The following is a 56,812-nucleotide window of genomic DNA, read 5'->3' as shown; positions in this document are numbered from 1 at the left end:
CAGATTGCAGAAACGCTTCACGAACGTGGATTGGTTCGTCCAACAGCTGAATTGAAATTTGAATTAAAATAGTCATATCGTTTAGGAGTTCAGATGAACTCCTTCTTTGAAATAGAGAGGTATTCTCATGTCTTATCAAGATTTAAAAGAGTGTAAAATCATTACAGCCTTTATTACCCCTTTCCACGAGGATGGCTCCATCAACTTTGATGCCATTCCAGCCTTAATTGAGCATTTATTGGCGCATCATACAGACGGCATTCTTCTTGCAGGGACGACGGCCGAGAGTCCAACTTTGACTCATGATGAAGAGTTGGAACTCTTTGCAGCTGTACAAAAGATTGTCAATGGACGTGTTCCTTTGATTGCGGGTGTAGGTACCAATGATACACGTGACTCGATCGAATTTGTCAAAGAAGTCGCAGAATTTGGTGGCTTTGCAGCTGGGCTTGCGATTGTACCATACTACAATAAACCTTCTCAAGAAGGGATGTACCAGCACTTTAAAGCAATTGCAGATGCTTCTGACTTACCAATTATTATCTATAACATTCCAGGGCGTGTAGTTGTCGAATTGACTCCAGAAACCATGCTTCGTTTGGCTGACCATCCAAATATCATTGGGGTCAAAGAATGTACTAGTCTGGCTAATATGGCTTACTTGATTGAACACAAGCCAGAAGAGTTCTTGGTCTATACTGGTGAGGACGGAGATGCTTTCCATGCCATGAATCTTGGTGCGGACGGGGTTATTTCTGTTGCATCTCATACAAATGGGGATGAAATGCACGAGATGTTGACTGCTATTGCAGAAAGCGATATGAAAAAAGCGGCAGCTATTCAACGTAAATTCATTCCTAAGGTCAACGCCCTCTTCTCTTATCCAAGTCCTGCTCCAGTTAAGGCTGTTTTGAACTATATGGGATTTGAAGCTGGACCAACTCGTCTACCTCTAGTTCCAGCACCAGAAGAAGATGCCAAACGCATTATCAAGGTTGTCGTAGATGGCGACTATGAAGCGACTAAGGCAACCGTAACAGGAGTCTTAAGACCAGATTACTAATAAAGACAATAAAATCCATGACCGAACGATCATGGATTTCTTATTTTCCTAAACAGAATTGGCTAAAGAGTTGGGTAATGAGTTCATCTGGAGCAGCATCTCCAGTGATTTCTCCGAGAATTTCCCAAGTACGGGTCAAGTCAACTTGAAGCAAATCAACTGGCATCCCTAGTTCAAGACCTTCATTAACTGCTTGTAGGCTTTCAACTGCCTTCTCAATCAGAGAAATATGACGGGCGTTGGACAAGTAAGTAGCATCTTGCTCGACCAAACCAGCATTTTCAAAGAAGAGGTTGTTAATACGCTCTTCAATCTTATCGATATTTTGATTTTTAAGAACTGAAATACGAATGACATTTTCAGGGAGTTCAGAAGTTTCAATCGTTTCCGGCAGGTCAGTTTTATTGAGTAGAATAATGCGATTAGTATCCTGACTGATTTCTAGGAGTTGGCGGTCTTGGGCGGTTAGTGGTTCACTGGCATTTAGAACCAGTAGAACCAAGTCAGCTTCCTTGAGGGCTTTTTTCGAACGCTCAACACCGATTTGTTCGACTATGTCATCTGTTTCACGGATACCAGCTGTATCAATCAATTTGAGAGGTACACCATTGATGTTGACGTATTCTTCGATGACATCTCGAGTAGTACCAGCAATGTCAGTTACGATGGCCTTGTCTTCACGCAAGAGGTTGTTGAGAAGGCTGGATTTTCCAACGTTGGGACGGCCGATGATAGCTGTTGAAATACCTTCACGAAGGATTTTACCGCGACGAGCTGTTCTAAGGAGGTTGGTCAAGAGTTGTTCAAATTCCTTAGTTTTCTCCCGGACAACGGCTGTAGTAGCTTCCTCAACATCATCATACTCAGGATAGTCAATATTGACCTCGACTTGGGCAAGCGTATTGAGGATTTCTTGCCGAGTATTGTTAATGAGATCAGAAAGAGAACCGTCCAATTGTTTGACGGCGATATTCATAGCCTTGTCAGTCTTGGCACGGATGATGTCCATCACCGCCTCAGCCTGTGTCAAGTCCACACGACCGTTTATAAAGGCACGCTTGGTAAATTCACCAGGTTCTGCTAACCGAGCCCCTTCACGGATAGCTAGCTGAAGAATTTCATTGGTGACGGCAATCCCACCGTGGGTGTTGATCTCGATAATATCTTCACGAGTGAAGGTCTTTGGAGACTTCATAGCACCAATCATAACCTCGTCCATAACCTTGCCAGTTTGAGGGTCAACGATGTGGCCATAGTTAAGCGTGTGGCTAGCAACCTTACTCAGGTCTTTTCCTTTAAAAATCTTTTGCGCAATGGCAAAACTATCTGTTCCGCTCAAGCGGACAATACCAATGGCCCCTTCACCTAGTGGAGTAGAGATAGCAGCGATGGTATCAAATTCACGTGTAATCATACTAATTCCTTTTGTATTTCTTTTATAGGATATGGTATCCAAGCATCTCTTCAAATTGTAACAAAATTAGACTATTTCTTCAACGGATGCTACTTGGAGATTGAAAAAGCCTAAGCGAAATTGCTTAAGCTAGTTTATTTGGTGCGCATTTCCCCTTGAGGAAAGTAAGTTCCTTCTGGCATGTCGTTGATGATGACATGAACGGCTGATTGAGGTGCTCCAGTGTTACGGACAACAGCTTCCGTTACTTCCTTAGCAAGAGCTTTTTTTTGCTCTAAGGTGCGTCCTTCAAATAAATCGATGCGTACAAATGGCATAATAGCTTCCTCCACTAGTTTTTGATTTCTTCTATTTTACCACATTTTGCCGTTTAAAGCTTCAGAAAATTATGATATACTAGAATGTAGCAAAAATTTAGAAATGGACGTAAAATAGAAGCATGGCACAGTTGTACTATCGTTATGGGACTATGAACTCAGGTAAAACGATTGAGATTCTCAAGGTAGCCTATAACTACGAAGAGCAAGGAAAGGGTGTTGTCATCATGACCTCTGCTCTGGATACGCGTGACGGCGTTGGCTATGTATCCAGCCGAATCGGTATGAAACGCCCAGCCATTGCGATTGAGGAAACGACGGATATCTTTGGTTATATCCGAGACTTACCTGAAAAACCTTACTGTGTGTTGGTCGATGAGGCCCAGTTTCTCAAGCGTCACCATGTTTACGATCTAGCTCGTGTTGTTGATGAGCTAGACATACCTGTCATGGCTTTTGGTTTGAAAAATGACTTTCGAAATGAATTGTTCGAAGGTTCAAAATACCTCTTGCTCTTAGCAGACAAGATTGAAGAAATCAAGACCATCTGTCAGTACTGTAAGAAAAAGGCGACCATGGTGTTGCGAACTCAAGATGGTGTGCCAGTCTATGATGGCGAACAAATTCAGATCGGTGGCAATGAAACCTATATCTCAGTTTGCCGTAAACATTATTTTGCCCCTGAAATCAATAAGGAGAATAAAGAAAAATGAACATCTATGATCAACTACAAGCTGTAGAAGACCGTTATGAAGAATTAGGAGAATTGCTCAGTGACCCAGATGTCGTCTCAGACACCAAGCGTTTCATGGAGCTTTCGAAAGAAGAGGCTTCTACTCGTGATACGGTAACTGCCTACCGTGAGTACAAACAAGTCCTTCAAAATATCGTTGACGCCGAAGAGATGATTAAAGAATCAGGCGGAGATGCGGACTTGGAAGAAATGGCCAAGCAGGAACTCAAAGATGCTAAGGCAGAAAAAGAAGAATACGAAGAAAAACTAAAAATCTTGCTCCTTCCAAAGGATCCAAATGACGACAAGAATATTATCCTTGAAATTCGGGGAGCAGCGGGTGGTGACGAAGCGGCGCTTTTCGCTGGAGATTTGCTAACCATGTACCAAAAGTATGCTGAAGCCCAAGGCTGGCGCTTTGAAGTCATGGAAGCTTCTATGAACGGTGTCGGTGGTTTCAAAGAAGTGGTTGCCATGGTTTCAGGTCAATCTGTATATTCTAAACTTAAGTACGAATCAGGTGCCCACCGTGTGCAACGTGTCCCTGTGACAGAAAGCCAAGGCCGTGTCCATACATCAACTGCGACAGTCCTTGTCATGCCTGAAGTGGAAGAAGTAGAATACGATATTGATCCAAAAGACCTTCGTGTTGACATCTACCACGCATCAGGTGCTGGTGGACAGAACGTCAACAAGGTTGCGACTGCTGTTCGTATCGTTCACTTGCCAACCAATATCAAGGTTGAGATGCAGGAAGAACGTACCCAGCAGAAAAACCGTGAGAAGGCTATGAAGATTATCCGTGCGCGTGTTGCTGACCATTTTGCTCAGATTGCTCAAGATGAACAAGACGCTGAGCGTAAGTCTACTATCGGTACTGGTGACCGTTCAGAACGTATCCGTACTTACAATTTCCCACAAAACCGTGTCACAGACCACCGTATTGGCTTGACCCTCCAAAAACTAGATACCATCTTGTCAGGTAAATTGGATGAAGTGGTAGATGCCTTGGTTCTTTATGACCAAACACAAAAATTAGAAGAATTAAACAAATAATGAAATTAGCTCAATTATTTTCAGATTTTGAAGAAGAGTTGATAAGACAAGGAGAGGAAGCAGAAAGCCTCTCTTTTGTCTATCGTAGCTTAAAAAGTCTCTCATTTACGGACTTTGTCTTTGTCCTCCAGCAGGAGGTAACAGAGGGAGAAAAACAATTTGTAGAAGAAATTTTCCAGCAGTTAGCGGCCCACAAACCAGCTCAGTATATCATTGGTCACGTAGATTTCTTTGGAATGCAGTTAAAAGTGGATGAGCGGGTTTTGATTCCTCGTCCAGAAACAGAAGAGTTGGTGGAACTCATCCTCACAGAAAATCCTGAGGAAAATCTTAAGATTCTAGATATTGGGACTGGAAGTGGAGCCATAGCTCTTGGATTAGCTAAAAACAGACCAGGTTGGTCAGTGACGGCAGCGGATATTTCCAAAGAGGCCTTAGAGCTTGCATCAGAGAATGCTAGAAATCAAAATCTTAATATATTTTTTAAAAAATCTGATTGTTTTGCAGAAATTTCTGAAAAATATGATATAATTGTATCCAATCCACCCTATATCTCTCGTGAAGATGAGTCAGACGTCGGTTTGAATGTTTTGCATTCGGAGCCTCATCTAGCTCTCTTTGCAGATGAGGATGGCCTAGCTATTTACCGCAGAATTGCGGAAGATGCAAAAGACTATCTCACAGATGGTGGTAAGATTTACCTTGAAATTGGATACAAGCAAGGTAAAAGTGTTCCTGCGCTTTTTAAGAAACATTTTCCTGAAAAACGAGTACGAACACTCAAGGACCAGTTTGGTCAAGATAGGATGGTTGCCGTTGATGATGGACAGGATTAGACAAGAATTGAAAAAGGGTGGGGCAGTTGTCTTACCTACCGAGACAGTTTATGGTCTCTTTGCCAAAGCTCTGGACGAAAAAGCAGTGGACCATGTTTACCAACTCAAACGTCGTCCCAGAGACAAGGCGCTTAACCTCAATGTTGCCTCTCTAGAAGACATCTTGCACTTTTCAAAGAATCAGCCAACTTATCTACAAAAACTTGTAGAGACCTTTTTACCGGGTCCCTTGACCATCATTCTCGAAGCCAATGACAGAGTTCCCTATTGGGTCAATTCTGGACTTGCAACGGTGGGATTTCGGATGCCGAGTCACCCCATTACACTGGATTTGATTCGAGAGACAGGTCCTTTGATTGGGCCGTCTGCCAATATTTCGGGTCAGGCGAGTGGAGTGACCTTTGCTCAAATTCTAGAAGATTTTGACCAAGAGGTTTTGGGTCTGGAGGACGACGCTTTTCTAACCGGACAGGATTCGACGATTTTGGATTTGTCTGGAGACAAGGTGAAAATCTTACGCCAGGGGGCAATTAAACAAGAAGATATACTTGCTCAGTTGCCAGAGATTTCTTTTGAGGAGGAATGAGATGCTCAGAGATTTGCAAGAAACAGATGTGAATGCTATATGTGAGATTAACCAAGAGGCTTTGGGCTACTCTTTTAGTCCAGAGGACACAGCTAGTCAACTAGCTAGATTATCTCAGGATCCACATCATTTCCTACTTGGCTATGAGGATGAAGTCAGTCATATCTTGCTTGGATATGTCCATGCTGAGGTCTATGAATCCCTCTATTCTAAAGCAGGATTTAATATCTTAGGCTTAGCAGTTTCACCTCAAGCACAAGGGCAAGGTATCGGTAAAATCTTACTGCAAGGGTTGGAGAAAGAAGCAAAAAGACGTGGCTATGAGTTTATCCGCTTAAACTCTGCTGATCATCGTCTGGGAGCTCATGCATTTTATGAAAAAGTTGGTTATACTTGTGATAAAGTGCAGAAACGGTTTATTCGCATCTTTTAGTTTCTTTTCTTATTGGAAAAAAACTAAAGGACCAGTCACACTATAAAGGAGAAGACCTATGATTTTTGACAAAGATGATTTTAAAGCATACGATGCTGATCTCTGGAATGCTATTGCCAAAGAAGAAGAACGCCAACAAAACAACATTGAGTTGATTGCTTCCGAAAACGTGGTTTCCAAGGCTGTTATGGCAGCTCAAGGGTCTATCTTGACAAACAAATATGCCGAGGGTTACCCAGGACGCCGTTATTATGGTGGAACTGATGTAGTAGACGTGGTAGAAACTCTAGCTATTGAACGCGCGAAAGAAATTTTTGGTGCTAAATTCGCCAATGTCCAACCTCACTCAGGAAGCCAAGCCAACTGTGCGGCTTACATGGCCTTGATTGAGCCTGGTGACACTGTAATGGGAATGGATTTGGCAGCAGGTGGGCACTTGACTCACGGAGCTCCTGTCAGTTTCTCAGGTCAAACCTACAACTTTGTTTCTTATAGTGTGGATCCTGAAACGGAACTCTTGGACTTTGATGCTATCTTGAAACAAGCCCAAGAAGTAAAACCAAAACTAATCGTAGCTGGTGCTTCAGCCTATTCTCAAATTATCGACTTCTCAAAATTCCGTGAAATCGCAGATGCTGTTGGGGCTAAGCTTATGGTCGATATGGCCCATATCGCTGGTTTGGTGGCAGCTGGACTTCATCCAAGCCCAGTACCATACGCTCATATCACTACAACAACGACCCACAAAACTCTTCGTGGACCGCGTGGTGGCTTGATCTTGACAAATGATGAGGACCTAGCTAAGAAGATCAACTCAGCTATTTTCCCTGGTATTCAGGGTGGTCCTTTGGAGCATGTTGTCGCTGCTAAGGCTGTTTCCTTCAAAGAAGTTTTGGACCCAGCCTTCAAGGAATATGCTGCCAATGTTATCAAAAACAGCAAGGCTATGGTTGAAGTCTTCTTGCAAGATCCTGATTTCCGTATCATCTCAGGTGGCACTGAAAACCACCTTTTCCTAGTAGATGTGACTAAGGTTGTAGAAAACGGAAAAGTTGCTCAAAACTTGCTGGATGAGGTTAATATTACCCTAAATAAAAACTCAATCCCTTACGAAACCTTGTCACCATTCAAGACAAGTGGGATTCGTATCGGATCTGCAGCCATCACTGCACGTGGATTTGGTGAAGAAGAAAGCCGTAAAGTGGCTGAACTCATCATTAAAACCCTTAAGAATGCAGAAAATGAAGCTGTCTTAGAAGAAGTGAGAAGTGAAGTCAAAGCGTTGACAGATGCCTTCCCACTATACGAGGACTAATACTTTTATGGACATTTATATTAAGAAAGCTATTATCCATCAGTTCAGCCCAGATGATACCGAGTTGTTTCTAGCGGATAAGTTTCTCAATATCACTCCAAAAATCGAAGAATACTTGCGCAAAAAAATCGAACGCGTGTATTCAGATGAAGCCAAGACTGGGATTTTCGAAGAAGAAAATCCCTTCTTCAATCACATTACTGACGATTTGTTGGAGACATCAGTAACACTGGCTAATCTCTGGAAAGAGGAGTTCAGCATTTCTGAAAATCTCAAGACCAATGACTTGGTTTTTGTTCAGTTTTCTAAAGAAGGCGTTGAACATTTTGCTTTCTTGCGAATTGCCCTGCGTGAGACCTTGACCCACCTCGGTGGAGAAGTTGACAATCCAATCAAGCTAACTCAGAATAACCTGCCTGGATTTGGAACGGGGGCTGATGAGGCCTTGGTGGTCAATCTTCAAAGTCGCAAGTACCACCTCATCGAGAAACGCATCAAGTACATTGGGACTTTTTTGAACTACTTTTCAGAAAATCTCCTAGCTGTTGCCCCTAAGATTTCGCCAAAGAAATCCATCAAGGAACTGGAAAAAACAGCCCAGAGAATTGCAGAGTCCTTTAACACAGATGATTTTCAATTCCAATCCAAGGTCAAATCAGCGATTTTCAACAATCTGGAAGAAAGCAATGAATTGTCACCCGAGAAATTGGCTAATGACCTTTTTGACAACAATCTGACGGCTCGTTTGAGCTTTATTGACCAAGTCAAGGAAGCCGTACCAGAACCAGTCCAATTCGATGAAATTGATGCCAGTCGTCAGCTCAAGAAATTTGAAAATCAAAAACTTTCCTTGTCAAACGGAATTGAACTCATCGTTCCTAATAATGTATACCAAGACGCAGAATCTGTTGAGTTTATCCAAAATGACAATGGAACCTATTCTATCTTAATCAAAAATATTGAGGATATTCAAAGTAAATAATGTTTAAATTTATAAGAAGAATGCTAGTGCTAGCAGTCCTCCTTTTTACTGGATACAAAGCCTATCACATTCGTCAGGATGTAAAGCAAGTCATGACCTACCAACCTATGGTTCGGGAAATCCTCAGTGAAAGAGATACTCCCGCCAATGAAGAGTTGGTACTCGCCATGATTTATACCGAAACGAAAGGAAAAGAGCGGGATGTCATGCAGTCTAGTGAGTCTGCTAGTGGCGCTACCAATACCATCAATGACAACGCCTCCAGTATTCGTCAAGGTATTCAAACTCTAACAGATAACCTCTATCTGGCTCAGAGCAAGGGGGTAGATGTCTGGACCGCTGTTCAAGCCTATAATTTTGGACCTGCCTATATAGACTTTATCGCTCAGAATGGCAAGAAAAATACACTAGCACTGGCCAAGCGTTATTCCCGAGAAACAGTCGCTCCAATCCTTGGGAATACCACGGGGAAGACCTACACCTATATCACCCCTATTTCTATCTTTCATGGAGCCGAACTCTATGAAAATGGAGGAAACTATTACTACTCCAGACAGGTACGTTTTAACCTTTATATCATGAAATTCTTTAATTTCTTCTAAACATCTGGTTTTACCAGGTGTTTTTCACTATAAGCTTTCTTTAAGATTGTTTTATTACCCTAGAAAGGTAAAGGAGGGAATACCCTATGAGAAAGAAATTCTTTCTAACAAGCGCTGCAGTTTTGTGGGCAGCAACAGCTATGACTAGTGTCCACGCAGCAACCGATGTTCAAAAAGTAATCGATGAAACCTATGTACAACCTGAATATGTTCTTGGCTCTTCACTAACGGAAGACCAGAAAAATCAAACACTTAGAAAACTTGGCTATGACGCATCGAAAGATACCAAAGATATCAAAACCATGACACCTGATATCTATTCGAAAATCATGAATGTGGCTAATGATGCTAGTTTACAGCTCTATTCGTCAGCCAAGATTCAAAAGCTAGGTGATAAATCACCTCTAGAGGTCAAGATTGAAACGCCTGAAAATATCACCAAGGTGACGCAGGATATGTACCGTAACGCAGCAGTTACCTTGGGAGTGGAGCATGCCAAAATCACAGTTGCAGCTCCTATTCCAGTTACAGGTGAGAGCGCTCTAGCTGGAATTTACTACTCGTTAGAGGCCAATGGTGCTAAAGTTCCGCAAGCCAATAAAGATCTGGCTCAAGAGGAGCTAAAAGCCTTGTCCGATATCAATGCTGAAAACAAGGACAAGTCAGGTTACGATGCCAATAAGCTCAATGCGGCTATGACAGATATCAAGGCAGGAATCGCAAAGGCAAAAGAAGCCAAAGGTAATTTGATAGAAGAGGATGTTCGCAAAATCGTTGAAGACACGCTAAAAAACTACAAACTCGATCAGGTTATAACAGGAAATCAGGTCAATATCATCATCAATTTTGCACTTAATCTCTCAAAGAGTGACATTTTGAACAATGCTGATTTCACTAAAACTCTAAATGACCTCAAGGAAAGCATCGTTTCCCAAGCTGGAGATAGTTTTAAAAATATCAACCTCAACTTTGATGCCAATAAAGCGCTAGAAGAGGGGGGCAACTTTTTGAGCTCCCTTTGGCAAGCCATTGTCAACTTTTTCAAGAGTTTTGGTGCTTAGGTCATTTCATGATATAATAGATGGTAACAGAAATGTTGCCGTCTTTTTTTGTCGGCCGATAGAAAGTGAAAAATATGTTAAAGAAAAATGATATTGTAGAAGTTGAAATTGTTGATTTGACCCATGAAGGTGCTGGGGTTGCTAAGGTGGATGGTTTGGTTTTCTTTGTAGAAAATGCTCTACCAACTGAGAAAATCCTCATGCGTGTCCTTAAAGTTAATAAAAAGATTGGCTTTGGGAAGGTTGAAGAATACCTTGTTCAGTCACCTCATCGTAACCAAGACCTTGACCTAGCTTATCTACGCTCAGGTATCGCTGATTTGGGGCATCTTGCCTATCCAGAGCAGCTCAAGTTTAAAACCAAGCAAGTCAAAGACAGTCTCTACAAGATTGCTGGCATTGTAGATGTAGAGGTTGCTGAAACGCTCGGTATGGAAAATCCTATCAAGTACCGAAATAAGGCTCAGGTGCCCGTTCGTCGAGTGAATGGTATCTTGGAAACGGGCTTTTTCCGTAAGAATTCGCATGATCTCATGCCACTCAAAGATTTCTTTATCCAAGATCCGGTGATTGATGAGGTAGTAGTAGCCCTACGTGACTTACTCCGTCGTTATGATTTGAAACCCTATGATGAGAAGGAACAGTCTGGCTTGATTCGTAACCTCGTTGTGCGTCGTGGGCACTATTCAGGACAAATCATGGTTATTTTGGCGACCACTCGTCCGAAAGTTTTTCGTGTTGACCAATTGATTGAACAACTAATCAAGCAGTTCCCAGAGATTGTGTCTGTCATGCAAAATATCAACGACCAGAATACCAATGCGATTTTCGGCAATGACTGGCGGACACTGTACGGTCAAGATTACATTACCGACCAAATGTTGGGAAATGATTTCCAAATCGCTGGCCCAGCCTTCTATCAGGTCAATACTCAAATGGCTGAGAAACTCTATCAAACAGCTATTGACTTTGCGGAGCTAAGAAAAGATGATGTTGTTATTGATGCCTACTCAGGTATTGGAACCATTGGTTTATCAGTCGCTAAGTATGTCAAGGATGTTTATGGTGTAGAGATCATTCCAGAAGCAGTTGAGAATAGCAAAAAGAATGCCCGACTAAACAATATCTCAAACGCCCACTATGTCTGCGACACAGCTGAAAATGCCATGAAGAAGTGGCTCAAGGAAGGTATTCACCCAACCGTTATATTGGTCGACCCACCACGCAAGGGCTTGACCGAGAGCTTTATCAAAGCAAGCGCTCAAACAGGAGCAGACCGCATTGCCTATATTTCCTGCAATGTCGCAACCATGGCGCGTGATATCAAACTCTACCAAGAGTTGGGATATGAGTTGAAGAAAGTACAGCCGGTGGATTTGTTTCCTCAAACGCACCACGTCGAGTGTGTGAGTTTGTTAGTGAAACGTAGTTAATCCTCAAAAGGCTCCCCGAACCTTTTGAGTTCCACAGACGCACCATGTTGAGGCGGTAGCACTGCTTGTACGAGCTGAGGCATCAGCGAAGTATAATTAAAAAATAGTTTATACTATTACAAATAAGAATGAGTTTGTTGCAGTTTATTTTTAGATGGACTAAGACAGAATTATAGAGATTGTTACTGAGAGATTGCAGTTGTTTTATGGTATAATGTATATTAACAGATATTTTGTGATTGATAAATAGAGAGGATTATAAGATTATGGAGAATAAAGTATACTACGGAGAATACTCTTTGGACTATTGGATTGAATTAATTCTGTCAAAAAACATTATACTGCCCGATTATCAAAGAAATTTTTCATGGGACGAGACTAAAAGAGAAAAATTGATTACTTCTCTTAAAAATAAGGAATTTGTTCCTCCTGTAATTATTGGTTCATTTACAAAAAATGGTTTGAAGGAAAATATTTTAATTGATGGACAACAAAGGTTAACTAGTATTTTATTGTCTGTTTTGGGTTTTTTTCCAGACCGTGAAACCTATAAAAAGCATTCAAAAGATAAAGTCAGAAAATATATTGATGAAAATGACGATTTTGCAGGTGAAACAGATTCCTCCACTGATGTCATTAATTGGACATTTAATGATTTACTCATAGAAGATAATTTAACAATTTCAAAAATAAAATCAACTTTAGAAAAGGATGAATATTTCAAAGCGTTGAATAATGATAATGAAATAGATAATTCTTTTTTGAAGAATACTTTTCTAGGATTTTCGTATCTTGTACCTAGTAATAGTCAAAGAGGGGATCAGCAAAGATATTATTCATCAGTTTTTAGAAATATTAATAGACAAGGAATGTCTCTTACTGGTCAAGAAAGTAGAGAAGCACTTTACTATTTAGATGAAAGTAAAACCAGTTTCTTTAAGCCTAAATTTATCAACCTTATTGAAGGGGAGTTATCTATTGATTTTATTAGATATTTATCAATTTTATCACAATATAAAAAAGAGGGCTCTGTTCAAAATTTATGTAGTGGGTTTGGTGGAAGAAAAGAAAAATTAGAGGAGTACTATGAAAATTATATCAATTTTATAATTGGTGATAAAAATATTAAGTATTATATTAGCTATGAAGAATTATTTAATACTAATGAACAACTACTCTCTTGTGAACAACCTCATTCAGGACGCTATAGCAAAATGAGTAATTTCATTAGTGATTCACCTTTATCCAAAAAAACTTTTGATTCTATTATTGATTGTGACTTGTATTACTTTGGTTTAATTTATTTAATAATATTCGAAAATAAGAATATTGATTTGGAAAAATGGTCGGACATAACTAAAAAAATTGAGAAATCAATAGAAGAATTTAAAGCACCATATCTTGATAAACAAGGCGTTCCAACATATGAGTTATCAAAAGCTGTATCAAGAAGCTTTCACCAGAAAAATCCATCTGCCTTAAAATATTTGCGTGAGAGAGTTGAAAAATCAATAGCTATTTATAGGGAGTTTGAGATATGAGTAAACATGAAGAATTTATTAACAGTCCTATTGAATCCGTTATGTTGGAAGGGATTTCTGCAATTACTCCTATCAATACAGGAATAGAAACATATCCTTTAAATGATTACTTGCTTAAGACAATTTTTTTACAAATGACAGGTTTTCAAGAACAAAAATTTAAATGTATTGCTTGGGAAATGGCTACTGAAGATTTTGAGTTTCGGAGAGTTTTTTTAAAAGATTATGCTTCCCAAGGTTTTTCTACTTATGATTCTAAAAAGTCAATTTATCAAAATCTAATGATTCTACTTGATAGGGGTGAACTATCTGAATCTGACAGAAAGTTGATAGTCAATGAATCCAAAGATATCATATGTAAAATTTTTAAGGAAAGTAATTTCCAATACTGGAATGGCAATACTTACATAGAATTCAAGGGTAATATAAAGAATAAAATTGGATATAAAGGCATTGCAAGAAAGGGGGAAGGTTACAATTTGCTAGAAAGCGAAGGGCAGAAAGTATATGATATGTTGTATCGACATAGAAATCGATTGGCCCATAATACGTTTTCATATCAACGTAATTTGCCTACATTACATGAATTAGAAAATAAGGAATTTGGGGATTCTAACTATTTTACATGGTTTTATATTTTGATAGTTATAGATAAAATTATGATTAAACTATACAATGAATTTAATCAAACAAATAAATCTCTTCTAGATATGTGATTTATTATTTCTAATAGAAAGTTTCGTTTTATAGTATAATTTCAAAAACAATTGTGGCAATTTCGTTCTATAGTTAGTTAGACTTCTATCACCACGCGTCGAGGCGGTATCACTACTTGTACGAGCTGAGGTATCAGTGAAGTAGAAGTAGATGTTTTGCCCATGGGATAGGACTCGTAGAATGAGGAGGGAAACCGACGAAATGATACGGTAAGTCCGAACCGCTGAATGTGTAAGCTTGTTAGAGAAACGTGTTTAATTCTTAAAGGATTTACAAATTCTTTTAAAATAATAAAAAAATAAGATTAATATAAACTTGGTTTTTAGGATACAGTTATAAAAAATAAAATTTATGAGGTGGTATAATAATGGGGATGACAAGTAATAAAGATGATATTTTTAAATTAACAGGATTAAATATAGGAAATGTTTATTTAGATAAAATAGAATATGCTCCTCAAATTAATGACGAAAGGATTTTAGACTGTGCTACAGGTAATTTCCATTTATATCCTGCTTTAGGGATTTCAGATGATGATGTTTCTTTATGGAAAAAATATTTTGATAAAGAAAAAAATATTTTTGACGAAGTAAAAAAACATTTATCAGTGAAATATGGATATGAATGTAAAATAGGCCGAGGAACTTTACAAGGTATTGCAGAAGATTATCCTTGTAACTTTTGCTTTAGGTATCTAGAGATTTCAAAAGGTAAACGGAAATTTATTCTTTTATTAAAGAAATTTTATATAGACGATGATGATTTTATTCATTGTGAGTATGGTGTTGTTCAGTTTTACTCGACTTTAGATAAAAACGGATATTTGAATGAATTTATTGGTAAGGGAGAAAAGGAAGAAATAAAACTCAAAAACAGTAAAGGTAAAGAATGTACTAAAAAGATCTTAATTCATTATCCTAGATATGATACGAATTGTAATTACAAGCATTTAAAGCTCTCAACAACAGAAAATAAAGTTAATATGTGTAGCCCTGAAGGGTTAATTATTGATTTGAATTTTATAAATTCTGACAATAAATATGATTTAAATTATTTTGTAGATAATGTCGTAAAATCGTTTAAAGATTATATAGATACAATTAACATTCTTTCAGATGATGATTGAATATATTATCAAATACAGTTTTTCAGAAATGTTAAACAACTATCTTAAAATTGTATAACTCTTTTACATTAATGAAAAGGAAAATCAATGAAAAAAGCAATGTAAATTATCAACCCTACTTCTGGTGGGGAAAAGGCTTTGGATTATAAGGTCAAGCTGGAGAATAAAGCCAAAGATTATTTTGAGCATGTGGAAACAAAAATTACCGAAAAAGCACTGGATGCAACACACTTTGCTGAGGAAGCGTCTCGTGAGGAGTACGATGCAGTGGTTGTTTTCGGTGGAGACGGGACTGTCAATGAAGTCATTTCGGGTATTGCTGAGAGAGACTACATTCCTAAGTTAGGGATTATCCCTGGTGGGACGGGTAACCTCATTACGAAACTGTTGGAAATCAATCAAGACATCGATGGCGCGATAGATGAACTCGATTTTAACTTAACCAACAAGATTGATATCGGTAAAGCAAATGATAACTATTTTGGTTATATCTTTAGTATCGGTTCTCTGCCTGAGGCGATTCACAATGTTGAAATCGAGGACAAGACAAAATTTGGTATCCTTGCCTATGCTGTAAATACAATGAAGTCTGTCATGACGGATCAGGTCTTTAACATTAAGATTGAGACAGAAAATGGAAATTATGTTGGTGAAGCTAGTCATGTTTTGGTTCTCTTGACAAATTACTTCGCTGATAAGAAAATCTTTGAAGAAGACAAAGATGGCTATGCTAATATTTTGATTCTAAAAGATGCTTCTATATTTTCTAAATTATCTGTTATTCCTGACTTACTAAAAGGAGATGTTGTTGGCAATGATAATATTGAGTATATCAGAGCGCGTAATATTAAGATCTCTTCAGATAGTGAATTGGAGTCAGATGTTGACGGCGATAAATCGGATAACCTACCTGTAGAAATCAAAGTCCTAGCTCAGCGAGTAGAAGTATTTTCAAAACCGAAAGAGTAGAAGGTAAAAATTAGTTTATCTCTCACAGAGAAATAAAGTTTCATATCAACGATTGGAGGAGGAATGAATTCTCTATTTGATGAATTTCGAACAATTTGTTCTCATTTAAACCAAGTCGGAATCACTCCGACGCTCATGGGGTCTTTGGGTTTTGAATACCGTTCAAATGAAGAATGGCAGCCGTCCGACATTGACATTCATGTTCCTGGAGATCCTAGAGGATGGGAAGCACCTGATCATCTCAGAATTTATGACTGGGACAAGATAATGAAAGTGATGAAACACTTAGGCTATGCCTTAATAGATATTCATGAGCATGAATTCCAAAAAGATGGTCTGAGTGTTGAGTTTGGAAGTATTGATTCTTTACCTGATTTTGCAGGAGTTTCGGAATCAGATATAGAGCTTATTCACATTGAAGGCATCACTTTTCGTCTTCCAAGTCTGGAGCAGTATCTAAGTATTTACAAAGCTTCTTCTCAAGACTCCTATCGAAATGATCACAATAACAACAAGGATTTTAAAAAGATCGAGTGGCTGGAAAGACATTTGTAAATTATCATATGAAAAGTAGTAAGTTGTAAGACTGGCTGCTATGTTATTTTTATTATCATTTTTATTGGTTATATAGTTTATACTATATTGGCGAGTACTAGAATTAGTAATGAAAAGCAGGTGGAAAAATTGTAAAAGAGCCACAGGTACTTTTCTGGAGTGGATATCACGCATATTTTTCGGATTTAGATGGATATTATTGGGAAGTTTCTTGGGGACCCAATTTTCAATTTTATGAAAATGGACTATTGAAATTTTAGTAATTAAGGGAGATAGCAAAAATGGCTTCAAGTAAAGAATATTTAGATTTCATTTTAGAACAATTGTCCGAGTTGGAAGAAATATCATATAGAGCAATGATGGGTGAGTATATAATTTATTATCGAGGGAAAATCATGGGTGGAATTTATGATGATAGATTTTTAGTGATGCCTGTCAAATCTGCAATAGCGTATATGCCGAATGTAGAATACGAATTGCCGTATGAAGGTGCAAAGGAAATGCTATTGGTAGATGATGTTGACAACAAAGAATATTTAACCGGCTTATTTAATTCAATGTATGATGAGTTACCTGCACCAAAACCAAAGAAAAAGAAATAATCAAATCTCAGTTTATCTAGGTAATACCATTTAACGATAACCTTATGCTATCGTTAAAAAGTTTATAGAACAGACAAGACTACCTGGCATAATTAGTGTTAACTCGTTTCATGCTGAGTCCTTACCACTGCTTGTCCGAGCTGAGGCATCAGCGAAGTAGAAGTAGATGCTCCCGCCTATGGGATAGCTGACGTAGAGTAAGGAGTTTACGACGAAACGATACGGTAACAGCGAACCGCTGAGTGTGTAGCTTTGCTCGTAAAAGCCTAGAAAGCTTGGTATGAATCAATAATGAAGAGCCTTGATTGTAAGGCTTTTTTGTATTTTTGTGATAGAATATAGGTAGTTATAATCGAGAGCAACTAAGAAGCAGTAAAAATATTATTCATAAAATAATCAAGATAAGGGCGATAAAATGACAGAAATTGACAAAAAGAATTTAAAAAATTATCTTTGTTTTACATTTGGAATTACTTATATAGCTTGGGGGCTTCTTGCCATATTTACACAATCTTATATTTTGGGATTAGAGACATTTATAGGAAGAATATTACATATAGTTGGTGCACTTGGACCAGCTATTACAAGTGGCTTTTATTTGAAAAGGAATAATATAAAATTTAAACATTTTGTATTTACAAAAAGAAAAAGTAGTAGTATTTATTTCATTATTCATTTGTTAGCAATTTTGATACTATTTTCTGTCTCTTCCTTAGAATTAAATGAAGTATCAATTTATCTGATGCCACTATTCTTTATTCAATTAATTTTTTTTGGTGGCGGACATGAAGAATTAGGATGGAGAGGTATACTACAACCTTTACTTGATAAAAAATATACTTATTGGCAATCTAATTTGATTGTAGGTTCAATCTGGGGAATTTGGCATCTGCCTTTATGGTTTATAGTTGGAGAAAGTCATCAAGGATTTCCTTTTATTTTATTTTTTATATATACATTATTTTTAAGTTTTGTTTTAGGGCTTCTTTATCGTCAAACGAAATCTGTGGGGTACTGTCTATTATTTCATGCGTTCGCAAATTTGTTAAATCTCTATTTTGTGTTAAAAATTAATCTTATTTTTATTATCATTTTTATTGCTTATTTGATTTATACTATATTGGCTAGTAATAGAATTTGTAAGGAAACAACATTTTAAAATTTAGATCAGGATATCCATATATCCATTATTGAAAGTAACGTGTGGTCATTCTAGATAATCAATGTTAGAGACTTTTCTATTTGATGAGGCATCACTGCTTGTTCAAACTGATTTAACAAGTATTTATCTAGTGAAAGTCCTACAGTAAGGAGTTTAAACATGAAATTCCATGAATTTGGTGATAAGAATTTGCCTCCTATTTTACTGATGCATGGTGGTGGCAGTTCTTGGTGGAATTATCTTCGTCAAGCACGAATCTTGTCAAAAGAATACCGTATTATTCTACCAACTTTGAATGGCCACGGCGAGGAATATCAACTTGATTATGTTTCTACTGAAGATTCTGCTTTGGAGATTCTAGACTATATCAAAGCAAACTGTGGTGGGAAATTGTTTGCAATCGGTGGTGTTTCACTTGGTGGTCAAATTGCCATGGAGCTTTTGTCTTTAGACAGTGAAATTGCTGAGAAGGCCATCATAGACGGAAGCCTCTGTATTCCTCAACCAAGGTTAGCTAAAATCAGCATCTTTCTAGTGTCTCTATTTGGTAAGTTGATGTTCAATAAATTCTCTTGCAAACTTCAGTTAAGCATGATGAACAAACTCTATCCTAAACTGGCTTATCCAGAGGAAATAAAAGCTTATTATTTGGAGGATTTGCCAAGGACGCCTGTCAAAACATTGGTGACCATTTACAAAACCTATATGGGGCATTACAAGCTAAAGGATACGATTTCTGCTAGTAAGTCGCAGGTTCTTTATATTTATGGTGAAAAAGAATTGAACTGGGTGAAAGCATCAGCGAAATTATTTCATCAGCTACATTCAAATACAATTTTGTATGAAGCAAAGGGCTATAACCACGGCTATTTATCAGCTTACCTGCCTCAAGAGTGGATTGATTTGGTAGTGCCATTTTTAAAGAGTGATTCATTAGAAATGTGTAACGAATCTGATATGCCATAAGGAGGAAACGGATGCTAGGAGCAATTATTGGAGATATTGTAGGTTCAGTTTACGAATGGAACAATATCAAAACGAAGGATTTTCCTTTATTTCGTGAGGATTGTTTTTTCACGGATGATACGGTAAGTCCGAACCACTGAGTGTATGAGCTTGTTAGAGAAACGTAGCTAATCCTCAAAATAAAGAAACTAAAACTCCATTATTTTGAGATGAAAACCTAAACTGTTTTTAAGGAGGTAAAATATTGATAGAGAACAGACCTAAGTTTGATGCAATCACATCGTTTGATGAGTTTAATAAATACTATTGGTATCGTGATGAACTTTCACAGATATGCAAGTCATTAGGGCTTGAATATAGATGTACAAAACAGGAACTCAATCATAATATTGAGCAGTACTTTAAGGGGAAATTGATTAAAAAATCAACAGTAAAAAGGAAAAAGAAACGAGTAGAAGTCCTTACCTTAGATACGCCCTTACTTGAATGTGAATTCTCCTTTAATGCAGACTTTAGAGAATATTTCTCAACTTTAACAGAGGTTTCGCCCTTTAAATTTACTGCCGATATGGCGACTGCTTGGAGAAAAGTAAAAAGCGACAATGATTTGAGTTTCACAATACAGGATATGCTAAAAGTTTATCATGGAAATTCAGATTATGCCAAGTATGATCATTCGGTTTGTCAATGGAACCAATTTCTAAAGGATTTCTGTGCAGACGAAAATAGTCACAATTACTCGAATAAACTAAAAGTAGCTTCCATCCTTTGGAAAGAAGTTAGAAATTCAAGTAATGAAAAAATTTATTCAAAAAATCTTTTTACTGAATATGCTGATAGAATAAACGAGTATAGGAAGTAGAAAAATCAGTCTAAACCAATAGTTTACAAGGAGGAATCTTATGCTTGGAGCAATTATCGGAGACATTGTAGGATCTGTTTACAAATGGAACAATATCAAAACGAAGGATTTTCCTTTATTTCGTGAGGATTGTTTTTTCACAGATGATACTGTCATGACCTGCGCTGTTGCTGAGGCTATTATGAATGGTGGTCACCAGGATGACTTTATTGATGCTATGAAGAAATACGGCAAGTTGTATCCCGATGCGGGCTACGGTGCTCGGTTTAGTAGTTGGATCAATAGTGACAATCGTGAGCCTTATAATAGCTTTGGAAATGGATCTGCTATGCGTGTTTCTCCATGTGCTTGGGTCATGGACTGCGGTTTTTGTGCGAGAACTGGTATGACGCCATCAACTAGAGAGCTTGCACGACTTTCTGCAGAAGTCACCCATAATCATCCTGAAGGTATCAAGGGAGCCATGGCGACAACTGATGCGATCTTTCTGTGTCTTTATTACTTTGGAGGTTATTGTGGGGATTATGAGCAACCAATCAACGGCAATCCTACAGAGTGTAAAAGACGAATAAAGGAATACATCGAGAAAGAGTATGGGTATAACCTTTCTCAATCTCTAGATGACATCCGTCCTACGTATCGTTTCAATGAAACCTGTCAGGATACAGTACCTCAGGCCATCATTGCATTTCTTGAAAGTACAGATTTTGAAGATGCGATTCGAAATGCGATTTCCCTTGGTGGGGATAGTGATACTCTCGCTGCAATTACAGGTAGTATAGCAGAAGCAGCTTATGGAATTCCTGAGTGGATCAAGGACAAGGCCTATAGCTATCTCGCTGAACCTTTGAAAGAGTTGCTTAGACGATGGGAAGAAACGGTTGTAATAAAATAATAGATAGGCGTTATGCGGACCGATACTGAATGACGGAGGGTTATCGATGGTTATATTGGAATTGTACCAAAACAATTATTCAAAGGATTTAGTCTTATTTGAGACTTTAGAAGAAGGACGGGAATTTGTAACTCAAATCCCTGGGTATACATTAGAAAACGAAGATGGTTTTGAAGTGGAATATTTTAATTCAAAAAATCTATCGGATTATATGGAGATTGTCTTTAACGGAAATATTGTCCCTTTATCTAGGTTTTCGTTTAATTCTGAGGAAAATGTGGACATTATTTGGAAAGAGGTTTCGAATCTATCCTTTAAAAACGATAAAGTGATCGAAGGAGCTACAAAAGTAGACGCGTATGTCGTTAACAACGATGAAGTGAAAGCTTATGTCGAAGCCAGAGAAGCAAACTTCCGCAAGGCAAAAGCTTTCTTAGAAAGCAAAGGGTACGAAGTCGACAGAAGCTTTTTCGGAAGTGAAGACGGTGAAGCGATTATCTACAGAAAACGCGACACCGAAGATTGGCACTTCCTATGTCACTTAGACCCGTTGTTTGTAGAGATTGAAGATGTCGAAGGATATGTGAAAGAAGCGATGGAAGATATTCAATAGTCAACCAAAGTTCTTTGTGAGTGTATGCCACTGCTTTAGTAGACGGATTGAGCAGTAAAGAGAAACATCTAGCACTATCTAGCTTCTTAAGGAGAAATATCTATCATGAAAATGGAAATCGGGAAAACCTATCTGGTAAAAAAAGATATTTTTGGTTTAACAAAAGATGAACTTTGGACCTTAGTTGACAAGGGTTATCAGGCTTATTTTGGTGAACATAATTTCGTATTTGTCAATGATGATAAAGTGAAGGTATTTGCAGTTTTGAAAGATGGTTCAGAAGAAGATATGCAAATCTACCATCATCTGGATGACTATTTTGAAGAAGTTAATCGTGAAAATTTCTAAAGAATGCGAGAAGAAAGTTGTATCTGTGAGTTTTAAATTTTGCTTAGCCCCAATCTATCACTACCAAGTACAGGGAATTAATTTTGGGATAGACGTCCTTACAGAGGTTTTTCCGATTATCAAAAAGATCTAGACTGAGACAAAGGTAAGGGCCCGCTGGTTAGGTCTTTTTTTCTGTTTATGTAGTATAATAAAAGGTGTAGGGATTCAATTTTTTAATAGGATTATTCTAAGAACGAAAACATCTAGAAAGAGAAAAAATATGAAGCAATCACTTGAATTTTTAAGAGAAAGAATCACCGATAAGATGCCCTTAGAGGAAATAGTAGCAATCTTTGAAGACTTGTGTCGTCAGCCTATTGAGGATGAGATGATTTTATTTGAAACAGGGACATTTACAGCTATATCTGATAAGCCAATGTTTCAACTATCCTTAGTAAGACAAGCTTCAAATGAAGATGAAGAGTTTTATCAGGTTCACCTCGATATTTTCTATGAAGCATGTCAAGAGAATGAAATATTTCATGAATCGATCTGGGATGAAGATTTAGAGGAAAATATCTTTGATTACATTAGAGATTCAGAGGTGTTTGCCTATGCTAAAGAGCAGGAATACCAAGCGGTCAAAATTTATATGGACCAAACTTGAGATGGTTAGTTAAAGTAAGAAAATCTAATGACAGGAGAACAATAAATGAATAAAATTATGGTGATTATTAATCCAACATCTGGAGGTGAAAAAGCTCTGGATTATAAGGTGAAGCTGGAGAATAAAGCTAGAGACTACTTTGATGATGTAGAGATTAAAATTACGGAAAAAGCGCAAGACGCAACAAACTTCGCTGAAGAAGCTTCTCGAGAGCATTATGATGCTGTTCTTGTTTTTGGTGGAGATGGGACCGTCAATGAAGTAATTTCTGGTATCGCTGAAAAAGACTATATTCCTAAACTGCCGATTATCCCAGGGGGAACTGGAAATCTCATTACGAAACTATTAGAAATCTCTCAGGATATTGATAGTGCTATTGATGAGCTTGATTTCAGTTTTACAAACAAGATTGATATTGGAAAATCAAATGGAAATTATTTTGGTTATATCTTTAGTATTGGCTCTTTGCCAGAAGCTATCCACAACGTTGGGATAGAAGATAAAACAAAGTTTGGTATGCTCGCCTATGCGATTAATACCATGAAGTCTGTGGTTACAGATCAAGCATTTAACATTACAGTTGAGACTGATAATGGTAATTACATTGGCCCAGCCAGTCATGTTTTAGTTCTCCTCACAAATTACTTCGCTGACAAAAAAATCTTTGATGAAGACAAGGATGGTTATGCTAATATTTTGATTCTAAAAGATGCGTCAATTCTTACTAAATTGTCAGTTATCCCTGATTTATTAAAAGGGGATGTTGTCGTAAATGACAATATCGAGTATCTTAAAGCTCGACATATAAAAATCTCTTCAGATAGTGAATTGGAAACGGATGTTGATGGTGACAAATCCGATAATCTACCTGTAGAAATCAAGGTACTAGGTCAGCATATCGAAGTCTATTCTCAACCGAAAGAATAAAACTTTTGAAAAGAATAGTAGATAACAAAGGAGGAGATGATGAAGAAGATTTTAGCAATTAATTCTATTTCGTTTAAAAAAAGAATGATTGAATTACTATTTGATTATCTTTTCATTCTAGCTTATTTAGCACTTCTGTTTTTGGGTTATATGCTTTTTTACACTATTTTTTTTGATGGTATTCCAGAGTTTACAGAAATTCAGTCGCAGTGTCTTGTATTTTTTACCTCTGTTTTGCCAATCATTCTACTTTTTACATTCTTAGATTATACAAAAAATGGGAGTTTCGGGAAGGCGAAAGCAGGACTTCAATTGGTTTACAAGAAAAAAACAGTGCAAGCTAGCTTGCTTAGAAACACCATTAAATTTTTTCCTTGGCAAATAGGTCATATGGGCACGATACATGGTTTCTATAGTGAGTTTGATTCCTTATCTATTATTCTCTCGTTTTTAGCTACTCTCCTCGCAGTTGTCCTACTTGTAATGATGGTTTTCAGGAAGGATAAGCGACATCTAGGTGACCTTATAGCACATACACAGGTACAGCTAAAAGGTGACTAAAATTAAAGATTTCATAGATATTTCACTTATTAGGGACGTGCTGTGTGCCAGCTTCCTTTTTAATGATTTAAAATCTACTTTATTCAGCAAAATGCTTGGACTTAAAATAAATTTGAACTATAATATAAGAGAAGCTAATCGACCTGAAAAATCTTAGTAAATAAGGAAATATTTTATGAAAGTATCTAAAAAAATCAGATTAATGAGCTGCTGTGGTTTAGCTTTCTTTACTTTAGCTGCCTGTGGTACAAACCAAAACTAATCTACGGAAAAACAGAATAGTTCAACTACTAAGGTGGTTAGCTCAGGTAAAGAAAGCTACAAAGGAACCTATAGCAGCCTCAATAGCAAGGAAAGTTCAGAAGAAGTTCGAAAAGCCTTGGCTGCACATTTGGATAAAGATAGTGTCGATGCATTTTTCAACTTTGTAAATGATTATAACGCGACTGTCGGTTCAGTAGGCTTAACTGGAGATTTTTCTACATTTACCAAAACAGACTATGATGTTGAAAAGATAAGCAATCTTTGGGCTCCTAAAAAGGGTGATTTTGTCGGTACCAACTGTCGTATTAACAGTTATTGTTTATTAAAAAATTCTATCGAAATTCCTAAATTAGAGAAAGATGATTCTCTCTTGTTTGTCGATAATGATGCCATTGACAAAGGTAAGGTCTTTGATGCAGAAGACAAGGATGCTTTTGATATTTTATTCTCAAGAGTCAATACCGAAGCAACGACAGATGTTAAGGTGCATGCTGCTAAGATGGAACAGTTCCTTTCTCAATTCAAGTTTAATGAAAATGCTCGAATGCTGTCTGTTGTAGTTCATGATGACTTGGATGGTCAATCTCTCTTTATCGGTCATGTCGGCATACTTGTGCCAAGCGAGGACGGTTATCTCTTTGTCGAAAAGTTAACCTTTGAGGAGCCTTATCAAGCTATCAAATTTGCAACCAAGGAAGATTGCTACAAATATCTAGATACAAAATACGAAAACTATACAGGTGAAGGTCTAGCGAAGTCCTTTATTATAGATAATGATAAGTGGGTTCAACTCTAAAAATAGTATTTTGGGGATGATTTGCCTAAAGAGTGGGATAAGAAGTTACCAACCGAATGATAGTTAAATTGATATGATTAGAGGACAGCAAGCATGGATGAATATACATTAAGAGTTGTAAAAATTGATAAGGAAGCTATTTTTGAGTTTATCTACGAAACTTTTATATCGCAAGAGCAAGAACTACTGGATCTGTCGCCGGTGGATGTTATCAATGATTGTGCTATGGATTGGGAAAAGGGAGAGTTTATCTTTGCAGCACATCTTCAGGAAAATAGTCTGGGAGAATTGAATCCTCTTCCCAAAGATATTGATATCCAAGAGTTGCTGAAAAAACTACCTGTTACAACAGATTCCGTTCTTGGGCAAGAGAGGATTTATAGAGATTTTTCATTCGACCAATTAAAAAAATAGTATAATAAAAGTAAATAAAATACTCATAAGGAGACACAATGGATATTAAAGATTTTACAGAAAAAGAACAAGAGATGATTAAAAAGGGACTCACTTTCTCTAAGCTTAACGATAAGGAAACTGCCGATAAGATTATCGCATTAATTCCTCAAGATATGATTAAACGGATTCCATTTTTTGTTAGAAAACATGCCATTACACGTACTGTTAAGAGAATCTCGCTTGAGCATCCAGAGTTGTATGCTGTAGCTGAACAAGAAGGTCAACTTCCTGAAAAGGAAGCTCAAGAATTGCGACAAATTCTTACAGATATTTTCCAAGAGAAAATGAACAAGCATAAGATTAAATAAGTTTTGAGTTTTATCAATAAGATGTCGATTGTGCATTAGGAGTTGAGTATGGCTATTGATGGCGTTAAAATCATTGACAGTGATCAAGGTTATGACATTTACAATGAGGTAGTTGGTCGCTATAGAGATGGTGAACATGTAGCAAATATCATCAAGGATATTCTCGATGCGGAAAAAGATTACTGTCAAACAGACTTTTTTACAGAAATTTATTGGACAGCTCTTGCCTACTCACTGTGGAAGATTGGTCACCTGACAGCCGACATCAGAGATAAAACATTAGAGCTTATCAAAAAAGGGGCTGATCCATTTTGGTTGGAAATAGATCCAAAGGCTTTGAAGCAAAGGCAGAAGGTCTTGGAAAAACTTGCAGTTCAGTTGCAAACTGAAAATCCTAGACCTCTAAAGGTTCCTAAAGCCAAAGCTAAACGCAAACCTTACTTTGAAGAAGGGGATATCCTTGCTGTCAAGTTCCAAGATGAGTATGGTCTTGTCTTTGTATCTATGGTTGATCAGAGTCCTAGAAAGCTTGAGTACCATCTGGCTTGCACGCGCCTCTTACAGACAAAAAAGCCCACAATCGCTGATTTTTTGACCAGTCATATCTCCTGTAAGATGGACAATACAAAGTTTGCTCTGGTTACAGATTGCTGGTTCAATCACAAAGATTTAGGGCAATTATTAGAAAATATTGAAAAAATTGGACAGGTGAAACTTAGACCTTTTAGTCTTTGGATGCTAGCACCAGCCCAAAATTTAGAAGATATTTATGAAGAAATCACTAGAGATATGGGCTCTTCTGGCCTTCGCATCGAAACCTATAAACTTGTCGATGATGTTTTTTTCAGTTTAATGCTTATGTGATAAAGGGGAAAATGGTCAATCATTCCCACATACTGTGTTGAGCTCTAACACCATAACTATCTATGGAACCATCTGAATTGAACTTGGCTTCAATCCTGTATCTTTTCCAGAGGTCGTAATCTGCCGTTTGAATGGTTAGGATGTAGTTTGAGTCAGTCTCAGCGACATTGTAATCAGCAGGATTGACTTCAAAGATATCGATTAATTTTCTTGTTTGAAAATCTTGGAGCTTGAGATTTGCTAAACTGACATGATTGATAGAAATCCCCTGCAATTGATGGGCATCCTTAGGCGTTCTATAGTAGGTAATGACACAGTTTTTGAGTTGATCAGTATCTTTGCCAGTAGGAGTAAGGATCATAAAACCATAGGACTGATCTTCACGCTTGATTTCGAGAAGCTGGCCGTAGTAGAAATGGTCGTTTTTTGGATTGGTGATAGGACTATTTGCACCTTTATCTTCGAAGGTGAAACCTTGCTCTAAAAGCTCGGAAGCCTTGCTCTCCCCGATAATGACAGTGGTATCTTGAATGGTTACTGGAACAGGTTGAGCTGGAAGACCACTCATCATCATGCAAAACATAAAAACATAACTCGTTAAAAAGGCTGTCCCGACAAAAGCGTTGGTTGATGCATAAGCATGACTGTTATGAAAGTTTTTTCTTATAGCTAGTACAATAAATTTACCAATACTTTTTAAAACCATACTAACAAGTACGATAAAAAATTGTTTTTTCAAACATTCATAAATTGCTTGCGGAAAGCTATTGCCATGATAGTAGAAGCCAGCCAATACCAGTAGATTTACAATTAAATAGATCAGCAAGAACCAATGAATCTCTTTAAGGGCATTAGCATCTGTGATTTCTTCATAGTCAACGTGAATTCTACCTTGAATGGCATGGCCGAGTTTATAGATCCATTTTGGGACATCTTTCCCTTGTCTGACCGCAACTACAAGTCTGATATAGAGATAGATAGTAAAGGACAAGGATAGAAAGAAAAGAGCATAAAAACCCAAAACAATACTAGTGAACATTACTATTTCCCCCTATTTAACATTCAATAAAACAATTTCTTAGCTCCATTATAGCATTTTCTAGGGAAATAGAGCTAGAAAGATCCGTATAATACTAACTGATTCAAAGGAGTAAAATCATGGGAATGATTGCCAATTATCAATATTTACCAGACGATGAATTAGATCAAATAAAAGGTCTTTCCAATCAAGAAGATGACTTGTTAGATTTTGCAGAGGATTCCGCTGATAGTCATGATATCTTACTAGATATTGACAAAATGTGGGATGCCTTGGTCTTTGTCTTGACAGGATTTAGTAGTTCAGAATTTTTGGATGACAATCCCTTGAGAGAAGCGGTTTTAGGAGTGACTCCTTTAGAAGAAGTGTCTGAGTACATAGCCTATACTGAAAAAAATAAGATAGCCGAAATCATAGAAGCTCTAGAAAGTTTTGACATGCGCAGAGCCTTGGAAGACTTTAGTATGGAAGCCTGCAAGAAAGCCGACTTGTATCCTGATATTTGGGATTATCTTGAGGAAGAGGAAGAAATCAAGGATGAAATTCGAATCAGTTTTGTAAATATGAAAGAGTTTTACAAAAAGATTCTGGAGCTCAATGGAAATGTCCTGGTCACTATTTGTTAGAAAGTTTATTAAACATTCCTAAAAGAATAAAACTGCTTGAGGTAATAAATGAACAAAGAAGATTTATTGGCATTATGGAAGGGAATAAGCTGGGAAAAACATGATTCGGGGATCTATTTTCTAGGGCGATATCTAAATAAAGACATAAATATTTATTTTACAGGTTACTGTGAACAGGATTTGGTCTTATTATCAGATGATTTGATGACTAGTTTATATAGAAACTTGGAACACCTTGATAAAAAAGCTCAAAAGGTTATCCATGATAATTGGCCTGATAAAGCAGTTACAGAACTGGAATTAAGGGAGTTAATCTTGGATAAAAGTAGTTCTTATGGCGAATTTGCTCTAGGTTATGATGCCGGTGTCTCTCCAGCTGGATCCCTTTATCTTTTAGTGAAATTCGACAAATATTTTCAAGTTGATAGAGAGCTTGTGTATGAAATTTACTAACTGTCTGACAATAAGAGGTTAAAATCAGGTGATGAAATGAAAGATTTATATAAAGCAATGTTAGGCTTAAATGATATTGTCCTCGTCACCATTTGTTAATCAGAATTTATCCATGTAAGAAAAGGTAGTCAGATGAATCCATATTTATAAGAATATATCACCCGGACAAGGGAATACCATGCTAAAGATGGAAAGCCTTCAAGTGTTGCGGCACTCTATGATTTGGCTGATGAATTAGCTAAGTCTGATGATTTAGAAGCTAAAAAAGTCTTAGTTGACCTCTATGAACAATTGGGTCTCTACACTAGTGCCTATAGCTTATTTACCGAAATCTTAGATAAACCAGATCGAAAACAGAAAAAGAAACTGAGCCGTTTACAAGAAATGAATCAGAGTCATGGTGATCGTTATGCCCTTCCTCGTCCCCTAAGAAAAGAAGATAAAAAGCAGAGTCAGGAGTTATTACAGTCTTTGCCACATTTTCTCTATCATCCAGATCCCTTAGCTACAGGTTCATTTGTTGAAGGAGAAGCCAAGCTTTGTCCATCTTGTGGGAAAGAAAGCAATATTTATTATGACTTGATCCCTTATTGTATTGACAACATAGAGAACCTTTGTCCATTTTGTATTGCAAATGGTCAAGCAGCTAAAAAATTCGATGCAGAATTTATCCAAGATGCCGAGTGGCAGGGTGAATTGGATCCAGAAAAGAATCAGCTGCTTTTTTGTCAGACCCCAGGCTACTCTAGTTGGCAGGGAGAATATTGGCTTTCTTGTTGCCAAGATTATTGCGCTTACTTGGGTACAGTTGGAACTCGAGAATTGAAGGATATGGGAATCGCTGAGCAAGTCTTGGAAGACTATGAAGCGCGTGAAGAATATCAAGAGGTAGAAGACTACTTGGTCAAAGACGGGCCTATCTGTGGTTATTTGTTTAGATGTCTACATTGTCAAAAATACCATATCTGGGTTGATGCAGATTAAATCGAAATGTGATTAGCTATGAAAATTAAAGAGAAGACTATGGAAGAACTAGAATTATTCGAAGCTGCCTCCAAAGATTTATTTGATACTATGCAGGGATTTAAAGACAATCTATCTGTTCAATTTCCCCTATTAGATAGTGATAACTGGCAGTATGATAAGGGATCCATAAAAGTTTGTAAGGCTGATGAGTCAGGATTCAAAAAAAGATGTAGAGTCGGAATCAGCTACAATTTGAAAGTCCCCCTATTAAACGAAGATGCCGAGCAAATCTGGCTACTGTTTAAAGACTGGTTCAATACTAGCAGATTGAGTCAAGTTGGAAGAAATCTTAATAATGAGGATTTGGGAAGATATGTCTTCTCAGCAAGTTCCCCTCTAGGTGATCAGGTAGATTGTTCCATTTATTTGCCTAATGAGTGGAATATCCCTCAGATTAGCTTTTCAGGCTATCTAACAGCTCGTTATAGGGCTTGTGATCTTGATAAATAGCAAAAATAAGATGGAGGTTTTTAGAGATGAAAAAGATTAATTGGGACAAGATAAAGACTCGCTTAGATGCCTTGCTGGTCATTGACGAATATCTAACAGATCCGAGTGAGGATTGGCTCAGACTCGTGATTAAGACTGAGGAAGACTATGGACTCCGCTACCTTATTGACAATGGCTCTGGTGATTCTTTAGATGTGATTTTGACTGATAAAATGATCCTTATAAAAGGCTTTGATCATGAAAGCAGTTTAAGCCAGTTTGCTGCTGACGAGTGGAATCAAGATATCATCGATGGTTTTTATAATGGACTGGATGAAAAGTATGTCTCACTTTATTCAGAAGAACAAAAAGATGAAACAACCTTCTTTATCTGGTATGACGGTCACGCGCATCAACACACTTACCAAGATCAGGATGGCGGAGAATGGTTGCTCTCTTACCTTTTTGATAGCTTTGAGAGATTTCATGAGTTTGTGACTGACTATTATGAAATTACCGTAGATAAAGATTTACTTAGGAAACTCTACATGGATGGACAACTTTCAGACATAGAAGTAAAGCAATTAATCCAGGAAAGTTAAGAGAGTAATCATGAGAGTGAACTATAAAAATACCCCTGAAAACTATCGAGCCATGGCGGAAATAATCATCCCACCCTTGCTTAATTTACTCAAAAGTTTAACCTTGTTAGAAGAGGAAATTTTTGAGCGTAACAGAGCACTGGATAAGGAAAAAGAAGCCCTTAGCATCCCAGCAAATCAAGTTCATCCAAAGTGGAATGATCTTATGGATGACTATTTTCATAGACAAATCCAACTTATGACTGGACAAGTGACTCGAAAATGCTTGGAAGGAGGAGTTCGAAATTCTTATGGCTCCCCAAGTGAGTATAACTATGTTCAAACGAATGATTTTTCTGTAGATTTTATCATGACAAAAGCTGAAGAAGCAAGAGTCATCACCCATTATCAAGAAGCTTTAGAAATGAAGCATCAGTTTGTACTTAGATTGGTGGATGGAAATTGGCTACTTGATGAGAAATTCTACGGTTTTGAGGATGAGGAAACTTGGTATGACGACTCACTTTAAGCAAGATAGCTTTGCTTCCCAACTGATATGAGAAAAAGGAGAAGTCCTATGAAATTTTTAAAAAATCTATTTGCTAGGAAGAAAGAAAAGTCAGAGAAGAAAAAACAACTGATCTTGTCCATGCCGCTCTTCAAAGGCAAGCAGGCCTATTCTTTAGACCAGATCGTTCAGGAATTGAAATCTCACTGGGGACTTGAAATTTCTGAAGTTTCTGGGGATGATTCTAGTTCAACCTTTGTGATTGATGGTGCTCTCGTTGCGCTGGCTTTAATGGATTTGCCTATCCCAAGTCAAGAATTTGAAGAATTGTATGCCTATTCTTACCTCTGGCAGGATGTTGAGAAGGAAACACAAGAGCACACACAACACGCCATTGTTTCTATCCTGTCTGACAATCTTTCGCCAGTAGAAACTTATTCCCTATTAACTAAAGTCAATGCCTCTATCTTAAAAACTAGTCAATCAGCTATTGGTATTTATCAGGGTTCTACCACCTTGCTCTTACCCAAAGATCTTTATCTAGACCTGACTGACCTTTTGAAAGAAGAAATGCTTCCACTTCAACTCTGGATTTATATAGGAATTATCAACCAGGGAGATAAAACTAGTATTTACACTTATGGTTTGAAAGAGTTTGGAAGAACTGAGATTGAAATTATCGAGTCTCCTATGAATAACGATGATTTATATTATTTCCTCCTGTCTATTCTTCAGTATGTTTTAGGCAGTGACGTCACCTTAAAGGACGGTGAAACCATTGGCTTTTCAGAAGATCAAAAAATCAAAATCACTGAGTCAAAAGCCGTCTATTTGGAAGGAAATTCCTTGAAATTAGATGTTTAAACCATGATTTATAATTGAGTGTCCTTCCTAGATTGGGAGTTTTATGAAGCGTGATATAAACAAGTATTATCTCTACCGATTTCTGGTCTATAGATTTGAAAAACTCTCTTGTAAGAACCCAAGTCTCAAGGAAATAAAACCAGAAAACAGAGAAAAAATCGTTCTAGAGGCTACTCGAACTAGTCAAAAGATTATTCTAGTCCTTGGAATTCTTTATGTTTTTCTAAATTCTGCTATGTTCATTTACCTAAGGCTCAATGATTTTCAAAATCCCTTTTTGACTTGGTTTACTGACTACATCGACTATTTGGGGGTACTGATAAACGGTGAATGGGGCGGTAGTTGGCGTCAAAAGAAAGCTAGTTTTTTGATGATTGCTCTAGTGGCTTTACCCATTGTGCTGATAGAAGGCGGCCCCTTCTTCTTGCTGGTTTTATTGATTGGGAATTGGGTACTAAAGAGAAAGATAAGATTTGAGAGAGAACATAAAGGAGTAGAGAGCCATGGGTAGAACAGTGATTATAGGTACTTTAATTGCTTTTGCAATCTTTAATCTGCTGCTAGGTCTGGGTTTTTATCTCTTTCTAAAAAAGAGGAAAGAGAATGGACAGTCATTGTACGAAACGCCTGTAAATCAACAAACTCGAACAGAAAAACTGGGTCTAGGCGAGATTTTGGTCTACCTGACCCTGATTGCCATCGCAGAGATCTTTGCCTTTCAGACCTTAAATAGAGGCGGTGTGGGGAATTCTATTTTAGCCAAAATGATCCTCCTACCTGCTCTAATGGCCCTTTTCAATGCAAGAAAACGAACTGGGAAGTCTATGCTTGCACTCCTTATAACTTTGATGGTCTTTCTAGTAGGAGTCACGTTTAATCTCACGATTGGTTTGCCACCTCAAGCACCGATTTTACAAATTAATGAAAGTAAAATCATTTTAGCTGAAACTAAATCCAGTGAGCTGATGGACGCTGGATTTGACATCTATGTAAGACAGGGCGATGGTGGTAGCGACTATGAAGACCTCCTTACAAGTAACAGTTTCCAAAAGTATCCTGGAGATAAAACAGTTACCATCGAAAAAGGCTTCAGGCTTGATAGCAATGCTGTTCCTTACGCTCCCTATCTCCTAGCAAAAGATGGCATAGTACTGGGCAGTATTTCCTTTTACGGTGCTGAGGACCATGATGTGGCTATAGAAGATTCTAAGGTTATTCAGGTTCGATTTAACAAGGACAGTATTGAGGCAGCGAAAAAACATTCTATTACTTTCAAATTAAATGAACTTGACTTGACTACACGACTGGATGTTTCGCTTGTTCAAGAAATTTTCAAGAAGCATCTATGGTCAATTCCACCATCAAATACAAATGATGTCACTCAACTATGGTATGGATTAAAGTGGTCCAGCAACAGTGATTCGCTATTTTGGAATGAGTACTATGGTCTCATCCGCCTAGATGAAAATTATATGATGACTGATTTTGAACTAGCTGTTCAAGTAGCACGAGATAAGTAGATAAGATTTTGAATAACTGACTATACTTATGATTCAACAAAGGAACTAATCAATTTGGTTCCTGTTTTTGTTTTTTGATTTCAATTTTAAACGGTTTCTTTTTATTGTTGAGTAATATTTCACGAACAAAAAAAGAAATTGTTTAAAAAAGTTTCACAAAATCCTTTACAAGCTCTTATAAACATGGTATAGTTATAAGGCTTAGAAAATGAGATGATGTTTTCTAGCAAATATAAACCCGAGTAAAAAATGCCTACGGACAGGCAGGGTTGAATGCCGAAGCGTGGTTGAAAAGCCACATTATTGATAGGGTTAAAAGCCTACTTTTATAAGTTGATGTTAGGACGCTTGTCCTAATTCATAAATTTTTAGTGTGGTGAAAGCACACGTCATCTTGTGAAACGATCAATAAAGTACGTAATATTTGCTACTAGAGAGTTAGGAAACATCAGGAACAGACATACTCAACAGAAACCAAAATACACACGTCAGAAGATTGCAGAGCAGGTGAAGACCTGCTCTTTTTTCATAAGTCAACCTTTAGTCGCCTCTATCTTCTTGAGGTGCTAAAAATACGGTGAAGGAGTATGTCTTGAAGAAGTTAGATCAAAACCAAGCCCCAATTTACGAGGCCTTGGTCAAACTACGCAAGAAAAGGATTGTTCCCTTTGATGTGCCAGGTCACAAGCGTGGACGAGGAAATCCAGAACTTGTCGAACTGTTAGGGGAAAAATGTGTTGGTATTGATGTTAATTCGATGAAACCATTGGATAATCTTGGTCACCCCATTTCGATTATTCGGGATGCGGAGGAATTAGCTGCGGATGCTTTTGGTGCAGCCCATGCCTTTCTCATGATTGGCGGTACAACCTCATCAGTTCAAACCATGATTCTTTCCACCTGTAAGGCTGGAGATAAGATTATTCTGCCACGAAATGTCCACAAATCTGCTATCAATGCGTTGGTTCTATGTGGAGCCATTCCCATCTATATCGAGATGAGTGTGGATCCTAAAATCGGCATCGCTTTAGGTCTTGAAAATGACCGGGCTGCCCAGGCCATTAAGGAACATCCAGATGCTAAAGCTATCCTAATCAACAATCCTACTTACTATGGGATTTGTTCAGACCTCAAGGGTTTAACGGAAATGGCTCATAAAGCGGGCATGCTGGTTTTAGTGGATGAAGCCCATGGAGCGCATTTGCATTTTACAGATAAATTGCCATTATCTGCTATGGACGCTGGAGCGGATATGGCGGCGGTTTCTATGCATAAGTCTGGTGGGAGTTTGACCCAGAGCTCCATCCTTCTTATCGGGGAGCAGATGAATCCTGAGTACGTTCGTCAGATTATCAACCTGACCCAGTCTACATCTGCCTCTTACTTGTTGATGGCTAGTCTGGATATTTCGCGTCGGAACTTAGCTCTTCGAGGCAAAGAATCCTTTGAGAAAGTCATTGAGCTATCCGAGTACGCTCGTCGTGAAATCAATGCTATCGGTGGCTACTATGCCTACTCAAAAGAGTTGATAGATGGTGCATCGGTCTGTGATTTTGACGTGACCAAGCTGTCAGTTTATACTCAGGGAATTGGGCTAACAGGTATCGAGGTTTATGACCTCTTGCGAGATGAATATGATATTCAGATTGAATTCGGTGATATCGGCAATATCTTGGCCTATATTTCCATCGGTGACCGCATCCAAGACATTGAGCGTCTGGTCGGTGCTTTGGCGGATATCAAGAGACTCTACTCAAGAGATGGAAAGGACTTGATAGCTGGAGAATATATCCAACCCGAGTTAGTGCTATCTCCACAAGAAGCCTTCTATTCAGAAAGAGAAAGTTTAACCTTGGCTGATTCTGTTGGACATGTCAGTGGGGAATTTGTCATGTGTTATCCTCCAGGGATTCCAATTTTGGCTCCTGGTGAACGTATTACACGAGAGATTGTGGATTATATCCTATTTGCCAAAGAACGTGGTTGCTCCCTCCAAGGGACGGAAGATCCAGAAGTCAATCATATCAACGTCATTGAAAGAAAGGAGAACTAGATGGATTTATGGTTTTCTGAAGTTCATACTCCAGATGTGAAACTGTCCCTGAGAACAGCCAAGCAACTCTACGCTGGTAAGAGTGAATGGCAGGATATAGAGGTATTAGATACACCAGCTTTTGGAAAGATATTGATCTTAAATGGGCATGTCTTGTTTTCAGATGCAGATGATTTTGTTTACAATGAAATGACCGTCCACGTACCCATGGCTGTCCATCCTAATCCTAAGAAAGTTTTGGTTATCGGGGGTGGTGATGGCGGTGTTGCCCAAGTTTTGACACTGTATCCAGAATTGGAACAAATCGATATTGTAGAACCAGATGAGATGTTGGTTGAGGTTTGTCGTGAGTATTTCCCAGACTTTGCTGCAGGGCTAGATGATCCTCGTGTTACCATTTACTACCAAAATGGTTTACGCTTTTTACGGAACTGCGAGGATGATTACGATATTATCATCAACGATGCGACGGATCCATTTGGACATACGGAAGGGCTCTTTACCAAGGAATTTTATGGCAATAGTTACCGTGCTCTCAAGGAAGACGGCATCATGATCTATCAGCATGGGAGTCCCTTCTTTGACGAGGATGAGTCAGCTTGCCGAAGTATGCACCGCAAGGTCAATCAAGCATTTCCAATCAGCCGAGTCTATCAGGCTCATATCCCAACCAGTCCAGCTGGATATTGGTTATTTGGATTTGCATCAAAAAAATATCACCCAGTCAAAGATTTTGATAAGGAAGGATGGAAAAAACGTCAGCTTTTCACGGAATACTATACTGCAAACTTACACGTGGGAGCCTTTATGTTGCCTAAGTATGTTGAGGACATTTTAGAAGAAGAGGAAGGAAAAAAATGAGTCGTTTATTAGTTATCGGATGTGGGGGCGTTGCCCAAGTTGCTATTTCAAAGATTTGCCAAGATAGCGAAACCTTTACAGAGATTATGATTGCTAGCCGTACCAAGTCAAAATGTGATGATTTGAAGGCTAAATTAGAAGGCAAAACAAGTACAAAGATTGAAACAGCTGCTCTTGATGCTGATAAGGTAGAAGAAGTGATTGCTTTGATTGAAAGCTACAAACCAGAAGCCGTTTTGAACGTAGCTTTACCATACCAAGACTTGACCATTATGGATGCTTGTTTGGCAACAGGTGTCCACTATATCGACACAGCTAACTACGAGGCAGAGGATACAGAAGATCCTGAGTGGCGCGCTATCTATGAGAAACGTTGTAAGGAACTTGGTTTTACAGCCTACTTTGACTACTCATGGCAATGGGCTTATCTGGAAAAATTCAAAGAAGCAGGCTTGACTGCTCTACTTGGATCTGGTTTTGACCCAGGTGTAACCAGTGTCTTTTCTGCTTATGCTCTCAAACACTATTTTGATGAAATCCACTATATCGACATTTTAGACTGTAATGGTGGTAACCACGGTTATCCATTTGCGACAAACTTTAACCCAGAAATCAATCTCCGCGAGGTTTCTGCGCCAGGTTCTTACTGGGAAGATGGAAAATGGGTCGAAGTCGAAGCTATGTCTATCAAGCGAGAGTATGATTTCCCTCAAGTTGGACAAAAAGATATGTATCTCCTTCACCATGAAGAAATTGAATCATTGGCGAAAAACATTCCAGGTGTCAAACGGATTCGTTTCTTTATGACCTTTGGTCAATCTTATCTAACGCACATGAAATGCTTGGAAAATGTCGGACTCCTTCGTACAGATGCTATTAACTTTAACGGCCAAGAAATTGTACCAATTCAATTTTTGAAAGCCTTGCTTCCAGATCCTGCAAGCCTTGGCCCACGCACTGTCGGTAAAACAAATATCGGATGTATCTTTACAGGTGTCAAAGATGGCGTTGAAAAGACCATCTACATCTACAATGTCTGCGACCATCAGGAATGCTACGCAGAGGTTGGTTCACAAGCTATTGCTTACACTACTGGAGTTCCAGCTATGATTGGGACAAAATTAGTTATGAACGGAACTTGGAAACAACCTGGAGTTTACAACCTTGAAGAATTGGATCCAGATCCATTCATGGAAGCTTTGAATGAGTATGGTTTGCCATGGGTTGTAGTTGAGAATCCGCAAATGGTGGACTAATGAAGCTAGAACAAGTAACAACACCAGCTTACGTCATTGATTTAGCAAAACTAGAAGAAAATTGTAGCATTCTGCAAGAGGTTCAGGAAAAGGCAGGTTGCAAGGTTTTGCTTGCCCAAAAGGCGTATTCCCTTTATAAAACCTATCCCCTAATTAGCCAGTATCTATCTGGTACAACAGCAAGTGGTCTCTATGAGGCCAAGCTAGCTAGAGAAGAGTTCCCGGGGGAAGTTCATGTATTTGCGCCTGCTTTTAAGGATGAGGATTTGGATGAATTACTTGAGATAACAGACCATATCGTTTTTAACTCGGAGAGACAGTTGCGTAAACATGGCCGTCGTTGTCGAGCGGCTGGTATTAGTGTAGGTCTCCGTATCAATCCTCAGTGTTCAACTCAGGGAGATCACGCGCTCTACGACCCTTGTGCGCCTGGCTCTCGGTTTGGAGTTACCTTAGACAAGATACCAAGTGATTTGCTGGATCTAGTTGATGGCCTTCATTTTCATACCCTTTGCGAGCAAGGTTCAGATGATTTAGAGACAACTTTGAAAGCAGTAGAAGAGCAGTTTGGTCCTTATTTACATGAGGTTAAATGGCTCAATATGGGCGGTGGCCACCATATCACAAGAGAAGACTATGATGTGGATTTGCTGATTTCAGAAATCAAGCGTATCCGAGAAACTTACAATCTTGAGGTCTATATCGAGCCGGGTGAAGCCATTGCGCTCAATGCGGGTTATCTAGCAACTGAAGTATTGGATATTGTAGAAAACGGTATGGAGATCTTGGTTTTAGACGCCTCTGCGACCTGCCATATGCCTGATGTACTTGAGATGCCCTATCGCCCACCTTTGAGAAATGGATTTGAGGCGCAGGAAAAAGCCCACACCTATAGACTTTCTTCCAATACCTGTCTGACGGGTGATGTGATTGGTGATTATAGTTTTGAAAATCCAATCCAAATCGGTGATAGACTTTATTTCGAAGACATGGCTATTTACTCATTTGTCAAAAATAATACCTTTAACGGTATTGGCTTGCCAAGTCTCTATCTCATGGACGAGCAAGGTAACTGTAGCTTAGTCAAAGCCTTCGGCTATCAAGACTTTAAAGGGAGATTATCATGATAGAAACTCCGAAAAAAGCAGGCTATCGTATGCCAGCAGAGTACGAACCCCATCATGGTACCCTCATGATATGGCCAACTCGACCAGGTTCATGGCCCTTTCAAGGAAAGGCTGCCAAAAAAGCATTTAGCCAGATTATCAAGACCATAGCAGAAGGGGAAAGGGTTTATCTTTTGGTGGAGCAGGATTATCTATCTGAAGCCAAATCCTATCTTGGAGACAAGGTCGTTTATTTAGACATTCCTACCGATGATGCCTGGGTTCGTGATACTGGGCCGACTATTCTCGTCAATGATAAAAGAGAAAAGTTGGCAGTCGATTGGTCTTTCAATGCCTGGGGTGGTGCAGTCGATGGTCTTTATCAAGACTATGAAGCAGATGACCAAGTAGCTAGTCGTTTTGCTGAGGCCTTGGAAATGCCTGTTTATGATGCTAAACCTTTTGTACTGGAAGGAGGCGCGATCCATAGCGATGGTCAAGGAACCATTCTTGTGACTGAAAGTTGCCTACTCAGTCCTGGACGCAATCCTCATCTCAGTAAAGAGGAAATCGAAAACACCTTATTAGAAAGCCTTGGCGCTGAAAAAGTTATCTGGCTTCCCTATGGTATTTATCAGGACGAAACCAATGAACACGTTGACAATGTTGCTGCCTTTGTTGGTCCTGCGGAACTTGTCTTGGCTTGGACAGATGATCAAAACGATCCCCAGTATGGTATGTCTGCAGCTGACCTTGCCCTTTTAGAGAAGGAAACGGATGCAAAAGGTCGTCCCTTCACTATTCATAAGCTTCCTATCCCAGCTATTTGTCAGGTTGTCTCTAAGGAGGATTTACCAGGCTATACCTATGAGGAAGGGGAAGAGGAGCGTTATGAGGGCGAGCGTCTTGCGGCTTCCTATGTCAATTTTTATATTGCCAACAAGGCTGTCTTAGTTCCACAGTTTGAGGATGTAAACGACCAAGTGGCTTTAGATATTCTCAGTAAGTGTTTCCCAGACCGTAAAGTTGTCGGTATACCAGCCAGAGATATTCTCTTAGGTGGTGGCAATATCCACTGTATCACCCAACAAATCCCAGAATAGGAGAGAAAAATGAGAAATGTGAAAGTTGCAGCGATCCAGATGCAATGTGCCAAGGATGTGGCAACAAATATCCAAACAGCGGAACGTTTAGTTCGACAAGCTGCAAAGCAAGGAGCCCAAATTATTCTCTTACCTGAATTATTTGAACGTCCCTATTTCTGTCAGGAACGCCAGTATGACTACTACCAGTATGCCCAGTCGGTGACAGAAAATACAGCTATTCAGCATTTTAGGGTGATTGCTAAAGAACTGCAGGTTGTTTTACCAATCAGTTTCTATGAAAAAGATGGTAATGTCTTGTATAACTCTATTGCCGTTATTGATGCAGATGGTGAGGTTCTTGGCGTTTATCGGAAGACCCACATACCAGATGACCATTATTATCAGGAAAAGTTTTACTTTACGCCTGGTAACACTGGTTTCAAGGTCTGGAATACTCGCTATGCTAACATTGGTATCGGTATTTGTTGGGATCAATGGTTCCCTGAAACAGCGCGCTGTCTTGCGTTGAATGGGGCCGAATTGCTCTTTTACCCAACAGCTATTGGTTCAGAGCCAATTTTGGATACAGACAGTTGTGGTCACTGGCAACGTACTATGCAAGGGCACGCAGCAGCAAATATTGTCCCAGTCATTGCAGCCAATCGTTATGGTTTGGAAGAAGTCACTCCTAGTGAGGAAAATGGTGGACAGAGTTCCAGTCTTGACTTCTACGGTTCGTCCTTTATGACGGATGAAACAGGAGCTATTCTAGAGCGAGCTGAAAGACAAGGTGAGGCTGTTCTGTTAGCAACTTATGACCTGGATAAGGGTGCAAGTGAACGCCTAAACTGGGGCTTGTTTCGAGATAGAAGACCAGAAATGTACAAACGGATTACGGACTAGAAGGTATCTTTCATAATAAATTTTTGATATTCACGCCTGTCTTACAAAAATGTAAGATAGGCTTTTAAAATGTAAGATGGGTGTACGATTATACGTGGAAATGTATGCTATACTCTATGTAGATCAAAAAGAAAGAGGTTTATTATGAAAAAATGGAATGCGACGCAGTTGAAGTATCTGATGGTGGCAGTAATGGTTCTAGACCATATCCCTCATATTACAGGAATCGTTTCTCCTCTGTGGGAAGGTATCTTTCACGCCTTGACCCGTTGTGTAGGAGTTTGGTTTGCCTATATGGCTATGGAAGGATTCATCCATACTCGGAATTTGAAAAACTACCTCATCCGCCTTTGGAGTTGGGCGATTATCATGTTTGCTGGAAATAGCCTACTCAATGCCCTATTTGCATCCAAAGGAGTAATGGTAAATAACAACATTTTCCTGACTTTGGCCATCGGTGTCACCATGCTTTGGATTGGTTTTCCCAGAAAAGAGTTGGATAAAAAGGAGAAGTTGTGGCGTCGGATTGGAGTTGCTGGGCTCTTGATTTTCGGTTGTCTTTTTACTGAGGGTGGAATCACCATGCTACCATTTCTCTTGATTAGTTACTCTTGTCGAAATCGCAAGGGATTGCGAAATCTCCTATATGCCTTTCTGTGGGCCTTCTTGTTAGTGACTTCCATCCAAATTTACGACACTTGGCACCAAACACTAGAAATGATGCTTTACAATTCTGACTGGCTCTTTGTCACCGTATTTCCTTTTATGGCACTTTATAATGGACAGCGAGGAAAAGAAACTAGTTGGAGTAAATATTTCTTTTATATTTTCTACCCGACTCATCTATGGATCATAACTTTGATTGCTTATTTGGTTAAATAGATTCAATTTCCATTAGCTCCATCTTACTTAAAATGTGAGAGGAGCTTTTCTGTATCTGGAATTCCTAACAAAACATGTTATAATAGTTTTAGAGAGGACGAGGTTTATGGCGAGCATTCTTGTAATTGAAGATAATAATGAAATCCAGGAAATTTTAAGAACCCTTCTTACAGAGGAACACGAGGTGATCCAAGCATTTTCTGGCACAGAAGGTATCATGCAATTTGACAAAGGTGGCATTGATCTCGTTTTACTAGATATCATGCTCCCTGGGAAAAATGGTGACCAAGTCTTGCAAGCTATTCGACAAACGAATCAGACTCCGGTCATCATGCTTACTGCTTTAGGTGATAAAAAGCTCATCAGCCAATATCTACTAGACGGTGCCAATGATTATGTAGTAAAACCTTTTGATTTGGACGAAGTCTTTGCCAGAGTCACTGTGCAATTACGCCAAAGTGGAGAACATCAGTCAGGAGATCGAAGAGAAATTGATAACCTCGTGCAAAACTTTAAAAATATCCAATTCGATGCGGATAGTTTTGAAATAAGTAGCACAACTGAAACCATTCGCCTTGCAAAGAAAGAGTGCCAGATTCTTCAAATGTTGCTCCATCATCCTAAAAAAATCTTCACCAAGGAAGAACTCTATGAATTGATTTGGGAAGAAAGTTACCTGCCTGGAGACAATACGCTCAACACCCATCTAAGCAATCTCCGTAAAAAACTGTATCAACTGGATCCAAATCATGAGTACATTGAAACCATTTGGGGAGTTGGTGTTCGATTAAAAGGAGACAAATAATGAATTACATTTTGATATCAATATTACTCCTTACTAACATTATTTTGGCGATTTCTTTGATTCGCTATCATATAGCAATTAGAGATTTAAGCAGACAAATCGAAGAAAAGATTCGCTCTGGTAGCATGAAGAGGATCGGGATAAATTTCTTTTCAAAGACCATTTTGCGTCTACATAACCAAATTGAGAATCTATTTCAAGAGGTGGAGCAAAATCAGCTAATCATGAAGCGTGAAAAACACACCCTGGATATGGCCATCAGCAATATCGCCCATGATATTCGGACACCTTTGACAATCGCTTCAGGATATACTCAGCAACTAATAAAACACCCCGATAATAGTCAGGAAACTTTAAGCAAAATAGCCCATCATCAGGATTTGGTTTCCAAACGTTTGGAGGCTCTCCTTGAATACCGTCATTTGATGGAAGGAGCAGTCAAACCGAAACTGGAAGAACTTGATTTATCAACTTTTATAACGAAAAAAACTTTATCCTATTACGATGTTTTTCAAACTTCACATATTGTTCTTGATTTTAACGTTGAACCAGGATTGAAAACGACGACTGATGAGGACTTGCTTGATCGAATTATACAAAACCTCCTTGGAAATGTTCTCAAGCACGGCAAGGAGAAGGCTCGACTTTCTTTGAAAAAGGAAGAAAATAGGCCTGTTTTGGAAATTGGTAACCTAGTCAAAAAATCTATCAAGAATATAGACAATCTCAGTAATCGTTTTTATTCTGAAAATATGTCGGATACAGAAGAATCCTCTGGTTTAGGTCTCTATATTACTGAGGAATTAGTTCATCTTCTTGGAGCGGATATGAAGCTAGTTGCTGATGGAGAATGGTTTTCGGTCTTTATTTATCTTTAACAGAAGAAACCTCCTCTATATCCTAGAGGAGGTCCTTTTTATAAGCTCTTCTTCTTGAAAACGGTAAGGCCGCTAAGAGAGAAGAAAAGTATGATAGCGATGCAAACCGTAATGGTATAGAGAACGGATTGACTATCAGCAGTCATGGCATAGGCAAAATTTAAGCTCAGATATCGTAAAATTGCGATATTTGGAAAGATAAGCATTGGCACAGAAAGGATGATAGAGCTGACCAGATAGCCGATAAATACGGCAAGATAGGAGTGAGTCAGGTAGAGAATGAAGGAAACAATCGAAAGCCAGGCGAGAAGGCAGAGAAATTGAAGGAAAATCGTTAAGAGGAGGTTTGTAATAAAACCATCAGGCATCGTACCAAGTCCGTTTAGTAGAGTTGAAGGAACAAAAGCAATCACAAGGCTGGCGATGAGCTGCAAGAGAGCGATACTTGCTAGTACAAAGGATTTAGCAAGGAAAAATTCTGTACGAGAAACGCCGACTGTCAAACTATTTTTATAAAGCTTACCGATTAGATCAACTCCGAGAACGAGACATGCTAGAACAATGCAGAGAAAAACGAGGTTTGAACCATTGCTAGACGTGTTGATAAGAGCTTGAACGCCGTCCCAACCATGGGTTGGAGTCTCTGGTGGTGTTGTATCTACTGCCATTAGATGTCCTGTAGCACCAATAGTAGCACCCATTAACATAAGTATAAAGAGAATGAATTCTGTAATCCAGAATCCTTTGGAGCGGAAAAGACGGTAAAAATCTGCTTGAATGGTGTGTATCATGATTTTTCTCCTATTCTACTAATTGGGTGAAGTATTCTTCTAGGTTTTGACGGGCAAAGTAAATCTCATCAATAGCAACATCGGCCAAAGTTAGTTGCTTAAGAATCTGTTTGACATCTTGTTCATTACCAAAGATATGGATTTCATTTTCAGGATTGACAACCTTAAATTGGAGTTGGATTTGTTCTTTCAATACCTGACAAGCTCTTTCTTTATCGCTTGTTTTAAGCACAATATAATCCTCACTCAGTGTTTCAAATTCAGCTTTACTGATTTCACGGATAATCTTACCTTGATCCAGAATACCAAAGCGATTAGCTAAGAGATAGAGTTCTGACAAGATATGGCTAGAGATGAGGATAGTTATTCCTTTTTCTTGATTGAGCCGCTGGATCATGAGACGAAATTCTTTGATCCCAATTGGGTCAAGTCCGTTAATGGGTTCATCAAGAATCAGGAAATCAGGTTTGGATAGAAGGGCAATGGCGATACCAAGTCTTTGTTTCATTCCTAGCGAGAAATCACGAAAGACTTTTTTCCCTGTATCTGACAACCCAACATAGTCCAAGGTCTCATGAATCACCCTATCAGCATTTGGAATATGGCGAACCATACAATAATATTTCAGATTTTGATAGGCTGTTAAGTGATTATGGGCTACAGGTGATTCGATAACAGAACCCACTCGAGATAAAGCCTTGGTCCACTCATTTTGTTCTTGACTAGAAAAGAGGGAGACTGTACCTTTGTCCGCAAACAATAATTGTGTAATGATTTTGATAAGAGTAGTTTTCCCAGCTCCATTTTTTCCAATTAGACCATAAATATCTCCCTCTTTTATGGTTAGACTAAGATCTTGAAGAATAGCTTGTTGGCTGAATTGTTTGGTCAGTCCATGAATTTCGAGTACTGTTTTCATGATTTTCTCCTTTTGATTTATTTTTCTAACTTTAGTATAAGCTATAGAAATCAAAGAAAGTTCAAGTAATTCTAAAGAGTTTCTAAAGTTTTGTAATTCTAAAAAAAACAAAACCCAGTTGATATGAACTGGGCTTCTCAATTATAAAATATACTTCTCAATGGCACGCGCAACGCCGTCTTCTTCATTGCTGGCTGTAACGTCATTAGCAAGGGATTTGACATAATCACTGGCATTTCCCATAGCAATGCCCAGTCCTGCAAACTGAAGCATTTCGATATCGTTATTAGCATCGCCTATGGCCATGATTTCTGAGGGCTCGATCTTCAAAATCGCAGCTAGTCGAGAAAGAGCAGTAGCCTTTGTCGTCCCAAGTGGCATGGCTTCATAAATAACAGGTTGCGAGCGAACTCCGCTAAATCGTTGACAGAGTTCTGTCGCAAAACGCTGCTCAAAATCGTCTGTTTGCCCTTTGGTGCCCAAAAACATACCTTGGAACATACGATACTTGCCACTAATCGCTTCCTCAAGGGAAATTTCAGTTAAGTCTGAAAAGACGAGCTTGGCATCATTTTGAACAATTTCATTAGGCTTGCCACCGAGGACAAAATAATGTTTCTCATCAAAAAGAGTCAGCTGGACGTCGCTTTTTTCTGCTAGGTCATAGAGGTATTCGATGTCAGCTGGACTAAGTTCTTGCCAGTCAACTAGACTCCAGTCACTGGTCTGGTGGGTTGAACAACCGTTATTGACAATGACGTACTCGTTCTGGAGGTCAAGTCCTAGTTTTTTATAGTAGGGAAGGACACCGAAAAGCGGGCGACCTGTACAGAGAACCAGTTTGACACCTTTTTCAATGGCTTGGTGAATGGCAGTGATGTGGGCTTGCGGGATTTCCTTGGCTTCATTAAGGAGGGTTCCGTCCATATCCAAGGCAAGTAGTTTAATCATAAGACTTCCTTTTCTAGGTGTTTTGCTTTTATTATAGCATATAGACTATAAAATGTCTGACAGAATTGTAACATTTGACTTTCCTTTTCTTGAAAAACAAAATAAATTCTTATATAATATGTATACTTAATATTTAAGGAGAAATAATGTCAAAGTATCACTTTAATTCAATTTACAAAAATGATGAAACAGAGTCTACAGGTCTTCTTTTCATCAAAGTCTACAACAAGTGGGAAAGCAACTTAAAAAGAGTTTTGAAATCAGTTGGCCTCACTTTGCCCCAATTTATCGTTTTAACCTCTCTCTTGTTTCTGTCTAATAGAGAGGAATATGTAACGCAAGTTGATATTGCTCGGTTCACTGGAATGGATGTCATGACGGTTTCCCAGATTGTTAGGCTACTGGAGAAGAAAGACTACATTGGACGCGATCAACACCCAAAGGATAGTCGGGCAAAACTTGTCTCAGTGACGAATTCTGGCGCGGAGAAGGTCAATCAAGCTTTGCCTTTAGTAGAAGGTGTTGATGAAGAATTTTTTGAAAAACTATCTAACGATAGAGAAGTTTTTAATCGCTTTTTAGTAGAGTTGGAGGATAAAAATGCCTAGATATTGGGTCGGAGTTGTTTCAAAGAACCATGTTTTAAGAGGAGTTGAAGGGAATTTTTGTCAGGTCTGTCATGGAAAGGGCGGCCCCTTAAACCGTATGAAAAAAGGAGACTATCTTTTATACTATAGTCCAAAATACGATATGAACGGTCAAGATAAGTTACAGGCTTTTGTGGCCGTAGGTAAAATTATAGACGACAAGGCCTATCAAGTAGAGCAGTTTGAAGGATTCTTTCCCTTTAGACGAAATGTCGAGTATTATCAACCAGTCAAAGATTGTTCCATAGAAATAGCCAGACAACATCCTGAATGGAAAGACTATACTTCTCGCCTCCGCTATGGGCATTTTGAAGTTTCCAAAGACTTTTTCCTCTATATCTTTCAGCATATGAAAGTGGATGATGGAGGATTGATTTCCTAGTTAAATGATTGTCAACTAGAATTTTGGATTTGGACTGTGAAGCGAACTTTGCTATAATAGAGTAAGAAACTTTGATAAACCAAACGAGGCTGAGATGAAATTACTTTATACTGATATTCGGACTTCTTTGACTGAAATTTTAACGAGAGAGGCAGAAGAGCTAGTTGCTGCAGGCAAGCGGGTTTTCTACATCGCTCCCAACTCTCTTTCTTTTGAAAAGGAACGTGCCGTGCTGGAATGCTTGTCCCAGCAGGCTTCTTTTGCGATTACCGTCACGCGCTTTGCTCAGATGGCTCGTTACCTGGTTTTAAATGACTTGCCTACAAAGACCAGTCTTGATGATATCGGTCTTGGGATGGCCTTTTATAAATGTCTTGCGGAATTGGACTCCAAAGAGTTACGAGTTTATGGTGCGATTAAACAGGACCCTCAATTTATCCAGCAACTGATTGAACTTTATCACGAGATGACAACTGCTCAGATGAGCTTTTTGGACTTGGAAAGTTTGACCGATGAGGACAAGAGAGCAGATTTACTCTTGATTTTCGAGAAAGTAACAGCCTATCTCAATCAAAGTCAGTTGGCTCAGGGAAGTCAGTTGTCCCATTTGATTGAGGCTATTGAGAATAACAAGGTAAGTAGTGATTTCAGTCAACTTGCCTTGGTTATTGATGGATTTACCCGTTTTTCTGCTGAGGAAGAGCGTGTAGTGGATCTACTCCATCGCAAAGGTGCCGAGATTATTATTGGTGCTTATGCAAGCAAGAAAGCCTATACCAGTCCGTTCACTGAAGGCAATCTCTATCAAGCTAGTGTAGAATTCCTCCATCATTTGGGAGCAAAATACCAAACACCTGCTCAGGATCGTTCTCAGACTCATGAGAAGATGGATAGCTTTGACAAGGCCTCTCGTTTGCTGGAGTCTTCTTATGACTTTTCAGAATTAACATTGGAGGTCGATGAGAAAGACCGTGAAAACCTGCAAATCTGGTCTTGCTTGACGCAAAAAGAGGAGTTGGAATTAGTAGCCCGTAGCATTCGTCAGAAATTACATGACCATCCAGAACTGAGTTACAAGAATTTTCGCATTCTCTTAGGGGATGTGGCTTCTTATCAGTTATCACTGAAAACTATTTTTGACCAGTACCAGATTCCTTTCTATCTTGGTAGAAGTGAATCCATGGCTCACCACCCTTTGACTCAGTATGTCGAATCTATTTTGCGTTTGAAACGCTACCGTTTCCGTCAGGAAGATTTGATTAATCTCCTCAGAACTGGTTTGTATACTGACCTTAGTCAAGCGGATATTGATGCTTTTGAACAATATCTCCGCTATCTTGGCATCAATGGCTTGCCAGCTTTTCAGCAGACCTTTACCAAATCCCATCATGGAAAATTTGATTTAGAGCGTTTAAATTCTCTTCGTCTGCGAGTTTTGGCGCCACTTGAAACCTTATTTGCCAGTCGGAAGCAAAAGACTGAAAATCTCTTGCCAAAGTGGAATATTTTTCTAAAAAATGCTTCTTTAAGCAAGCAGATGCAAGACTTGACAGCTACTATGGAAACTCTAGAACAGGAAAGACAAGCCGAAGTTTGGAAGGCTTTCTGCCATGTTTTAGAACAATTTGCGACCGTTTTTGCTGGTTCACAAGTTAGTCTGGAGGATTTCCTAGCCTTGCTTCATTCTGGGATGAGCCTTTCTCAGTACCGTACTATTCCAGCGACAGTGGACACTGTTCTGGTGCAGAGTTACGATTTGATTGCACCACTGACAGCTGACTTTGTCTATGCCATCGGGCTGACTCAGGATCATTTACCAAAAATTGCGCAAAACACCAGTCTATTGACAGATGAAGAAAGACAAAGCCTAAACCAAGTTACTGAAGAGGGAGCACAATTACTGATTGCAAGTAGCGAAAATCTCAAGAAAAATCGCTATACCATGCTTTCTTTAGTCAATGCTGCTCGCAAACAGTTGGTGTTGTCAGCACCAAGTCTCCTCAATGAAAATGAGAGTAAAGAATCGGCCTATCTTCAGGAATTGGTGAGTTTTGGATTTAATCGGACAGAGAAGAAGATTCATTACAAAGGCCTGTCTAAGGAAGATATGGGTTCTTATCACAGTCTCTTGTCTAGTCTCGTTGCCTATCATCAGCAAGCTGATTCTAGTGAAAGTGAACAAGATGTGACCTTTGTCACAGTCTTGGCACGTGTCATGGGCAAAAAACTAGATCAAAAAGGTCTTACAAATCCAGCTATCCCAACCAGTCCAAGTAGCAAACCATTAAAGAAAGAGACCTTGCAGGCTCTCTACCCTGCTGACAAAGAGTTTTACCTGTCCACCTCTGGTTTGACAGAGTTTTATCGCAATGAATACAGTTATTTCCTCCGTTATGTCTTAGGTTTGCAGGAAGAATTGCGCCTTCGTCCAGATGCTCGCAGTCACGGGAATTTCTTGCATCGTATTTTTGAACGTGCCTTGCAGTTACCTGACGAAGATTCCTTTGACCAACGTTTGGAACAGGCTATCCAAGAAACTGGTCAGGAACGAGAATTTGAGGCTATTTATCAAGAAAGTTTGGAAGCCCAATTTACCAAGGAAGTTCTACTTGATGTTGCGCGAACTACGGGCCACATCCTTCGTCATAATCCATCCATCGAAACCATCCAAGAGGAGGCAACATTTGGTGGTAAGGACCAGGCCTTTATTCAATTGGATAATGGTCGGAGTGTCCATGTGCGAGGCAAGGTTGACCGTATTGACCGTTTGAAAGCTGATGGAGCGTTAGGAGTGGTAGACTACAAGTCTAGTTTGACCCAGTTCCAGTTTCCGAATTTCTTTAATGGGCTCAATTCCCAACTACCAACCTATCTTGCTGCCCTTAAAAAGGAAGGGGAGCAGAACTTTTTCGGCGCTATGTACTTGGAAATGGCTGAGCCTGTCCAATCTCTGTTGACCGTTAAGAGTTTGGCTGGAGCAGTAGCAGAAGCCAGCAAGTCAATGAAATACCAGGGACTCTTTTTAGAAAAAGAAAGTAGTCATTTGGGCGAATTATATAACAAAAACAAGGCCAATCAGCTGACAGACGAGGAATTCCAACTCTTACTAGACTACAATGCCCATCTTTACAAGAAAGCAGCAGAGAAGATTTTAGAAGGTCAGTTCGCCATTAACCCTTATACTGAAAATGGCAGAAGTATTGCCCCATACGTCCAGCAACATCAGGCAATTACAGGATTTGAAGCTAATTACCATTTGGGTCAAGCACGTTTCCTAGAAAAGTTAGACCTAGCGGATGGCAAACGACTGGTCGGAGAAAAACTCAAGCAAGCTTGGTTTGAGAAAATGAGAGAGGAGTTGAATCGATGAAGCCCATTTCCTTTTTTACTGAGGAAGAAATTCAAAAACTGCAAGAAGCAGAAGCGAATTCGAGCAAGGAACAGAAGAAAACGGCCGAGCAAATCGAAGCCATTTATACTGCGGGTCAGAATATCCTAGTTTCAGCGTCTGCTGGTTCAGGGAAAACCTTTGTCATGGCAGAACGTATTTTGGATCAATTAACTCGTGGTGTAGAAATCAGTCAACTCTTTATCTCGACCTTTACCGTCAAGGCTGCTACTGAACTCAAGGAACGTTTGGAGAAGAAAATCAGCCAACAAATTCAAGAAACCAATGATGTCGATCTCAAACAACACTTGGGACGCCAGTTGGCAGACCTGCCAAACGCTGCCATCGGAACCATGGACTCCTTCACGCAAAAATTTCTTGGGAAACATGGCTATCTGATTGATATTGCACCGAACTTCCGTATTTTACAGAATGAAAGCGAACAGTTAATCCTCAAAAATGAAGTTTTTCATCAGGTTTTTGAAGAACATTACCAAGGTGAGCATAAAGAGAAATTTAGTAGCTTGGTGAAGAACTTTGCTGGACGAGGTAAGGATGAACGAGGTCTGCGCCAGCAAGTCTACAAAATCTATGATTTTCTTCAATCCACCAGCAGTCCACAAAAATGGTTGAGTAACTCTTTCCTCAAAGGGTTTGAAGAAGCTGACTTTGCAAATGAGAAAGACAAACAAACCGAGCAAATCAAACAGGCGCTCTGGGATTTGGAAAGTTTCCTCCGTTATCATCTGGATAACGATGCAAAGGAGTTTCCAAAAGCTGCCTATTTAGAAGCTGTTCAACAGGTTCTGGATCAAATTGGCTCCTTAAATCAAGAGTCCAATAGCCAGGCTTATCAAGCAGTGCTTACGCGTGCTGTCGCCATCTCGAAAGAAAAAAATGGTAGAGCTCTAGCTAATTCTAGTCGTAAAGCCGATTTGAAACAACTGGCTGATGCCTATAACGATGAGAGAAAGGCCCAGTTCGCAAAACTTGGACAACTAGCAGACCAGATAACGATTCTCGACTATCAGGAGCGTTATCATGAAGACACCTGGGATCTAGCTAAAACCTTCCAAACCTTTATGAGTGATTTTGTGGAGGCTTATCGTGAACGTAAACGCCAGGAAAATGCCTTTGAATTTGCTGATATCAGCCATTATACCATTGAGATCCTAGAGAATTTCCCACAGGTTCGCGAGGCTTATCAGGAACGATTCCACGAAGTCATGGTCGATGAGTATCAGGATACCAACCACATTCAAGAACGGATGCTGGAATTGCTGTCGAATGGTCACAATCGCTTTATGGTGGGAGATATCAAGCAGTCTATCTACCGTTTCCGTCAGGCAGACCCGCAGATTTTCAATGAAAAATTTCAACGCTATGCACAAAATCCTAAAGAAGGCAAGTTGATTCTCCTCAAGGAAAATTTCCGTAGTAGTTCAGAAGTGTTGTCAGCAACCAATGATGTTTTTGGACGCCTTATGGACCAAGAGGTCGGCGAAATCAACTATGATAGCATGCACCAACTTGTTTTTGCCAATAGCAAACTAACTCCCAATCCAGAAAATAAGGCAGAATTTCTCCTCTACGATAAGGACGATTGTGGGCAAGAGGAAGAAGAAAGTGATGCAGACACGAAACTCACAGGAGAAATGCGCCTAGTCATCAAGGAAATCTTGAAACTTCATCAGGAAAAAGGTGTTGCTTTCAAAGAAATTTCCCTTTTGATTTCCAGTCGCAGTCGAAATGACCAGATTCTCCTCGCCCTGTCTGAGTACGGGATTCCTGTTAAAACCGACGGCGAGCAAAATAATTATCTCCAATCCCTAGAAGTACAAGTCATGCTGGATACGCTTCGTGTCATCCACAATCCCCTGCAAGACTATGCTTTAGTTGCTCTGATGAAGTCTCCTATGTTTAGCTTTGATGAGGACGAGTTGGCACGTTTGTCTCTTCAGAAAGCAGAAGATAAAGTCCAAGAGAATCTTTACGAGAAGCTTGTCAATGCTCAAAAACAAGCAACTAGCCAAAAAGACTTGATTCACAAGGAACTAGCTGAAAAACTAAATCAGTTCATGGATATCTTGGATTCTTGGCGCTTGTATGCCAAAACTCACTCCCTTTATGATTTGATTTGGAAGATTTATAACGACCGTTTTTATTATGATTATGTTGGAGCCTTGCCTAACGGTCCTGCTAGACAAGCCAATCTCTATGCTTTAGCTTTGAGAGCGGACCAGTTTGAAAAGAGTAATTTCAAGGGCTTGTCGCGTTTTATACGTATGATTGACCAAGTCCTAGAAGCCCAGCATGACCTTGCAAGCGTGGCTGTCGCACCGCCAAAAGATGCAGTAGAACTCATGACCATTCACAAGAGCAAAGGATTGGAGTTCCCTTATGTCTTTATCCTCAACCTGGATCAGGACTTCAATAAGCAAGACTCGATGTCAGATGTCATTCTCAGCCGTCAAAATGGGCTTGGTGTCAAATACATTGCCAAGGTGGAAACAGGAGCAGTAGAATCTCACTATCCTAAAACCATTAAACTTTCCATCCCCAGCCTTACTTATACGCAGAATGAAGAAGAACTGCAACTGGCTAGCTATTCAGAGCAGATGCGTTTGCTGTATGTTGCCATGACACGGGCTGAGAGAAAGCTCTATTTTGTCGGTAAGGGCTCTCGTGAAAAGCTAGAAGCCAAGGAATATCCAGCTGCTGAAAACGGAAAACTAGATAAAAATATTAGGCTGCAAGCTAAGAATTTTCAAGATTGGATCTGGGCTATTACCAAAGTATTTGCCAAGGACAATCTCAACTTTAGCTATCGCTTTGTTGGTGAAGACCAGTTGACTAGAGAAGCTATCGGAGAGTTGGAAAACAAGAGTCCTCTACAAGATAGCTCTCAAGCAGATAACCGCCAGTCTGAAACGATTAAAGAAGCCCTTGAAATGCTGAAAGAAGTAGATATTTATAATACTCTTCACTGCGCAGCCATTAAACTACCAAGTGTTCAAACCCCAAGCCAAATCAAGAAATTCTACGAACCCGTTATGGATATGGAAGGGGTACAAATTGCTAACCAAACTCAATCACCGGAAAAGAAAATCAGCTTTGATTTACCAGATTTTTCAACTAAAGAAAAGGTAACTGGAGCTGAGATTGGTAGTGCAACCCACGAACTGATGCAGAGAATTGACCTTAGTCAGCAACCAACACTTGCCACTCTGGAAGAAACTCTGCAACAAGTTCAAACGAGTCCAGCAGTCAGAGACAAGATCAATCTTTCCAAAATCCTAGCTTTCTTTGATACGCCACTTGGTCAGGTGATTCTCGCTAATACTAACTATCTCTATCGCGAGCAACCTTTTTCCATGCTCAAACGCGACCAAAAGAGTCAGGAAGACTTTGTTGTTCGTGGAATCTTGGATGGCTATCTTCTTTATAAGGATCGTATCGTTCTTTTCGACTACAAAACAGACCGTTACGATGAACCAAGTCAACTCATAGACCGCTATCGTGGTCAGTTAGCCTTATATGGTGAGGCCTTATCACGAGCTTATTTGATTGAAAAAATTGAAAAATACTTGATTTTGCTCGGCAAAGATGAGGTTCAAGTTGTAAAAGTATAATTTATACTCTTCGAAAATCTCTTCAAACCACGTCAGCTTCACCTTGCCGTATGTAAGGTTACTGACTTCGTCAGTTTCATCTACAACCTCAAAACAGTGTTTTGAGCTGACTTCGTCAGTTCTATCTACAACCTCAAAGCAGTGTTTTGAGCTGACTTCGTCAGTTCTATCTACAACCTCAAAGCAGTGCTTTGAGCAACCTGCGGCTAGCTTACTAGTTTGCTCTTTGATTTTCATTGAGTATTAGAAAGGAGACCTCATGCCACTTCCAGTTAGAAAATCTCTGCACGATGCGGTTTTACAGGCTTCAAAAGCCGATACTTGGGATCAAGCAACCAAGGAATGGAATGAAGTTTCCTTGATTTTTAATGGCATTGGTCGTAGTAATTGCGTCTGTGGGAATGCCATTAAATACGCCTACGAACTCTTTAACGGTGTTACAGGTCAACGCCTCTTTCCGATTGGTAGCGATTGTGTTCGCCATTTTCATCGTATTAGCCTCGACCAGCAACTAGAAGAGGAAGAAAAACTACTCAGAAAAGTTGAAAATCTAACCAGAAAGGCTCAGAAAAAGGAAAAAATCAAGGTTAATAAAAGCGATTTTGACGAACGACTTCTAAAATGGTTTTGGGAAAAAGGTGTTTTCAAAGCCAATCGTGGCAATCAATTCACACCTGAGAAAGATTACCAGCTCTTCCTAGAAGTCTTTCAAGGCGGAAGTTGGACAAAGGCAGAGCCGATAAAGAAGGCCCGTATGGAAGAAGTACTGGAAAAATGTATCAAACCTTTTCTACTTGGTAAGACCGATGACCAACTCTACCTTGTCAAACTAGGCAAGGAGAAAATTGACTACGAGCAGCATTTACGGATACAGGCAGAGAAGGAACGCAAAAAAAGAGATAAAATCGCCAAGCAATACGCTGACAATCTCATTCTTGCTATGGGGCCTGCAGAACGAGCCTATCAAGATTACTTTGGCTTTACAGAAACCCTCACCAAAGAAGAACGAAAATGGGAGAAAATCCTCTTTGGAAAAAATAGAGACGAACGGGCTATCAAGGCTAAACAAAACCAGAAGGAGCTGGAAAAGGATCAGCGAATTGCAAATCAAGACCCTATTGAACGAAAGCAGAAGCAGACTTGGCTTCTAAATTCTTATTTTCGAGATTTGCCTGTAGAAAAAGCCAGATATGCTCGACTCTTATTAGAATATCGAAAAAGTGGTGAAGTACCTTTTTCAGATGATTACTTATCTGAACCTCTCATCGACTTTTTCTACAAGATGAAAGCCTTTGAGTTTGAAATTTCACCAGAACAAGTCCGCGATTTTTTAAAAGAATGCCTTCAGGCAGAACATCTATCTTCAGCACAAGAAAGCTGGATTAGAGGGATTTTGACAAATTGCCTTCACCCGTTTCTAGATAGATTGCTCATATAGAAAAAAACCCTACCTTGTCTATGCATGGTAGGGTTTATGTATCTCCAAAGATGTACTGGTAAAGTTGGACGACTTTCTGAAAACTTTGCGTGTCCATTCTTGTTATTCTTTGAGCATTACGCATCCGAAAATCAAAAGTATACAGTTGAAATGGATTAACAGCGCCATCTACCTTATCCGACGAGACAGGAACGAGCAAGCCTTTTTCTGCCAAACGTTGTTGGCCATGAGTGATAGGACAGACAGCCACAAAACCAGTTTGTAAGGCATATTCTCTCCTGGAAACAACTAAAGCAGGTCGCCGTTTCTGAATCTCCCGACCGACAGATGGATCAAAGTCCAGCCAAATGATATCCTGCTTTTCAGGAATATACTCAGATTTCGCTATCAAGTGACCTTACCTCTTCAAAATCATTTGTCATTCTCAAATCAGTAATTCCATCAAAAGGATCTTTTAGTTTTGGAGCTAAGACAATGACTCCATCTATCCCCTTGTAGACGACCATTTCTTGTCCTTCTGTCATCCCCAAATTTTTAGGAATGGTCACAGTGAGAGAATTCCCCACCTTCCGAGTCTTTACTGTATTCATCGCTTTACCTCCATGAATTTGTATACACTAAGTATATACTCTCCAGTAAAAAAAGTCAAGTCAATTGTTGCTGGTATCAAGGATATTTCGGACGATTACTATTTATCATTTGTTGTGGTCAAAGCCTGTGCAAAAGTTCCTAATTTATGATAGAATAGATGGTAAGAGAGAAAACGTTTTTACTACG

62 protein-coding genes and 1 pseudogene (1 of these 63 running past the window's edge) are annotated in these 56,812 nt (G+C 39.0%); 55 read left to right on the top strand and 8 right to left on the bottom strand.

Annotated features, from left to right (window positions below; all coding sequences use genetic code 11):
• Positions 1-72 carry the final stretch of an aspartate-semialdehyde dehydrogenase gene (locus HMPREF1125_RS09400; RefSeq protein WP_000542486.1) on the top strand. 1,005 nt of this gene lie to the left of the window's left edge, so the window shows 72 of its 1,077 coding nt (coding positions 1,006-1,077); its start codon lies beyond the left edge, outside the window; it ends in the stop codon at positions 70-72.
• Between the two features lie 55 nt (positions 73-127).
• Positions 128-1,063 carry a 4-hydroxy-tetrahydrodipicolinate synthase gene (gene dapA / locus HMPREF1125_RS09395; RefSeq protein WP_000121610.1) on the top strand — a complete coding sequence of 312 codons (936 nt, stop codon included), beginning with the start codon at positions 128-130 and terminating at the stop codon, positions 1,061-1,063.
• Positions 1,064-1,103: 40 nt separating this feature from the next.
• Here the strand turns inward: dapA and mnmE are convergent, their stop codons facing one another.
• The gene (gene mnmE, locus HMPREF1125_RS09390) at positions 1,104-2,477 is read right to left on the bottom strand and encodes a tRNA uridine-5-carboxymethylaminomethyl(34) synthesis GTPase MnmE (RefSeq protein WP_000632740.1); all 1,374 of its coding nucleotides are present in this window, start codon (positions 2,475-2,477) and stop codon (positions 1,104-1,106) included.
• A gap of 134 nt (positions 2,478-2,611) precedes the next feature.
• The gene (locus HMPREF1125_RS09385) at positions 2,612-2,794 is read right to left on the bottom strand and encodes a 4-oxalocrotonate tautomerase (protein ID WP_001117401.1); all 183 of its coding nucleotides are present in this window, start codon (positions 2,792-2,794) and stop codon (positions 2,612-2,614) included.
• A 122-nt stretch (positions 2,795-2,916) separates the two neighbouring features.
• Between HMPREF1125_RS09385 and HMPREF1125_RS09380 the strand changes: the two genes are divergently transcribed.
• The 30 genes and pseudogenes from HMPREF1125_RS09380 (at position 2,917) to HMPREF1125_RS09240 (ending at position 27,012) form a co-directional block, all read left to right on the top strand.
• Positions 2,917-3,507, top strand: a complete 591-nt coding sequence (locus tag HMPREF1125_RS09380) for a thymidine kinase (protein WP_000068130.1) — start codon at positions 2,917-2,919, stop codon at positions 3,505-3,507.
• Positions 3,504-4,583, top strand: coding sequence for a peptide chain release factor 1 (gene prfA / locus HMPREF1125_RS09375; protein WP_001028815.1), 1,080 nt, complete (start codon positions 3,504-3,506; stop codon positions 4,581-4,583). Before HMPREF1125_RS09380 ends, prfA begins: the two co-directional genes overlap by 4 nt.
• Positions 4,583-5,419 carry a peptide chain release factor N(5)-glutamine methyltransferase gene (prmC, locus tag HMPREF1125_RS09370; RefSeq protein ID WP_000761882.1) on the top strand — a complete coding sequence of 279 codons (837 nt, stop codon included), beginning with the start codon at positions 4,583-4,585 and terminating at the stop codon, positions 5,417-5,419. Before prfA ends, prmC begins: the two co-directional genes overlap by 1 nt.
• Positions 5,403-6,005, top strand: coding sequence for an L-threonylcarbamoyladenylate synthase (locus HMPREF1125_RS09365; protein ID WP_000969311.1), 603 nt, complete (start codon positions 5,403-5,405; stop codon positions 6,003-6,005). The genes prmC and HMPREF1125_RS09365 overlap by 17 nt, the downstream gene beginning before the upstream one ends.
• Before the next feature lies 1 nt (position 6,006).
• The gene (locus tag HMPREF1125_RS09360; protein ID WP_000942950.1) at positions 6,007-6,438 is read left to right on the top strand and encodes a GNAT family N-acetyltransferase; all 432 of its coding nucleotides are present in this window, start codon (positions 6,007-6,009) and stop codon (positions 6,436-6,438) included.
• Between the two features lie 58 nt (positions 6,439-6,496).
• Entirely contained in the window at positions 6,497-7,753 is a 1,257-nt protein-coding gene (gene glyA / locus HMPREF1125_RS09355; RefSeq protein ID WP_000575498.1) for a serine hydroxymethyltransferase, read from the top strand.
• A gap of 7 nt (positions 7,754-7,760) precedes the next feature.
• Positions 7,761-8,735, top strand: a complete 975-nt coding sequence (locus HMPREF1125_RS09350; protein WP_000356108.1) for a nucleoid-associated protein — start codon at positions 7,761-7,763, stop codon at positions 8,733-8,735.
• Positions 8,735-9,337 (top strand): lysozyme family protein, encoded by a 603-nt coding sequence (locus tag HMPREF1125_RS09345; protein WP_025172354.1) that lies wholly within the window; start codon positions 8,735-8,737, stop codon positions 9,335-9,337. The genes HMPREF1125_RS09350 and HMPREF1125_RS09345 overlap by 1 nt, the downstream gene beginning before the upstream one ends.
• 86 nt (positions 9,338-9,423) lie before the next feature.
• On the top strand, positions 9,424-10,398 hold the full coding sequence (locus HMPREF1125_RS09340) for a DUF1002 domain-containing protein (protein ID WP_001227380.1): 975 nt from the start codon (positions 9,424-9,426) through the stop codon (positions 10,396-10,398).
• 74 nt (positions 10,399-10,472) lie between these two features.
• Complete coding sequence (rlmD, locus tag HMPREF1125_RS09335; protein WP_000914606.1) at positions 10,473-11,831, top strand: 23S rRNA (uracil(1939)-C(5))-methyltransferase RlmD; 1,359 nt, start codon at positions 10,473-10,475, stop codon at positions 11,829-11,831.
• 299 nt (positions 11,832-12,130) lie between these two features.
• The gene (locus HMPREF1125_RS09330) at positions 12,131-13,372 is read left to right on the top strand and encodes a GmrSD restriction endonuclease domain-containing protein (protein ID WP_230454490.1); all 1,242 of its coding nucleotides are present in this window, start codon (positions 12,131-12,133) and stop codon (positions 13,370-13,372) included.
• Positions 13,369-14,088, top strand: a complete 720-nt coding sequence (locus HMPREF1125_RS09325) for a hypothetical protein (protein ID WP_000033727.1) — start codon at positions 13,369-13,371, stop codon at positions 14,086-14,088. The genes HMPREF1125_RS09330 and HMPREF1125_RS09325 overlap by 4 nt, the downstream gene beginning before the upstream one ends.
• 368 nt (positions 14,089-14,456) lie before the next feature.
• On the top strand, positions 14,457-15,215 hold the full coding sequence (locus HMPREF1125_RS09320) for a hypothetical protein (protein WP_000525912.1): 759 nt from the start codon (positions 14,457-14,459) through the stop codon (positions 15,213-15,215).
• A gap of 105 nt (positions 15,216-15,320) precedes the next feature.
• Positions 15,321-16,184, top strand: a complete 864-nt coding sequence (locus HMPREF1125_RS09315; RefSeq protein ID WP_230454493.1) for a diacylglycerol/lipid kinase family protein — start codon at positions 15,321-15,323, stop codon at positions 16,182-16,184.
• Between the two features lie 63 nt (positions 16,185-16,247).
• Positions 16,248-16,739, top strand: a complete 492-nt coding sequence (locus HMPREF1125_RS09310; RefSeq protein WP_001086576.1) for a nucleotidyltransferase domain-containing protein — start codon at positions 16,248-16,250, stop codon at positions 16,737-16,739.
• Positions 16,740-17,020: 281 nt separating this feature from the next.
• Positions 17,021-17,341 (top strand): TfoX/Sxy family protein, encoded by a 321-nt coding sequence (locus tag HMPREF1125_RS09305; RefSeq protein ID WP_000168526.1) that lies wholly within the window; start codon positions 17,021-17,023, stop codon positions 17,339-17,341.
• A 415-nt stretch (positions 17,342-17,756) separates the two neighbouring features.
• Positions 17,757-18,500: a CPBP family intramembrane glutamic endopeptidase gene (locus HMPREF1125_RS09300; protein WP_000134966.1), complete on the top strand. Its 744-nt coding sequence runs from the start codon at positions 17,757-17,759 to the stop codon at positions 18,498-18,500.
• Between the two features lie 162 nt (positions 18,501-18,662).
• Positions 18,663-19,469: an alpha/beta hydrolase gene (locus HMPREF1125_RS09295; RefSeq protein ID WP_000668470.1), complete on the top strand. Its 807-nt coding sequence runs from the start codon at positions 18,663-18,665 to the stop codon at positions 19,467-19,469.
• A gap of 11 nt (positions 19,470-19,480) precedes the next feature.
• Complete coding sequence (locus tag HMPREF1125_RS12630) at positions 19,481-19,609, top strand: hypothetical protein (RefSeq protein ID WP_000900001.1); 129 nt, start codon at positions 19,481-19,483, stop codon at positions 19,607-19,609.
• A gap of 104 nt (positions 19,610-19,713) precedes the next feature.
• Entirely contained in the window at positions 19,714-20,331 is a 618-nt protein-coding gene (locus tag HMPREF1125_RS09290; RefSeq protein WP_000572153.1) for an SAP domain-containing protein, read from the top strand.
• A 40-nt stretch (positions 20,332-20,371) separates the two neighbouring features.
• Positions 20,372-21,226 carry an ADP-ribosylglycohydrolase family protein gene (locus HMPREF1125_RS09285; protein ID WP_000900025.1) on the top strand — a complete coding sequence of 285 codons (855 nt, stop codon included), beginning with the start codon at positions 20,372-20,374 and terminating at the stop codon, positions 21,224-21,226.
• A 46-nt stretch (positions 21,227-21,272) separates the two neighbouring features.
• A complete protein-coding gene (locus tag HMPREF1125_RS09280; protein WP_000234993.1) occupies positions 21,273-21,839 on the top strand; it encodes a hypothetical protein in 567 nt (188 codons plus the stop codon).
• Between the two features lie 105 nt (positions 21,840-21,944).
• Positions 21,945-22,187, top strand: a complete 243-nt coding sequence (locus tag HMPREF1125_RS09275; RefSeq protein WP_000781504.1) for a hypothetical protein — start codon at positions 21,945-21,947, stop codon at positions 22,185-22,187.
• 262 nt (positions 22,188-22,449) lie between these two features.
• Positions 22,450-22,836: a hypothetical protein gene (locus tag HMPREF1125_RS09270; RefSeq protein WP_000814114.1), complete on the top strand. Its 387-nt coding sequence runs from the start codon at positions 22,450-22,452 to the stop codon at positions 22,834-22,836.
• Positions 22,837-22,881: 45 nt separating this feature from the next.
• Positions 22,882-23,763, top strand: a complete 882-nt coding sequence (locus HMPREF1125_RS09265; RefSeq protein WP_001033742.1) for a diacylglycerol/lipid kinase family protein — start codon at positions 22,882-22,884, stop codon at positions 23,761-23,763.
• A gap of 39 nt (positions 23,764-23,802) precedes the next feature.
• A complete protein-coding gene (locus HMPREF1125_RS09260; protein ID WP_000721627.1) occupies positions 23,803-24,324 on the top strand; it encodes an RDD family protein in 522 nt (173 codons plus the stop codon).
• 175 nt (positions 24,325-24,499) lie between these two features.
• A pseudogene (locus HMPREF1125_RS09255) lies at positions 24,500-25,384 on the top strand (DUF4300 family protein).
• A gap of 93 nt (positions 25,385-25,477) precedes the next feature.
• On the top strand, positions 25,478-25,798 hold the full coding sequence (locus tag HMPREF1125_RS09250; RefSeq protein WP_000344813.1) for a hypothetical protein: 321 nt from the start codon (positions 25,478-25,480) through the stop codon (positions 25,796-25,798).
• 38 nt (positions 25,799-25,836) lie between these two features.
• Entirely contained in the window at positions 25,837-26,148 is a 312-nt protein-coding gene (locus tag HMPREF1125_RS09245; protein WP_000351657.1) for a hypothetical protein, read from the top strand.
• A gap of 48 nt (positions 26,149-26,196) precedes the next feature.
• Positions 26,197-27,012 carry a hypothetical protein gene (locus tag HMPREF1125_RS09240; RefSeq protein WP_000963197.1) on the top strand — a complete coding sequence of 272 codons (816 nt, stop codon included), beginning with the start codon at positions 26,197-26,199 and terminating at the stop codon, positions 27,010-27,012.
• 19 nt (positions 27,013-27,031) lie between these two features.
• Here HMPREF1125_RS09240 and HMPREF1125_RS09235 read toward each other — a convergent pair whose 3' ends face one another.
• Entirely contained in the window at positions 27,032-28,051 is a 1,020-nt protein-coding gene (locus HMPREF1125_RS09235) for a hypothetical protein (RefSeq protein ID WP_000495209.1), read from the bottom strand.
• Positions 28,052-28,170: 119 nt separating this feature from the next.
• Between HMPREF1125_RS09235 and HMPREF1125_RS09230 the strand changes: the two genes are divergently transcribed.
• The 18 genes from HMPREF1125_RS09230 (at position 28,171) to HMPREF1125_RS0102425 (ending at position 43,887) form a co-directional block, all read left to right on the top strand.
• The gene (locus HMPREF1125_RS09230) at positions 28,171-28,677 is read left to right on the top strand and encodes a YfbM family protein (protein ID WP_000525327.1); all 507 of its coding nucleotides are present in this window, start codon (positions 28,171-28,173) and stop codon (positions 28,675-28,677) included.
• 48 nt (positions 28,678-28,725) lie between these two features.
• Entirely contained in the window at positions 28,726-29,130 is a 405-nt protein-coding gene (locus HMPREF1125_RS09225) for a hypothetical protein (RefSeq protein WP_001030857.1), read from the top strand.
• Positions 29,131-29,286: 156 nt separating this feature from the next.
• Complete coding sequence (locus HMPREF1125_RS09220) at positions 29,287-30,114, top strand: CbrC family protein (RefSeq protein WP_230454492.1); 828 nt, start codon at positions 29,287-29,289, stop codon at positions 30,112-30,114.
• Between the two features lie 18 nt (positions 30,115-30,132).
• Positions 30,133-30,606, top strand: coding sequence for a hypothetical protein (locus HMPREF1125_RS09215; RefSeq protein WP_002883139.1), 474 nt, complete (start codon positions 30,133-30,135; stop codon positions 30,604-30,606).
• Between the two features lie 26 nt (positions 30,607-30,632).
• Positions 30,633-31,187: a hypothetical protein gene (locus tag HMPREF1125_RS09210; protein WP_000723613.1), complete on the top strand. Its 555-nt coding sequence runs from the start codon at positions 30,633-30,635 to the stop codon at positions 31,185-31,187.
• A gap of 10 nt (positions 31,188-31,197) precedes the next feature.
• Positions 31,198-31,695 carry a hypothetical protein gene (locus HMPREF1125_RS09205; RefSeq protein WP_001265715.1) on the top strand — a complete coding sequence of 166 codons (498 nt, stop codon included), beginning with the start codon at positions 31,198-31,200 and terminating at the stop codon, positions 31,693-31,695.
• Positions 31,696-31,743: 48 nt separating this feature from the next.
• On the top strand, positions 31,744-32,538 hold the full coding sequence (locus HMPREF1125_RS09200) for a DUF4261 domain-containing protein (RefSeq protein ID WP_000670380.1): 795 nt from the start codon (positions 31,744-31,746) through the stop codon (positions 32,536-32,538).
• A 43-nt stretch (positions 32,539-32,581) separates the two neighbouring features.
• Positions 32,582-33,049: a hypothetical protein gene (locus HMPREF1125_RS09195; protein ID WP_000817467.1), complete on the top strand. Its 468-nt coding sequence runs from the start codon at positions 32,582-32,584 to the stop codon at positions 33,047-33,049.
• Positions 33,042-34,058: a hypothetical protein gene (locus HMPREF1125_RS09190; RefSeq protein WP_000533837.1), complete on the top strand. Its 1,017-nt coding sequence runs from the start codon at positions 33,042-33,044 to the stop codon at positions 34,056-34,058. Before HMPREF1125_RS09195 ends, HMPREF1125_RS09190 begins: the two co-directional genes overlap by 8 nt.
• 592 nt (positions 34,059-34,650) lie before the next feature.
• Positions 34,651-36,111, top strand: a complete 1,461-nt coding sequence (locus tag HMPREF1125_RS09185; protein WP_000732144.1) for an aminotransferase class I/II-fold pyridoxal phosphate-dependent enzyme — start codon at positions 34,651-34,653, stop codon at positions 36,109-36,111.
• Entirely contained in the window at positions 36,112-36,972 is an 861-nt protein-coding gene (speE, locus tag HMPREF1125_RS09180) for a polyamine aminopropyltransferase (protein WP_000366713.1), read from the top strand.
• Positions 36,969-38,228, top strand: coding sequence for a saccharopine dehydrogenase family protein (locus HMPREF1125_RS09175; RefSeq protein WP_000088762.1), 1,260 nt, complete (start codon positions 36,969-36,971; stop codon positions 38,226-38,228). The genes speE and HMPREF1125_RS09175 overlap by 4 nt, the downstream gene beginning before the upstream one ends.
• Complete coding sequence (gene nspC, locus HMPREF1125_RS09170; protein ID WP_000764395.1) at positions 38,228-39,355, top strand: carboxynorspermidine decarboxylase; 1,128 nt, start codon at positions 38,228-38,230, stop codon at positions 39,353-39,355. The genes HMPREF1125_RS09175 and nspC overlap by 1 nt, the downstream gene beginning before the upstream one ends.
• A complete protein-coding gene (gene aguA / locus HMPREF1125_RS09165; protein WP_000573459.1) occupies positions 39,352-40,437 on the top strand; it encodes an agmatine deiminase in 1,086 nt (361 codons plus the stop codon). Before nspC ends, aguA begins: the two co-directional genes overlap by 4 nt.
• A gap of 9 nt (positions 40,438-40,446) precedes the next feature.
• Complete coding sequence (aguB, locus tag HMPREF1125_RS09160) at positions 40,447-41,322, top strand: N-carbamoylputrescine amidase (RefSeq protein ID WP_001246714.1); 876 nt, start codon at positions 40,447-40,449, stop codon at positions 41,320-41,322.
• 144 nt (positions 41,323-41,466) lie between these two features.
• Positions 41,467-42,204 carry a TraX family protein gene (locus tag HMPREF1125_RS09155; protein ID WP_000759216.1) on the top strand — a complete coding sequence of 246 codons (738 nt, stop codon included), beginning with the start codon at positions 41,467-41,469 and terminating at the stop codon, positions 42,202-42,204.
• A gap of 106 nt (positions 42,205-42,310) precedes the next feature.
• Positions 42,311-43,009, top strand: a complete 699-nt coding sequence (locus HMPREF1125_RS09150; RefSeq protein WP_000146578.1) for a response regulator transcription factor — start codon at positions 42,311-42,313, stop codon at positions 43,007-43,009.
• Entirely contained in the window at positions 43,009-43,887 is an 879-nt protein-coding gene (locus HMPREF1125_RS0102425) for a sensor histidine kinase (RefSeq protein WP_001106749.1), read from the top strand. The genes HMPREF1125_RS09150 and HMPREF1125_RS0102425 overlap by 1 nt, the downstream gene beginning before the upstream one ends.
• Before the next feature lie 38 nt (positions 43,888-43,925).
• Here the strand turns inward: HMPREF1125_RS0102425 and HMPREF1125_RS09145 are convergent, their stop codons facing one another.
• From HMPREF1125_RS09145 to HMPREF1125_RS09135, 3 genes are all read right to left on the bottom strand, one after another.
• Positions 43,926-44,678 carry an ABC transporter permease gene (locus HMPREF1125_RS09145; RefSeq protein WP_000581959.1) on the bottom strand — a complete coding sequence of 251 codons (753 nt, stop codon included), beginning with the start codon at positions 44,676-44,678 and terminating at the stop codon, positions 43,926-43,928.
• Between the two features lie 10 nt (positions 44,679-44,688).
• Positions 44,689-45,597 carry an ATP-binding cassette domain-containing protein gene (locus HMPREF1125_RS09140; RefSeq protein ID WP_000859685.1) on the bottom strand — a complete coding sequence of 303 codons (909 nt, stop codon included), beginning with the start codon at positions 45,595-45,597 and terminating at the stop codon, positions 44,689-44,691.
• 141 nt (positions 45,598-45,738) lie between these two features.
• Positions 45,739-46,548: a Cof-type HAD-IIB family hydrolase gene (locus HMPREF1125_RS09135; protein WP_000593602.1), complete on the bottom strand. Its 810-nt coding sequence runs from the start codon at positions 46,546-46,548 to the stop codon at positions 45,739-45,741.
• Between the two features lie 146 nt (positions 46,549-46,694).
• Between HMPREF1125_RS09135 and HMPREF1125_RS09130 the strand changes: the two genes are divergently transcribed.
• The 5 genes from HMPREF1125_RS09130 to HMPREF1125_RS09110 all read left to right on the top strand — a co-directional run bounded on the left by HMPREF1125_RS09130 (position 46,695) and on the right by HMPREF1125_RS09110 (position 56,035).
• Positions 46,695-47,156: a MarR family winged helix-turn-helix transcriptional regulator gene (locus HMPREF1125_RS09130; protein WP_000049665.1), complete on the top strand. Its 462-nt coding sequence runs from the start codon at positions 46,695-46,697 to the stop codon at positions 47,154-47,156.
• Entirely contained in the window at positions 47,149-47,577 is a 429-nt protein-coding gene (locus tag HMPREF1125_RS09125) for an EVE domain-containing protein (protein ID WP_001138493.1), read from the top strand. Before HMPREF1125_RS09130 ends, HMPREF1125_RS09125 begins: the two co-directional genes overlap by 8 nt.
• Positions 47,578-47,671: 94 nt before the next feature.
• A complete protein-coding gene (gene rexB / locus HMPREF1125_RS09120; protein WP_000772321.1) occupies positions 47,672-50,947 on the top strand; it encodes an ATP-dependent nuclease subunit B in 3,276 nt (1,091 codons plus the stop codon).
• Complete coding sequence (gene addA, locus HMPREF1125_RS09115) at positions 50,944-54,597, top strand: helicase-exonuclease AddAB subunit AddA (RefSeq protein ID WP_000802713.1); 3,654 nt, start codon at positions 50,944-50,946, stop codon at positions 54,595-54,597. Before rexB ends, addA begins: the two co-directional genes overlap by 4 nt.
• A 259-nt stretch (positions 54,598-54,856) precedes the next feature.
• Positions 54,857-56,035 (top strand): hypothetical protein, encoded by a 1,179-nt coding sequence (locus HMPREF1125_RS09110; protein ID WP_001130897.1) that lies wholly within the window; start codon positions 54,857-54,859, stop codon positions 56,033-56,035.
• A 34-nt stretch (positions 56,036-56,069) separates the two neighbouring features.
• On the opposite strand, the gene HMPREF1125_RS09105 is transcribed toward HMPREF1125_RS09110, so the two are convergent.
• Together HMPREF1125_RS09105 and mazE are read right to left on the bottom strand one after the other, a co-directional pair.
• Entirely contained in the window at positions 56,070-56,426 is a 357-nt protein-coding gene (locus tag HMPREF1125_RS09105) for a type II toxin-antitoxin system PemK/MazF family toxin (protein WP_000560806.1), read from the bottom strand.
• Positions 56,410-56,625 (bottom strand): type II toxin-antitoxin system PemI/MazE family antitoxin, encoded by a 216-nt coding sequence (mazE, locus tag HMPREF1125_RS09100; protein ID WP_001098941.1) that lies wholly within the window; start codon positions 56,623-56,625, stop codon positions 56,410-56,412. The genes HMPREF1125_RS09105 and mazE overlap by 17 nt, the downstream gene beginning before the upstream one ends.
• Positions 56,626-56,812 lie beyond the last annotated feature (187 nt).

The sequence above is a fragment of the Streptococcus oralis SK304 genome (assembly GCF_000287715.1).
GTDB lineage: Bacteria > Bacillota > Bacilli > Lactobacillales > Streptococcaceae > Streptococcus > Streptococcus oralis_Y.
Note: the sequence above shows the minus strand (reverse complement) of the source record. Positions and strands in the feature narration are given on the sequence as shown.

What these genes read in the sequence shown, in the direction of transcription:
- dapA (WP_000121610.1), top strand. Translation starts at nt 128, where the DNA reads ATGTCTTATCAAGATTTAAAAGAGTGTAAAATCATTACAGCCTTTATT.
- mnmE (WP_000632740.1), bottom strand. Translation starts at nt 2,477, where the DNA reads ATGATTACACGTGAATTTGATACCATCGCTGCTATCTCTACTCCACTA.
- HMPREF1125_RS09385 (WP_001117401.1), bottom strand. Translation starts at nt 2,794, where the DNA reads ATGCCATTTGTACGCATCGATTTATTTGAAGGACGCACCTTAGAGCAA.
- HMPREF1125_RS09380 (WP_000068130.1), top strand. Translation starts at nt 2,917, where the DNA reads ATGGCACAGTTGTACTATCGTTATGGGACTATGAACTCAGGTAAAACG.
- prfA (WP_001028815.1), top strand. Translation starts at nt 3,504, where the DNA reads ATGAACATCTATGATCAACTACAAGCTGTAGAAGACCGTTATGAAGAA.
- prmC (WP_000761882.1), top strand. Translation starts at nt 4,583, where the DNA reads ATGAAATTAGCTCAATTATTTTCAGATTTTGAAGAAGAGTTGATAAGA.
- HMPREF1125_RS09365 (WP_000969311.1), top strand. Translation starts at nt 5,403, where the DNA reads ATGATGGACAGGATTAGACAAGAATTGAAAAAGGGTGGGGCAGTTGTC.
- HMPREF1125_RS09360 (WP_000942950.1), top strand. Translation starts at nt 6,007, where the DNA reads ATGCTCAGAGATTTGCAAGAAACAGATGTGAATGCTATATGTGAGATT.
- glyA (WP_000575498.1), top strand. Translation starts at nt 6,497, where the DNA reads ATGATTTTTGACAAAGATGATTTTAAAGCATACGATGCTGATCTCTGG.
- HMPREF1125_RS09350 (WP_000356108.1), top strand. Translation starts at nt 7,761, where the DNA reads ATGGACATTTATATTAAGAAAGCTATTATCCATCAGTTCAGCCCAGAT.
- HMPREF1125_RS09345 (WP_025172354.1), top strand. Translation starts at nt 8,735, where the DNA reads ATGTTTAAATTTATAAGAAGAATGCTAGTGCTAGCAGTCCTCCTTTTT.
- HMPREF1125_RS09340 (WP_001227380.1), top strand. Translation starts at nt 9,424, where the DNA reads ATGAGAAAGAAATTCTTTCTAACAAGCGCTGCAGTTTTGTGGGCAGCA.
- rlmD (WP_000914606.1), top strand. Translation starts at nt 10,473, where the DNA reads ATGTTAAAGAAAAATGATATTGTAGAAGTTGAAATTGTTGATTTGACC.
- HMPREF1125_RS09325 (WP_000033727.1), top strand. Translation starts at nt 13,369, where the DNA reads ATGAGTAAACATGAAGAATTTATTAACAGTCCTATTGAATCCGTTATG.
- HMPREF1125_RS09320 (WP_000525912.1), top strand. Translation starts at nt 14,457, where the DNA reads ATGGGGATGACAAGTAATAAAGATGATATTTTTAAATTAACAGGATTA.
- HMPREF1125_RS09310 (WP_001086576.1), top strand. Translation starts at nt 16,248, where the DNA reads ATGAATTCTCTATTTGATGAATTTCGAACAATTTGTTCTCATTTAAAC.
- HMPREF1125_RS09305 (WP_000168526.1), top strand. Translation starts at nt 17,021, where the DNA reads ATGGCTTCAAGTAAAGAATATTTAGATTTCATTTTAGAACAATTGTCC.
- HMPREF1125_RS09300 (WP_000134966.1), top strand. Translation starts at nt 17,757, where the DNA reads ATGACAGAAATTGACAAAAAGAATTTAAAAAATTATCTTTGTTTTACA.
- HMPREF1125_RS09295 (WP_000668470.1), top strand. Translation starts at nt 18,663, where the DNA reads ATGAAATTCCATGAATTTGGTGATAAGAATTTGCCTCCTATTTTACTG.
- HMPREF1125_RS12630 (WP_000900001.1), top strand. Translation starts at nt 19,481, where the DNA reads ATGCTAGGAGCAATTATTGGAGATATTGTAGGTTCAGTTTACGAATGG.
- HMPREF1125_RS09285 (WP_000900025.1), top strand. Translation starts at nt 20,372, where the DNA reads ATGCTTGGAGCAATTATCGGAGACATTGTAGGATCTGTTTACAAATGG.
- HMPREF1125_RS09280 (WP_000234993.1), top strand. Translation starts at nt 21,273, where the DNA reads ATGGTTATATTGGAATTGTACCAAAACAATTATTCAAAGGATTTAGTC.
- HMPREF1125_RS09275 (WP_000781504.1), top strand. Translation starts at nt 21,945, where the DNA reads ATGAAAATGGAAATCGGGAAAACCTATCTGGTAAAAAAAGATATTTTT.
- HMPREF1125_RS09270 (WP_000814114.1), top strand. Translation starts at nt 22,450, where the DNA reads ATGAAGCAATCACTTGAATTTTTAAGAGAAAGAATCACCGATAAGATG.
- HMPREF1125_RS09265 (WP_001033742.1), top strand. Translation starts at nt 22,882, where the DNA reads ATGAATAAAATTATGGTGATTATTAATCCAACATCTGGAGGTGAAAAA.
- HMPREF1125_RS09260 (WP_000721627.1), top strand. Translation starts at nt 23,803, where the DNA reads ATGAAGAAGATTTTAGCAATTAATTCTATTTCGTTTAAAAAAAGAATG.
- HMPREF1125_RS09250 (WP_000344813.1), top strand. Translation starts at nt 25,478, where the DNA reads ATGGATGAATATACATTAAGAGTTGTAAAAATTGATAAGGAAGCTATT.
- HMPREF1125_RS09245 (WP_000351657.1), top strand. Translation starts at nt 25,837, where the DNA reads ATGGATATTAAAGATTTTACAGAAAAAGAACAAGAGATGATTAAAAAG.
- HMPREF1125_RS09240 (WP_000963197.1), top strand. Translation starts at nt 26,197, where the DNA reads ATGGCTATTGATGGCGTTAAAATCATTGACAGTGATCAAGGTTATGAC.
- HMPREF1125_RS09235 (WP_000495209.1), bottom strand. Translation starts at nt 28,051, where the DNA reads ATGTTCACTAGTATTGTTTTGGGTTTTTATGCTCTTTTCTTTCTATCC.
- HMPREF1125_RS09230 (WP_000525327.1), top strand. Translation starts at nt 28,171, where the DNA reads ATGGGAATGATTGCCAATTATCAATATTTACCAGACGATGAATTAGAT.
- HMPREF1125_RS09225 (WP_001030857.1), top strand. Translation starts at nt 28,726, where the DNA reads ATGAACAAAGAAGATTTATTGGCATTATGGAAGGGAATAAGCTGGGAA.
- HMPREF1125_RS09215 (WP_002883139.1), top strand. Translation starts at nt 30,133, where the DNA reads ATGAAAATTAAAGAGAAGACTATGGAAGAACTAGAATTATTCGAAGCT.
- HMPREF1125_RS09210 (WP_000723613.1), top strand. Translation starts at nt 30,633, where the DNA reads ATGAAAAAGATTAATTGGGACAAGATAAAGACTCGCTTAGATGCCTTG.
- HMPREF1125_RS09205 (WP_001265715.1), top strand. Translation starts at nt 31,198, where the DNA reads ATGAGAGTGAACTATAAAAATACCCCTGAAAACTATCGAGCCATGGCG.
- HMPREF1125_RS09200 (WP_000670380.1), top strand. Translation starts at nt 31,744, where the DNA reads ATGAAATTTTTAAAAAATCTATTTGCTAGGAAGAAAGAAAAGTCAGAG.
- HMPREF1125_RS09195 (WP_000817467.1), top strand. Translation starts at nt 32,582, where the DNA reads ATGAAGCGTGATATAAACAAGTATTATCTCTACCGATTTCTGGTCTAT.
- HMPREF1125_RS09190 (WP_000533837.1), top strand. Translation starts at nt 33,042, where the DNA reads ATGGGTAGAACAGTGATTATAGGTACTTTAATTGCTTTTGCAATCTTT.
- speE (WP_000366713.1), top strand. Translation starts at nt 36,112, where the DNA reads ATGGATTTATGGTTTTCTGAAGTTCATACTCCAGATGTGAAACTGTCC.
- HMPREF1125_RS09175 (WP_000088762.1), top strand. Translation starts at nt 36,969, where the DNA reads ATGAGTCGTTTATTAGTTATCGGATGTGGGGGCGTTGCCCAAGTTGCT.
- nspC (WP_000764395.1), top strand. Translation starts at nt 38,228, where the DNA reads ATGAAGCTAGAACAAGTAACAACACCAGCTTACGTCATTGATTTAGCA.
- aguA (WP_000573459.1), top strand. Translation starts at nt 39,352, where the DNA reads ATGATAGAAACTCCGAAAAAAGCAGGCTATCGTATGCCAGCAGAGTAC.
- aguB (WP_001246714.1), top strand. Translation starts at nt 40,447, where the DNA reads ATGAGAAATGTGAAAGTTGCAGCGATCCAGATGCAATGTGCCAAGGAT.
- HMPREF1125_RS09155 (WP_000759216.1), top strand. Translation starts at nt 41,467, where the DNA reads ATGAAAAAATGGAATGCGACGCAGTTGAAGTATCTGATGGTGGCAGTA.
- HMPREF1125_RS09150 (WP_000146578.1), top strand. Translation starts at nt 42,311, where the DNA reads ATGGCGAGCATTCTTGTAATTGAAGATAATAATGAAATCCAGGAAATT.
- HMPREF1125_RS0102425 (WP_001106749.1), top strand. Translation starts at nt 43,009, where the DNA reads ATGAATTACATTTTGATATCAATATTACTCCTTACTAACATTATTTTG.
- HMPREF1125_RS09145 (WP_000581959.1), bottom strand. Translation starts at nt 44,678, where the DNA reads ATGATACACACCATTCAAGCAGATTTTTACCGTCTTTTCCGCTCCAAA.
- HMPREF1125_RS09140 (WP_000859685.1), bottom strand. Translation starts at nt 45,597, where the DNA reads ATGAAAACAGTACTCGAAATTCATGGACTGACCAAACAATTCAGCCAA.
- HMPREF1125_RS09135 (WP_000593602.1), bottom strand. Translation starts at nt 46,548, where the DNA reads ATGATTAAACTACTTGCCTTGGATATGGACGGAACCCTCCTTAATGAA.
- HMPREF1125_RS09130 (WP_000049665.1), top strand. Translation starts at nt 46,695, where the DNA reads ATGTCAAAGTATCACTTTAATTCAATTTACAAAAATGATGAAACAGAG.
- HMPREF1125_RS09125 (WP_001138493.1), top strand. Translation starts at nt 47,149, where the DNA reads ATGCCTAGATATTGGGTCGGAGTTGTTTCAAAGAACCATGTTTTAAGA.
- rexB (WP_000772321.1), top strand. Translation starts at nt 47,672, where the DNA reads ATGAAATTACTTTATACTGATATTCGGACTTCTTTGACTGAAATTTTA.
- addA (WP_000802713.1), top strand. Translation starts at nt 50,944, where the DNA reads ATGAAGCCCATTTCCTTTTTTACTGAGGAAGAAATTCAAAAACTGCAA.
- HMPREF1125_RS09110 (WP_001130897.1), top strand. Translation starts at nt 54,857, where the DNA reads ATGCCACTTCCAGTTAGAAAATCTCTGCACGATGCGGTTTTACAGGCT.
- mazE (WP_001098941.1), bottom strand. Translation starts at nt 56,625, where the DNA reads ATGAATACAGTAAAGACTCGGAAGGTGGGGAATTCTCTCACTGTGACC.